The sequence below is a fragment of the Aurantimonas marianensis genome, assembly GCF_024195285.1.
Taxonomy (GTDB): domain Bacteria; phylum Pseudomonadota; class Alphaproteobacteria; order Rhizobiales; family Rhizobiaceae; genus Aurantimonas; species Aurantimonas marianensis.
Genome location: NZ_JALHBS010000103.1, coordinates 1 through 44,323, shown reverse-complemented (window position 1 = coordinate 44,323; position 44,323 = coordinate 1). Strand labels below are relative to the sequence as shown.

Sequence of the window (44,323 nt, the reverse complement as noted above, 5' to 3'; positions counted from 1 at the left end):
TTCGGGCAAGTCGACGTTAATCAAATGCGTCAACGGGCTTGAGCCGGTGCAGAAGGGCTCGATCACTGTGGACAATACCTCGTCGAGACGGCCCAGCAGCCCCGACTTGTCGCTGGCGCGGAAGAGTTCGAGCGTGTGCTCGTTGACGTCGACGACGCGGATTTCGCTCAGGCACCGGGTGACGAACTCCGGATGAACATCGACGAAGGTGCGGAAATCGACGACCCCCCGAGCGCGGATATCGTCGATCAGGGCTTTTACGGCGCTGAAGTCCTCGACCCAGAGCGAAATCGGCGAATGCTCGAAAAGCCCCCGCGCGAACGTTTCGCTGGCGATCAGCCGGCGCCGGCCTTCCTCGCGCTCGCTCACGTCCTCGGTGGCAATGAGAACGCAGCTCCAGTCGTCCTCGAAGCCGGGCAGGATGCGCGCCTTGAGCTGGACATCCAGACGGCGGCCCGACAGCGTATAGTTGACCGCGTAGCTGGTGAACGCGGTCTGTCCCTCCCACAGCTGGATCAGTTCCTCGCGGTGGCTGTCCAGCATGTCGCCGGAAAAGACCCGGTCGAGATTGGCGGCAAGATGGTCGAAGCTGTCGGCCTCGAACAGCGACAACGTGCAGGCGTTGACGGCGATGAGCTCGATTCGTCGCGCCGCGGTCTTCACGCGCTCCAAATCCTGTTCGAGATGCTCGCGGATCGAGGTGACCCCGGCCTCGCGCCATTCATCGAACAGTGCCTTGACGCCGCTGAAATCCTCGATCCACAGCGGAATCGGCGCAAGTTCGAACAGGCCCAGATCGCCCGTGGATTGGGCATTCCGGCAATCTATTCCTGAATCATCGTCGGACTGCCGCATCGTCGGACCTCGGTGACAACGGGTTCCGCCTCCTCGGAATGCGGTACGCTTGCACGAACGGCGCCAAAGGGCGCCGTTGCTCAGGTCGGATGATTACAGTCGAAACTTACCCGACGCAAACCTATGCGGCGGACTCTTCCGAACCGGCCTCGGGGGTTTCCTCAGCCGCAGCCTCCTCGGCCGGCGCGTTCTTGGCGGCTTCGGCATCGGCGGCTGCCTGCTCGGCCGCCGCCTTGGCGTCCTCCTCGCGCTGCACGCGCTCGGCTTCGCGCTCCTGCGCCTTCTTGCCCGGCTTGCCCTTCAGCGGATTGACGCGGGCGGGACGGTTGAGAATCCCGGCCTGATCGAGGAAGCGCATCACGCGATCCGTCGGCTGTGCGCCCTCGCCGAGCCAGTGCTTGATGCGCTCTTCGTTCAGCTTCACGCGCTCGGCGTCCTTCGGCAGCATCGGGTTCCATGAGCCGAGCTGCTCGACGAAGCGGCCATCGCGGGGGCTCCGGGCGTCCGCGACGACGACATGGTAATAAGGCCGCTTTTTCGAGCCGGCACGGGCGAGGCGCATTTTAAGGGGCATGTGGGTTTTCCTTCTTTTCGATGTCGGCCCGTTATCGGATGCCGGAGGTTGCTGTTCGAGGTATTCGCATGGTCGCGGCTTGGCCGCTGAAACCTTATTTCTTCTTGCCCGGCAGGCCGGGTAGCCCCGGGAAGCCTCCGCCGGAAAGGCCCGGCAATCCGCCGGGCGCGCCGAGACCGGGGGGGAGCCCGCCGCCCTGGGCGGCCTTCGCCATCGCTTCGAGCTGCTTGGGATCCATCTTCGACAGGTCCGGCATGCCGCCGGGCATACCGCCCATGCCGCCACCTGGACCGCCAAGGCCCATCTTGCCGGCAAGGCCGCCCATCATCTTGCCCATCATGCCGCCCTTGCCCTTGCCCATCGACTTCATCACGTCGGCCATCTGGCGGTGCATCTTCAACAGCTTGTTGATCTCAGCCGACGAGGTGCCGGAGCCGGCGGCGATGCGCTTCTTGCGGCTGTGCTTGAGAATGTCGGGGCGGGCGCGCTCGGCCGGGGTCATCGACGAAATCACGGCGAGCTGACGCTTCAGCATCTTATCGTCGAGACCGGCGGAGGCCATCTGGTCCTTCATCTTGCCCATGCCGGGCATCAGACCCATCATGCCGCCCATGCCGCCCATCTTCTGCATCTGGCGGATCTGGTCGGCGAGGTCGTTCAGATCGAACTTGCCCGACTGCATCTTCTTGGCCATCGCCGCGGCTTTTTCCGCGTCGATGTTCTCGGCCGCCTTTTCGACGAGGCTGACGATGTCGCCCATGCCGAGAATGCGATCGGCGATGCGCGAGGGATGGAAATCCTCCAGCGCGTCCATCTTCTCGCCGGTGCCGATCAGCTTGATCGGCTTGCCGGTAACGGCGCGCATGGACAGCGCGGCGCCGCCGCGTCCGTCGCCGTCGACGCGCGTGAGCACGATGCCGGTGATGCCGACGCGCTCGTCGAAGGAACGGGCGAGATTGACCGCGTCCTGACCGGTGAGCGAGTCGGCGACGAGGAGGATTTCGTGCGGCGTCGCCCGCGCCTTGATCTCCGCCATCTCGACCATCAGCGGCTCGTCGATATGGGTGCGGCCGGCCGTGTCGAGAATGACGACGTCGTAACCGCCGAGCTTGCCGGCCTGATGGGCTCTGGCGGCGATCTCCACCGGTCCCTGCCCCGCGATGATCGGCAGCGTCGCGACACCCGTCTGCTCGCCAAGAACCTTCAGTTGCTCCTGCGCGGCCGGCCGACGCGTGTCCAGCGAGGCCATCAGCACCTTCTTGCGCTGGCGCTCGGTCAGGCGCTTGGCGATCTTGCCGGTGGTGGTGGTCTTGCCCGAGCCCTGCAGGCCGACCATCATCACGACGACCGGTGCCGGCGCATTGAGGTCGATCGGAACCTGGTCCCGACCGAGCATTTCGATCAGTTCGTCATGGACGATCTTGACGACCATCTGGCCGGGCTTGATCGACTTCAGGATTTCGGCGCCGACGGCCTTTTCGCGCACCCGGTCGGTAAAGCCCCGCACCACTTCCAGCGCGACGTCGGCTTCGAGCAGCGCCCGGCCGGCCTCGCGCAGCGCCGCCCCCACATCCTTGTCGGAGAGCGCGCCGCGGCCGGTAAGACCGTTCAGGATGGACCCAAGGCGGTCCTGGAGCGAGTCGAACATCAAGCTTCCTTCCGTCCTTCCGAATTGCCCCGGAAGGTGGTGCGCATCGCCGGGGACCGCAAACCCTTCATGCCCAAAGCAAACGATGCTCAAAGCAAGAACGCATCCGCGGGCGAAACTCGCTGGCGGATGGTGACCTCCGCGCGGCTCCAAGAGGAGGGGCACGGTCGGCGGGTCGCGGACGGCATGTCGCGGATTTGCCCGGCAAGAACACCAACGCGCTCGAATTGTCAACCAAAGCGGGCCTGCACGAACCGGACCATGTCGGCGGGGCTGCGGGCCGCTTGAAGGGATGCCGCGGCGGCCTCCTTTCAGCGAGTGCCAACCATGCGCCCTTGTCCTATGCCGCTTCGGATACAAGTGCTCGACAACGGTCGGCTTGTTCCCGGCCGTCTACGGATCACTCCAATCGCGTTGAGGTCATGACGGCTGCCCTAATTCTGACCGCACTCACGATCTTTCTTCTTTTTGCGACTGGCATTTCCTTCGCCCGCATCGCGCACGGCTTCGTCCGGGTTTTTGCCTTTCCCCGGTTGCAATTCCTTGCACTGACGCTTGTCCTCGTGCCGCTGACCGTCTGGCTGGTCGAGCCCGTCTTGTGGATGTGGAGCTTGCTTGTCGGCCAGGCTATCGTCGTGGCGGTGCAGGTGGTTTCGATCGCGCAATTCACGCCGCTGCGCCGGCGCCAGTCCCAACTCTACGAGGGTGACCCGAACGGCAAGAACACCGTGTCGGTGCTTTCCTATAACGTCAAGATGTCCAATCGCGACCATGACAGGGCAATCAGCCTGGTTCGCGATGTCGATCCGGATATCGTGATCTTCATGGAGACCGACGGGAACTGGGCCGAGGCCCTTGAGCCGCTTCTCGAAGGGCGACCGCACGGCGTCTGGCATCCGCTGGACAACTCCTACGGTATGATCCTCATGTCCCGCCACCCGTTGGAGGACACCAAAGTGCAATATCTCGTCATGCAGGGCGTGCCCTCGATCATGACGACCGTCGTCCTGCCTGACGGGCAACGCTTTCGTCTTTACGGCGTCCATCCGGAGCCGCCGGTACCGCATGCGGATTCGGCCGGGCGCGATGCCGAGTTGCTCCAGGTGGCCGAACTCGTGAAGGAAAATCCGGCGCCCGCGATCGTCTGCGGCGATCTCAACGACGTCGCCTGGTCCCATACGACCCGGCTCTTTCAGCGGGTATCCGGGCTGCTCGATCCACGCGTCGGCCGCGGATTCTACAATACCTTCGACACCCGTTTCTGGTTCATGCGGTGGCCACTGGACCATCTGTTCCACGACGCCCGTTTCCAATTGGTCGCGATGAAGCGGCTGCCCGACATCGGATCCGATCATTATCCGATGTATTTCAAGCTGGCCCTGACGGCATCGGGCGAGGCCGCGGAAATGCCCGAGAGTGAAGATGCAGCAGATCGCGAGGAGTGCGCGGAGATCGAAAAAGACGCCCGCGCCCTCGACCGCGATGCGATCGGTACCGACTGGGAAAAATAACGCGGGCCCGAAATCCCGGATCCCCGGGGCGGTAGATCCGAAATTCGTTGCACGATGCAGCGGTTGGTCAGGAACAATTATCAATCTGCGACATTTTGACGAGCGAAGGGCACTCTCGTCAGGATTAAATTTATGAAAATTCGGCATATTTTCGCCACCGGCACCACCACCGCACTGGTCGCGCTGGCCATGCCCGCCTTCGCCCAGACAGCTGTAAAGGCGACCACCGATCTCAATGTCCGCGCAGGTCCCGGACCGAACTACGAGATCGTCGGTATGATTGCGAATGAAGCTAGCGCCACGGTCGAGGGCTGCATCGAAGGCGGATCCTGGTGCAAGGTGAACGTCGACGGCAAGGAAGGCTGGGCCTATTCGGACTATCTGACCGCCGACATGTCGGGTGAGCAGGTCGTCGTCACGACCCGCCGGCAGGAACTTTCCGTTCCGGTGGCGACCTATGAGAACGATGCGGGGGCGGGGCTCGCCGGCGCGACGACGGGCGCCGTCGCGGGAGCCATCGTCGGTGGCCCCATCGGCGCGGCGATCGGCGGAGCAGCCGGTCTTGCCGCGGGCGCCGTCATAGACCCGCCTGAGACCGCCGTAGCCTACGTCCGCTCGAACCAGGTCGATCCTGTCTATCTCGAGGGCGAAGCCGTCGTTGGCGCCAGCCTTCCCGAGACGGTCGAACTTCGTGAGATTCCGGATTACCAGTACCGTTATGTCTACGTGAACGGACAGCCAGTGCTCGTCGAAGCCGATACGCGCAAGGTCGTCTACGTCGTACGCTGACGGGCTGCCAACATCATTGGAGCGTCGAAACGTCGGCGCTCCTCCCCCGCCCGGCATGCAGGTTCGCCGCGGCCCAACAGGAGTAAATCACATGTCAGATCCACGCGACGTCCCGCCTCCGGGGGACAGGGTCCCGCCCCGCGAGGACCGAACCGTCATCGTCAACAATGATCGCGTCGACGGCCCGAGACGCGGCGGCAGCGGCGGCATGATCGCCGCGGCGGCTCTCATCCTCGTCCTCCTCGTCGGTGCGTTCTTCCTGTTCGGCGACGGCCTGTCGGGCGGTGGCGACGTGGGCGACAGCAGCAGCACCAGCGTCACCGTCGACACGCCTGACGTGAACGTCGAGGCACCCGCCGCCGAGAGCAACGCGGCCCCGGCCGCCCCGGAGGCACCGGCGGCGGCTCCGGAAGCCCCGGCCGAGACGACCGCGCCGGAAGCCCCCGCGGCCACCGAGCCGGCTCCGGCCAACTAAGAGCGAAGCGGTCGGTTCCGGGCTCGCAGTGCGTGAGGCCGAACCGGGGCGTGGCGGTGGACAGTCTTTCTCCGTCACGTCCCACCGATCGTTTTTCGACACGTGTCAGGCTTCGCGCCTTCGGCCGCGAGGGGCACTCTCGCGGCCTCCTTTCATTTGTCACCATGATCGGCCATATAGCCGCCATGACCGAGAGCGCCGGCACTGCCGCCGAGCCCACCATCGCCTTCGCGCGAATGAACGGGCTCGGCAACGAGATCATCGTCGCCGATCTGCGCGGCACGAATGCCCGCATTTCGGCCGGTGGTGCGCGCGCGCTCGCCGCCGATCCCGCGACCCGCTTCGACCAGATCATGGCGATCCACGATCCCAGGACTGCCGGCACGGACGCCCACATCCGGATCATCAATCGCGACGGCTCCGAGGCCGAAGCCTGTGGCAACGGCACACGCTGCGTCGCGCAGGCGCTCGGCGTCGAGACCGGCCGCACCGATTTCACTTTCGAGACCCGCGCCGGCATCCTGACCGCAAGCGAGCGGCCGGACGGGTTGATTTCCGTCGACATGGGCAAGCCACGCTTCGGCTGGCGGGACATCCCGCTGGCCGAGGCGTTCCACGACACGCGCGCTATCGAACTGCAGATCGGCCCGATCGACGCGCCGGTGCTGCATTCGCCCTCGGCCGTTTCCATGGGCAATCCCCATGTGATCTTCTGGATCGACCGCGACGTCTGGAGCTACGACCTCGACCGCTTCGGCCCGATTCTCGAGAACCATCCGATCTTCCCCGAACGGGCCAATATCTCGATCGCTCAGGTGACCAGTCCGGACGCATTGACGTTGCGGACCTGGGAGCGCGGCGTCGGCCTGACGAAGGCCTGCGGCTCGGCCGCCTGCGCCGCCGCCGTCTCGGCCGCACGCACAGAGCGGACCGGGCGGATGGTGACGGTGACCGTCCCCGGCGGCGATCTTCTGCTCGAGTGGCGCGACGACGACCATGTGGTCATGACCGGCCCCGCGATGTGGGAATGGTCAGGCCGCCTCGACCCGGCGACGGGCGCCTATGTCCGCGACGACCAGACCGCAGTGGAACCCGCCTGATGGGCGTCGATGTCGTTTCCTTCGGCTGCCGGCTGAACACCTACGAGGCCGAGGTGATGAAGCGCGAGGCGCTGGCAGCCGGCCTCGGCAAGGACGACGGGGGCGCGATCGTCTTCAACACCTGCGCCGTCACCGCCGAGGCGGTGCGTCAGGCCCGCCAGCAAATCCGCCGGGCAAGACGCGACAACCCGCGGGCCCGCATCGTCGTCACCGGCTGCGCGGCGCAGACCGAACCGGGCCGCTTCGCCGAGATGGCCGAAGTCGACGCCGTGATCGGCAATGACGACAAGCTGGTCGCCGCATCCTACCGCGCCCTGCCCGATTTCGGTGTGGCGAACGAGGAAAAAATTCGCGTCAACGACATCATGAGCGTTACCGAGACCGCCGGCCACATGATCGACGCGATCGAGGGCCGCGCCCGCGCCATCGTTCAGGTCCAGAATGGCTGTGACCATCGCTGCACCTTCTGCATCATCCCCTTCGGACGCGGCAATTCGCGCTCGGTGCCGATGGGCGCGGCCGTCGACCAGGTAAAGCGCCTCGTCGCCGGCGGCTACAATGAGGTGGTCCTGTCGGGCGTCGACATGACCAGCTGGGGCGTCGACCTGCCCGGCCGGCCAAGGCTCGGCGACCTCGTCCAGGCGATCCTGCGCCATGCGCCGGACCTGAAGCGGCTGCGGCTCTCCTCGATCGATTCCATCGAGGCCGACCCGGCGCTGATCGAGGCGATCGGCTCGGAAAGGCGGCTGATGCCGCATCTGCACCTGTCGCTGCAGGCCGGCGACGACATGATCCTGAAACGGATGAAGCGCCGACATTCCCGCGACGACGCGATCCGCTTCTGCGCCGCCATGCGCGCGGCCCGACCGGACATCGTCTATGGCGCCGACATCATCGGGGGCTTTCCGACCGAGACCGACGCCATGTTCGATAACTCGCTGAAGCTCGTCGAGGAGTGCGGTCTGACCCACCTCCATGTCTTTCCGTTCTCGCCACGAGAGGGCACACCGGCGGCGCGTATGCCGCAACTGCCGCGCTCCCTCGTCAAGGAGCGTGCGGCGCGGCTGCGCGAGGCCGGCGACGCGGCCCATGCCGCGCACCTTGCCCGCCTCGTCGGCACGGCACAGAGCGTGCTCGTCGAACGGGACGGCATCGGCCGCTGCGAGGATTTCACCCTCTGTCATGTCGACGCCGGGCTCCCCGGCCAGCTTGTCGACACTATCATCGCGCAGGAACGCGACGGGCGGCTTTCCGCCCGCGTCGTTCAGCCCCGAAAAGGGGCGAACCGGGTTTGAAGAGAAACGATCTGACACATGGCTGAACAAAAAGGTTTCTTCCGGCGCATCTTCTCCTTCGGTTCCGACCGCGAGGAAGACCGCGTTCCCGAGCACGGCGAACTGCCGCGGCCTTCCGATACCGAAGTCGGCCGCGCCGGATCGCCGGACCCGGACATGCATCCGGAGGCGGCGGCGAGTTCCGTCGCCGACGGCGAGGCCGGTGCGGCGCTCGATGAGGGAGGCGGCATCACGCCACTCGCCGAAGGCGCGGAAAAACGCCCCACGGACGACCCGGCGGACGCTTCGATCGGCCATGAAGCGAGCGCGGCTCAAAAAAAAACTCCGAAATCCTCCTAGGGCAAACGGCGGGCGAACAAGCCGAACCGGCTGAAGCCGACGACGGCGCGGATTTCTCCTGGCTGGAGGCGCCGGAGCCGATCGAATCGGCGGAAGCGACGGCGGAGAGCCCCGACTTCTCGTTTCTGGAACAGCCGATTCCTCCCGAGGACGAGACACCGCCGCCCGTCGCGGGCGAACGGCGGGAAGCCTCCGAGGCCGCGGACGCGGCGGCCCCCGCCGTGGGGCCGGCCTCCGAAGACGATCATCTGGACGGGCATGGCGAAGACCTGCCCGACGAGGAGGCGGATTTTTCCTGGCTCGACGCGGAGCTGCCGCCGGACGACGACGCCGCGCTCGAGACGTCCGAGCGGATCGACCCCGCCTTCGACGAGGCACCCGAACCCCGCACCGACGCGCCGCTCCCTTCCCCGCCCCAGCAGCCCGTCACCGCCCGCCCGCCGGTGGACCCCGAGGCCGGCTTTCGGCTTCGCGAACAGGCGACCCCGGCCGCGCCCGCCCCCGAAGTAACGGCGCCCTGGCTGCAACGCCTGCGCCAGGGGCTGTCGCGCTCGTCCAACCAGCTTTCCGGTTCGATCGGCTCGATCTTTACCAAGCGCCGCCTCGACGAGGAGACGCTGCAGGATTTCGAGGACGTGCTGATCCAGGCCGATCTCGGCGTCGAGACGGCGCTGCGCATCACCGACCGCTTGTCGGAAGGCCGCTTCGGCCGCGAGATCGCCAGTCAGGAAGTCCGCTCGATCCTTGCCGACGAAATCGAGAAAACGCTGGCGCCGGTGGCGATGCCGCTGGAGCTCGATCTGGAGAAGAAGCCGCACGTCATTCTCGTGGTCGGCGTCAACGGCACCGGCAAGACCACGACGATCGGCAAGCTGGCGGCGAAACTCAGCCGTGCCGGGCTCAAGGTGACGCTGTGCGCAGGCGACACGTTCCGGGCGGCGGCCGTCGAGCAGTTGAAGATCTGGGGCGAGCGCACCGGCTCCGAAGTCGTCGCCAAGGCGATCGGCGCCGATGCGGCGGGGCTGGCCTTCGAGGCCTATGACCGAGCGGTGGAGAATGATTCCGACGTCCTGATCATCGATACGGCCGGCCGGCTGCAGAACAAGAGCGAGCTGATGGCGGAACTGGAAAAGATCATCCGGGTGCTGGGCAAGCGCGAGCCGGACGCGCCGCACACGGTGCTGTTGACCCTCGACGCGACCACCGGCCAGAACGCCCTCAACCAGGTCGAGATCTTCAGGAATGTCGCCGGCGTCAACGGGCTGGTGATGACCAAGCTCGACGGCACGGCACGGGGCGGCATCCTCGTCGCCATCGCCGCCAAGCACAAGCTGCCGGTCTATTTCGTCGGCGTCGGCGAGGGCATCGACGATCTCGAACCGTTCAAGGCCAGGGACTTCGCCAGTGCCATCGCGGGGACGGCGCCGGCGACGCCCTGATGGGGCCAGCCAGCACTAAAGATCGGCAAGTTTCTGGTGGTTGCGGCCCGGCGGCCTATCATTTGCCGCGATCCCGCCCGATATGAGGGCGAACACGGAGTACCCATGACCGACCACATCATCGAAGAAGAACCGAATTCCCCCGACCGCAGGGAGATGAACCCGCTCCTGAAATTCGCGCTGGAGCTCGGGCCGCTCTTGGTCTTCTTCTTCGCCAATTCGCGCGGCGAGCAGATCGCCGACGCCTTCCCGGCGCTGCAGGAACTGGGCGGCCCGCTGTTCGTCGCGACGGCGCTGTTCATGGCGGCGATGGCGATCTCGCTGAGCGTCTCCTGGGCGATCACCCGGACGCTGCCGATCATGCCGCTGGTCTCCGGCGCGGTGGTGCTGGTCTTCGGCACGCTGACCCTGTGGCTGCAGGACGAGACCTTCATCAAGATGAAGCCGACCATCGTCAACGGCCTGTTCGCGGCTGTCCTCCTCGGCGGGCTCGTCTTCGGCAAATCGCTGCTCGGCTACGTCTTCGACCAGGCCTTCAAGCTCGACGCCGAGGGCTGGCGCAAGCTGACCTTTCGCTGGGGCCTGTTCTTCGTCTTCCTCGCCATCCTCAACGAGGTGGTCTGGCGATCGTTCTCGACGGATTTCTGGGTCGCTTTCAAGGTTTGGGGCACGATGCCGATCACCATCCTGTTCATGATGGCGCAGTTCCCGCTGATCAAGCGGCACGCGACCGAGCCACTGGTCAAGGAGCACGTAGCCGCGAAGAAGTGACGCCGCCCCCTGGGGGGCGCCGTGCGCCATTGCGATGCCGGATCACCATCCCGATATCGGAGCCAGCAGCAACAAGGATCCGATGTCATGGATGTGCAGAAGCTTCTCGGTGAATTTCTCGGCCAAGGTGAAAGCCGCCGGCAGGGTTACGGACAAGACCGGCGCGCCGGCGCCGGTCTCGGCGGCTCGAACACCGGGGGTTCCGTCGTCGATCAGATCGGCGGCATGTTGTCCGGCAAGGGCGGGTCGGCGCTGACCGGCGCGCTCGTCGGCGGCCTTGCGTCGAGCCTGTTTCGGGGCAAGGGCGTCCGCAAGCTCGGCAGTTCGGCCTTGAAACTCGGTGGCGCGGCGCTCGTGGCCGGCCTCGCCTACAAGGCCTATCAGAATTACCAGGCGAACAACGCTTCCGCCGGCGCGCTGCCGAACGCCGCGCCGACGCCGGTTTCCGGGGCGCAGCCCATCCCGGCTGGCGAAATACCCGCCCCCGAGGGCACCGCTTTCCTGCCGAAGGGCGAGGAGGACCGGCGGGCGGGCCTGATGCTGTCGGCGATGATCGCCGCGGCCAAGGCCGACGGCTATATCGACGCCGATGAACAGCAGGCGATCTTCGGGCGCATCGACGAACTCGGGCTGGACGCCGAGGAAAAAGGCTTCGTCATCGACGAGATGCGTCGGCCGCTGTCCGTAGGCGAACTCGCATCGCGCGCGACAAGCCCGGAAATCGCCATGGAAATCTACACCGCCTCGGTCCTCGCCATCGATCCGGACCACCCGGCCGAGCAAGCCTATCTCGATCATCTCGCGGCACGGCTGGAACTTCCGGCGGAGCTGACGGCGGAAATTCGCCGCACGGCGCGCGACGTGCAGGAATAGCCGTCAGAACTCGCCGGCCTTCAAGGTACGCCCATCGGGCATGATGTTGCCGGTGGCGCCATCGGGATTGCCGAACGGCACCGGCGGCGCCCCCGCTTCCGCCTCGCGGTCGTGGTTGAGCGCCCAGTGGACCGAGGGAAAGGCCAGTTCGTCCCACGGAATGACATCGAAGGCGAACAGATCCACGGCCTGGCTTTCCGGTCCCGCCGCGATGGTCGCCTCGGCGAGCCGCGCCCGGTAGATGAGCTGCACCTGGCTGATCCGCGGCACGGCGTAGACGGCGAGCAGCCGCTCGATCACGAGCGCCGCCTCGGCCTCCTCCCGCGCCTCGCGGCGGGCGCCGTCCTCGGGCGTCTCGTTCAATTCCAGATAGCCGGCCGGGATCGTCCAGAACCCCTTGCGCGGCTCGATCGCCCGCTTGCAAAGCAGGATCCTGCCGTCGTGGCGGACCACCGATCCGACGACGATCTTGCGGTTTTCGTAGGCGACGAAACCACATGTGTCGCAAATCTTGCGCGGCAGGGCGTCGTCTTCGGGCGTACGGAGGGAGAAGGAGGGCTCGGTCATTTGGTCACAGATGATCTCGGCGGTCGTTCGAACCGGCAACGCACGAAAGATCAGCTCGTCGGCGCCTTCTCGGCCGGCTTTCGCGCCAATACCGCTTCGATCGCCGGCATCAGACCGGTCTCAATGCTCTCGGGCGAGAACGGTCCCGTCTGCTTGTAGACGATCTCGCCGTCCGCGGTGACGAGGAAGGTTTCCGGGATACCATAGACGCCCCAGTCGATCGTCGCCGTGCCCTTGGGATCGACGCCGACCGCGTCATAGGGATTGCCGAGCGATTTCAGGAATTCGAGCGCGTTTTCCGGCTTGTCCTTGTAGTTGATCCCGACCATCCGGAAGCGGTCGTCCTCGGCGAGGTCCATCAGCAACGGATGCTCGACGCGGCAGGGCGCGCACCAGGAGGCGAAGACGTTGATGATGACCGGCCGGCTATCGCCAAAGCCTGTCAGATCGATACCCGGCATCGGTTGCCCGTCTTCTCCCACCAGCCCTTCCAGCGGCGGCAGCGTGGTCTGCGGGGCGGTCTTGCCGATCAGCACCGACGGGATGATCTGGGCGTTCTTTCCCGAAAGCAGCTGATAGAGGAAGATGGAGGCAAGCCCGCCGAACAGCAGCAGCGGCAGGAGAACCAGCCAGTTGCGCCGCGGCTTGGCGGGCGGGGATGGCGGCGGTGTTTCTTGCGCCGCGGCCGGCGCGGTCGGGATCGTCGTCTCGGTCGGCTCCTCGGTCATTGTGCCGTCCCTGTCGTCTCCGGAGCCGCTCCGCGACCGGCGGACCGCCGGCGAACGCCCCTTGCCTCGAGCGCCTTCAGGGCGCGCCGCTGCGCCCTGGCATCAAGGAAAACCCACAATGCCAGCCCGACCAGAGCCAGCGCCGAGACCCCATAGGCCGATGCGATAAAGCCGAAATAATTCATGACGTGTCCTCAGGCCTCGGCGTTGCGGGCTGCAAGCCGCGACAGCGCCGCGACGCGGCGGCGCAGCACCTCGGTGCGCATCGCCGTCAGATGCAGGGCGAAGAACAGCAGCGTAAAGCCGATCGCCGAGATCAGCAGCGGCGTCAAAAACACCGCCGGCATCGCCGGGCCGTCGGGGCGCAGCACGCTCGCCGGCTGATGCAGCGTGTTCCACCAGTCGACCGAGAACTTGATGATGGGAATGTTGACGAAGCCGACCAGAACGAGAATCGCCGCTGCCTTGGCGCTCTTGCCCGGATCGTCCAGCGCCCGGGTCAGCGCGATCAGCCCCAGATACATCAGAAACAGGATAAAGACCGAGGTGAGCCGGGCATCCCAGACCCACCAGGTGCCCCACATCGGCCGGCCCCAGATCGAACCGGTAATCAGCGACAGCGCCGTGAACACGGCGCCGATCGGCGCGGCGGCCTTCACCGCCACGTCGGCCAGCGGATGGCGCCAGACCAGGGTGCCGAGGGCCGACACGCTCATCACCGTCCAGGCCATCATCGCGATCCAGGCGAAGGGCACATGGATGAACATGATCTGCACGGTCGCGCCCTGCTGGTAATCCGGCGGCGCGGTGAAGCCGAGGAACAATCCCACGGCGAGCGCCAGCAGGGCCAGCGCGTAGAGCCAAGGCTGGATCTTGCCCGACAGCGCCAGGAAGCGGGTCGGGTTGGCGAGAATGGTCAAGCGCGACGGCTTGGCGGCGGACAGGTCGGTCATAAGCCTACTCTAGAAGTTCCCAGGGCGAGCGGCAAATAGACAATCGCATGATTTGGCGTCCCGCCATGGCTTGCCCGCCCGCTGTCAATCCGCGCTGGTTTTCAGCGCGGCACCGGCCGCGATCGGGCCCAGCGCTCCGAAGAACAAGGTCAAGGCGACGAGAATGAGGAAGGGCGGCAGAAACGGATCGGGATCGTTGACCGCGCCGTAGGTCGCCGAGACGCCGAAGATCAGCACCGGGATCGCCAGCGGCAGGACGAGGACCGAGACCAGAAGCCCGCCGCGCGGCAGCGCGACGGCGACGGCGGCCCCGACGGCGCCGATGAAGGTGATCGCGGGCGTGCCGGCGAGAAGCGTCGCCATGACCGCCCCGATCGCCACCGGCTCGAGGGCCAGGAAGAGGCCGAGAACCGGCGCGGCGAGGACCAGTGGCAGGCTGGAGGCGACCCAGAGCGCCAGGCATTTGGCGAGGACGACCAGCGGCATCGGCGTCGGCCCGGCGATCAGAAGATCGAGCGTTCCGTCGTCGCGGTCGGCCTGGAACAGCCGGTCGAGGGTCAGCAGCGCCGACAGCAGCGCGCCGATCCAAAGGATCGCCGGCCCGATGCGCGACAGAAGGTTGAGGTCGGGACCAATGCCGAACGGGATCGTCGCGACCACGGCGAGAAAGAAGATCACGCCGGTCATCGCCCCGCCGCCGCCGGAAAAGGCGAGCGCCAAGTCGCGGCGGAACAGCGCGATCACAACCAGCCCTCCGCAGCCGCGATCGCCGCCTCGTCGACGCCGCCGGATCGCTCGTCAGCGGCCGGCAGGCGGCGCGGCTCCAGCCGCAATTCGCGTACCGCCGCCATCCCCAACGGCTGGTGGGTCGCGGCGATAACGATGCCGCCATCGGCCAGATGCGCTTCCATCAACGCTCCGAATCGCTGCTGCGACGCGGCGTCGAGCGCCGATGTCGGCTCGTCGAGAATCCACACCGGCCGCTCGACCACGAGAAGTCGGGCGAGACTTGCGCGCCGCTGCTGGCCGGCCGACAGATAGGAAAACGGCAGATGCGCCAGATCGGGAAGGCCGATCGCCGCAAGCGCCGCCTCGATCGAACGCCCGCCGCCGCCGAGATAATCCCGCCAGAAGCTGAGATTGTCGCCAACACTGACGCCCGGCTTCATGGCGTTGCGGTGGCCGACATAATGAGCGATCTCGGCGACGGTCTGGGCCGGTTCGCCGTCGGGCGCTGTAGCGCCGGCCACGGTGACGCGGCCCGACAGCGGCCGCAGCAGCCCGGCCAGCGTACGCAGGAGCGTCGACTTGCCGGCACCGTTCGGACCGGTCACGACCAGCGCCTCGCCCGCATGAACGGCGAAATCCAGCGGCCCCGCAACGGTTTCACGGCCGCGCCCGACCGCCAGCCCGGCGGCATCGATCGTCAGCATGGCAAGCCGGCGCGATTCGCCGTCGCACGGTGTCGACCGAAGCCGAATGGCGTTCCGCGATGCGTCGGGGCGCTACTACCCGGCGCTTCGCCCTGTCTGCCCATCCCCACCATGACCGCCTTTTTCTCGCCGCGCCGGAAATTCCGCCTTCGGACTTAGATGCCCTTTATAGGCGTTGCAAACTTCGATATGAGGACTGCAACCACACCAGCGACCGGCGTGGAAACTCTTCAGCGCCGATCTCATGGCCCCGCCGGTACCGGCGAGCGCCGGGGCGGACAAGCGGAAATGGTCGTACCCGCATCTTCGAGCGCTTTTCCGCGGCGCTCAAGGCCGTTCGCCCTTCGGACTTCCATCCTGGTTCGAGAAGGAACGAAGCCATATGTCTCATGCATCCGACAGTTTCAAATGCCGCAAGACGCTTTCCGTCGCCGGCAAGGACTACGTTTATTATGATCTGAAGGAGGCCGAGAAGAACGGCCTGACCGGCGCGTCGCGCCTGCCCTTCTCCATGAAGGTGCTGCTCGAAAACCTCCTGCGCAACGAGGACGGCCGCACCGTGACGGCGGACGACATCCGCGCCGTCGCCAACTGGACCGAGGACAAGGGCAAGGCCGGTCACGAAATCGCCTACCGTCCGGCGCGCGTTCTGATGCAGGACTTCACCGGCGTTCCCGCCGTGGTCGATCTCGCCGCCATGCGCGACGCCACCAGGAATCTCGGCGCCGACCCGAAAAAGGTGAACCCGATGGTTCCCGTCGACCTGGTCATCGATCACTCGGTGATGGTCGATTTCTTCGGACGGAAGGATTCCTTCGAAAAGAACGTCGACGCCGAATATGGCCGCAATGGCGAACGCTATACCTTCCTGCGCTGGGGCTCGGAAGCCTTCGAGAACTTCCGCGTCGTGCCACCAGGCACCGGCATCTGCCATCAGGTCAATCTCGAATACCTCTCCCAGACGGTCTGGACTAAACAGGAGAACGGCGAGACCATCGCCTATCCGGATACGCTGGTCGGGACCGATTCCCACACCACCATGGTCAACGGCCTGTCGGTGCTCGGCTGGGGCGTCGGCGGTATTGAGGCCGAGGCGGCAATGCTCGGCCAGCCGATCTCCATGCTGATTCCCGAGGTCATCGGCTTCCGCGTCGAGGGCAAGCTGCCGGAAGGCACCACCGCCACCGATCTCGTCCTGACGGTTACCCAGATGCTGCGCGCGCATGGTGTCGTCGGCAAATTCGTCGAGTTCTTCGGCCCCGGCCTTTCCAACCTGACCCTCGAGGATCAGGCGACGATCGGCAACATGGCGCCCGAATACGGCGCGACCTGCGGCTTCTTCCCGATCGACAAGGACACCATCGCCTATCTGGAGGCGACCGGCCGCGACAAGGACCGCATCGCCCTCGTCGAGGCCTACGCCAAGGCCCAAGGCATGTACCGCGAGGACGGCATCGCCGACCCGGTGTTCACAGACACGCTCGAACTCGATCTGTCGACGGTCGTTCCCTCGCTCGCCGGACCAAAGCGCCCGCAGGACCGGGTCGCCCTGACCGAGGCGGCCGCGAAGTTCCATGACGCGCTGGCCGAGATCAGTGGAGGACGCAAGAAAAACGACACACCGAGCTCCGAGGGCGATTCACGCTACATGGACGAAGGCGCGACCGGTGTGAACGACGTGCCGCAGGATACCCGTCACGGCCAGACTCTCCACGCCGTGGAAGGCGTCGAACACGGGCTGTCGCACGGCGACGTGGTGATCGCCGCGATCACCTCCTGCACCAACACGTCGAATCCCAATGTGCTGGTCGCGGCCGGGCTTCTCGCCCGCAAGGCCCACGCAAAGGGCCTGACGGTGAAGCCCTGGGTCAAGACGTCGCTGGCGCCGGGGTCGCAGGTCGTCACCGAATATCTGGAGAAGGCCGGCCTGCAGTCGGATCTCGATGCGATGGGCTTCAACCTCGTCGGCTATGGCTGCACGACCTGCATCGGCAATTCCGGGCCGCTGCCGGAGCCGATCTCCGAGGCGATCAACGAGAACGACCTCGTCGCCTGCTCGGTGCTGTCCGGCAACCGCAACTTCGAGGGCCGGGTCAATCCCGATGTCCGGGCGAACTATCTCGCCTCGCCGCCGCTGGTGGTCGCCTATGCCATCGCCGGCTCGATGTTCGTCGACATCACCAAGGACGCGCTCGGCCAGGACAAGGACGGCAACGACGTCTTCCTCAAGGATATCTGGCCAACCACCCAGGAGATCGCCGAGATCGTCCGCGAGACGGTGACGCGCGAGATGTTCGAAAACCGCTATGCGGACGTCTTCAAGGGCGATGAACACTGGCAGAAGATCGCCGTGTCCGGCGGCCTGACCTACGATTGGGACGACCGTTCCACCTATGTCCAGAACCCGCCTTATTTCGAGGGAATGACCCAGGAGCCGGAGGCGGTGGAAGACGTCAGGGGCGCCCGGATCCTCGGCCTGTTCAAGGATTCGATCACCACCGACCACATTTCCCCGGCCGGCTCGATCAAGAAGGACGGTCCCGCCGGCGACTATCTGGTCAGCCATCAGGTGCGCCCGGTCGACTTCAACTCCTATGGCGCACGGCGCGGCAACCACCAGGTGATGATGCGGGGCACATTCGCCAACATCCGTATCAAGAACCAGATGGTGCCGGGCGTCGAGGGCGGCGTGACCATCCATCACCCGTCGGGTGTCGAGATGCCGATCTACGACGCGGCGATGAAATACAAGGACGAGGGCGTGCCGCTCGTCGTCTTCGCCGGCAAGGAATACGGCACCGGTTCGTCCCGCGACTGGGCGGCCAAGGGAACCGTGCTTCTCGGCGTGAAGGCGGTGATCGCGGAAAGCTTCGAGCGCATCCACCGTTCCAACCTCGTCGGAATGGGCGTTGTTCCCTTCGTCTTCGCTGAGACAGGAACGTCCTGGGAATCGCTCGGCCTGAAGGGCGACGAGAAGGTCACCATCGAAGGGCTCGCCGACGTCAAGCCGCGTGAGATCATGGACGCGACGATCGAGGCGGCCGACGGTTCGACCCGGACGATCAAGCTGCAGGTTCGCATCGATACGCTCGATGAGCTGGAATACTACAAGAACGGCGGCATCCTGCAGTACGTTCTGCGCCGGCTGGCGGCCTGATCCCAGACACCAGCCCCGCCGGCTGATCACGATCACCGACGCCGCCGCGCATCCCGCCGGCGGCGTCGCGCATTTGGCCGACCGATCAATGACTTGTCATTCGCAATTGACTGGCAGACAACGCTTCCGCTCGCTAGGGTGCGATCGATGACGCAACCCCATGCAAAAGCGCTGCAGAGAGCGGGCGATCCGTGGCCGGCGGACGGGCCGACAGGCTTGTCCGGAGCGGTCTCGTGACCGTCCCTCGCCCTCTCGCGCGGCTTTTCGCGATCTTCGCCCTATTGGTGTCCTTTCTGCCTCTGAGCGGGGCCGGAGCCGAGGAGTCCAAAGCCGAGCCGATTACCCAGGTCCTTGAATTGTTCACCAGCCAGGGCTGTTCGTCCTGCCCACCGGCGGATCGCCTCCTGACCAAGCTGGCCAAGGAACCGGGTGTTCTCGCGCTGGGCTATCACGTCGACTATTGGGACTACATCGGCTGGCGCGATGTTTTCGGTTCTCCTGAAAACACCGAGCGGCAGCGAGCCTACGCGCAGGCCTTCGCTACCACCACGATCTACACCCCGCAAATGGTCGTGAACGGCCGTAAGGGTGTCGTCGGTTCGCACGAGGCCAAGATCCGCAAGCTGATGCGGACGACCGCGCTCCCGCAAGGGGGAAGCACGCCGAAGGTTGCGCTGAGTGTCGAGGGCGACCGGCTGCACATCACCGCCGACGCCGGCGAACTGGATCCGGACGCACCGGCGCCGGTACTCATGCTGGTCACCTTCGACGACGAAACCATCACGACGATCGAGCGCGGCGAAAACAGCGGCCGCACCATCGTCAATACCCGCCCGGTCCGCGACTGGCGCATTCTCGGCATGGCTTCGGGGGAACCGATGGATATCGACCTGCCCTTCGCGTCGCTGCTGAAGCGTGGCGAACCGAGCGGGGGGGGCTGCGCGGTGATCCTTCAAGCCGTGACGGCAGATGGAATACCGGGACCGATCCTCGCCGCGGCCCAGATGGAATTCGCCGATCCCTGACGCGGCCAGGTCGCGGCCGGTCAACCATCCGGCCTGCGTTTATCGTCAAATGGACATTGGGCGTTGTCAGCCTTTGAAACGATTTTGCCCGCGGCCCGTTTTCATGCCACCATGCCGACATGTTGCGGCTTTGTCCGCGGCGAAGCATCGGACGAGGGGCGGCCTTGACGGATTTTGGATCGAATGGAGACGCTGCGGGCAATCTCCTCGCCTTTCCCCGTCAAAATTCCAGTTGTTTTTCCATCGTCTCGTTCGACCGGCGCGAACTATCCGAAATTCTGAAGATCTATGGGCGCATGGTCGCCGCCGGCGAATGGCGGGACTACGCCATTGACACATTGAAGGACCGGGCGGTGTTCTCGGTCTTTCGCCGGGCGAGCGAAATGCCGCTCTATCGGGTGGAGAAGAATCCGAAGCTCGCGCGCAAGCAGGGGGCCTATCAGGTCGTGGCCGCCGGCGGTCTCGTGATGAAGCGAGGCCATGACCTGGGCGCCGTCCTGCGTGTCTTCGACAAGGGACTGAAGCTGGCGGAGAACGGTTGATGCCGCCGCCGCGGGCTGGACGCTATCCGCCGCTGGAAACGCGCGGGCGGTCGAGTCCATCGCCGGCTACACAGATTTGTCCCGCCCGCGGCTCCGGGAAGGGATCGCCGTATCGGCCTTCGCGTTGCTGCAGACCAGGGACGGGTGAGGGCGAATGACGAAAATCGAGACAGAGAGCGCCGAGCAGCAAGGCAAAGGTCAGGGACGACACGCCGAACGGCCCCGCGAGATTCCTGTCGCCGGCTGGAAGAGTATCCTGTGGCGGGTCTACGAGGAGATGAGCGACGACCGTGTGACCCTCGTCGCCGCCGGCGTGACCTACTATCTGCTGCTCGCCATGGTCCCGGGCCTTGCCGCCTTCGTTTCGCTCTACGGACTTTTTGCCGATCCCTCGACGGTGAGCGATCATCTTGCGCAGCTGCGCGCCTTCATCCCCGGCGGCGGAATGGATGTTCTGGAGTCGCAACTGAAACGACTTGCATCGAAGGGCGACACCACGCTCGGGCTGTCGCTGGTCATCTCCTTGGCGATCTCGCTGTGGAGCGCCAATGCCGGAGTCAAGTCGCTGTTCGAGGCAATGAACGTCGCCTATGACGAAAGGGAAAGCCGTTCCTTCATCAAGCTCAACATCGTCTCGCTCGGCTTTACCCTCTGCCTGATCGTCGCGGCGCTGCTGATGATCGGCCTCGCCGTCGTTCTGCCAATCCTGCTCGGCTATCTCGGCCTGGGCAAAGGGCTGGAATGGCTGATCTCCGGTCTCAGCCTCCTCCTGATGATCGTGGTGCTCTCGCTCGGTATCGCCGCCCTCTATCGCTGGGGCCCCGACCGGGCAAACGCGAAATGGCGGTGGATCACGCCAGGTGCCATCCTGACCCTCGTGGTCACCGCGATCGTGTCCTTGCTGTTTTCCTGGTACACCGCCAATTTCGGCTCGTACGACGCCACATACGGTTCACTCGGCGCGATGATCGGTTTCATGACCTGGATCTGGCTGACGATGATCATTCTCTTCGTCGGCGGCGAGGTGAATTCGGAGATGGAACACCAGACCGCCCGGGACACCACGACCGGGCAGCCGCAGCCCTTGGGCGAGCGCGGCGCCGCCATGGCCGACAGGGTGGCGGGAGGCCCATCCGGCGCCGACGCCGCCAGTCGTCGGCATGCGGCAGGGGCGCGAGGCGGGGAAAGCCCCGAGGCCCGAAGACGGCGCGAGGGATTGTCGGTCGGCAAGCTCGCTGTCGCGCTGCCGGCCGCGCTCTTACTGACCTTTCTCGAGCGCCGGTCGAAACGGGGCGGGTCGAAGCCCTGACGATGCGCTATCGATCGTATAGCGTACCGGGGTAGCGCGTTTCGTCGGGTGGCGTCGAACCGCCGGCGCCGAGGTGCATCTGCATGAATACGGTATCGATCCAGCGGCCGAATTTGAAGCCGGACTGTTCGAAGACGCCGATCATGCGAAAGCCGGCCCGCTCGTGCAGCCGAATGGACGGGGCGTGGTCAGACCCGCCGATGACGGCGATCATCTGCCGGAAACCACTCTCGGCCGACAGTTCCAGCAAGCGGGTCAGAAGTTCGGTGCCGGTACCGCTACCCTTGGCCTGTGGTGCGACATAGACCGAATCCTCCACCGACCACCGATAGGCGGGTCGGGCGCGGAAGGCGTTCGCATAGGCATATCCAAGGACGATACCGTGGGCGTCCTCGGCGATGATAAAGGGATAGCCCTGACCGGTTATCGCGGTGAAGCGCGCCGCCATTTCCGCTTCGTCCGGCGGTACGATTTCGAAGGTCGCGGTACCGTGCAACACCGCGTCCTCGTAGATCGATCTGATCGCGGGGACGTCTTCGATACGGGCGGGTCGGATCGTATGAGCGCTCATCGGCGGGCAGGCCCAAGGTTGATTGCGATCTGGATGTCGCAAAAGCGGGAACAAAAGAAAAGGGCGGCCCGCAAGCCGCCCCGCTCCATTCATTCGATCCTGCCTTCGACTACTATTCGCGGTTGCCGAACAGCTGCAACAGGAACAGGAACATGTTGAGGAAGTCGAGATAGAGGCGCAGCGCGCCCATGACCGCCTTGCGGCCCATCACCGCCGAGCCGTCGCCCTCATAGTACATTTCCTTGATCTGCTGCGTATCGTAGGCGGTCAGGCCAGCGAACACCAGAACGCCGATCACCGAAATGGCGAACTGCAGCGCTGGCGAGGCCAGGAAGATATTGACCACCATCGCGATGACGATGCCGATCACGCCCATGAACAGGAACGAGCCCCAGCCCGAAATGTCCCGCTTGGTGGTATAGCCCCACAACGACAGAGCACCGAAGGAGGCAGCGGTGATGAAGAACACCTGGGTGATCGACTCGCCTGTGTAGACGGCGAAGATCGAGGCCAGGGAGACACCGACCATCGCCGCGTAGCTCCAGAACGCCGCCTGGGCGGCTGCGACGCTCATTTTATGGACGCGAAACGACAGGAAGAAGACCATGCCGAGCGGGGCAAGCATCACAATCCACTTGAGCGGCGTGTTGAAGAGCGTGTTTCCGAGCTGCGTCAGCCCCACGACCTGACCGGCGTCGTTCGTCACGAAGGACAACATGTACAAGGCATAGGCCGCGACGCCGGTGATAGCCACACCCCCGGCCATCAGATTGTAGACCTTCAGCATATAGGAGCGGAGGCCCTGGTCGATATCCGCTCTGGTACCGGCTGCTGGCACGGTGCGAGCGCCGGCGTTCCGATATTCCGCCATGTAAGAATTCCTTTCTGCGTGTCCCGTCCGGTGTCCGCGCGCCGCGATTTCAGTCGGCACGAAGAGGCGCCGCTGGCGGGACGCCCAGCGATCCTGCGCATAATATGCGGATCGTCGCGTTCGCGCACAAGCCTCCGCTGGCCCGGAACGACAAAATGCCGCTCGATCAGGGTTAATTTTATGCAGAGATCGCCCCGCTTATCGGCGCGAGGCGCCTCAGGCCGCTCCCGTTACAGATTGCGGAGCACCGGCGCCGCCTTCTGCCCGAGGACGCGCCATGTGCCGGTGAGGCCGATACCGACGGTCAGCACCAGCGCGACGACCAGCGTCGTCAGCGCCACGGTCCAGTCGAAGACGTAGGGCAGCTGCATGATCCGCACGACGACGAACCAGGCGGCGAGAGCGCCCGCCCCGACCGCGAAGACACCCGTCGCAAGCCCCAGCAACACATACTCGGTGGTGAAGGCGCGAATCAGGGTCAGCCGCGTGGCGCCTAGCGTCTTCAGGACGACGGCATCGTGAACGCGGCTGCGGTTGCCGGCGGCCAACGCGCCGGACAGAACAAGCACGGAAGCGATCAGCGCAACCGCCGCGGCTACCCGGATGGCAAGCGCGAGTTGCGCGATCAACCCGTTGACCGCGTCGAGCGCTTCCTTCACCCGCACCGTCGTCACCGCCGGATAGGCATTGGTGACTCCGTTGATCAGCGCCTTTTCCGCCGCCTCGCCGTCCTGCGGCATCGACAGTGTCGCCAGCCAGGAATGCGGCGCGCCGGCAAAAGCGTTGGGCGAGAACACCATGACAAAGTTGATCGACAGGGACTCCCATTCCACGGCGCGGAAATTCGCGATCCGGGCGGTGATGTTGCGGCCAAGAACGTTGACGGTCAGCGTGTCGCCGAGCTTCAGGCCGAGTTCCCCGCCCTCCTCCGCCGAGAAGGAAATCAGCGGCTCGCCCGAATAGTCTTCCGGCCACCACTCGCCCTCGGTCAGGCTGGAATTCTCTGGAATTGTCGGCGAATAGGTCAAGCCCCGGTCGCCCCGCAGGACCCAGCCGCCCTCGGCGGGAATGTCCATCGTGGCGACATCCTGGCCGTTCAGCACCGTGATTCGCCCCCGCAGCATCGGCGCGGCATTAAGGGACGAACCCGGCGCCAGCGAATCGATGGTCTGGCGAAAGCCGTCGATCTGGTCGTTCTGAATGTCGACGAAAAAGAAGTCCGGCGCCCGCGAAGCCATTCCCGTGCCGATCTCCTGGCGCAGATCGTAGTCGATCGTCGCCAGCGTCACCAGTAGCGTCAGACCGAGGCCGAGCGACAGCACCACCGACGAGGTCAGTGCGCCCGGCCGGTGGATGTTACCGATCGCCAGGCGCAGCGGCGTCGAGCGGACACGCGGCGCCCGTGCCGCGAGCCACTGCACCGCGATCGCGACGCCGCGTAGAATCACGAAGGCCGCCGCCGTGCCCACGAGGAAGATCAGCGCCACTCGCCGGTCGCCGGCCATCACCAGCGCCAGCGCGGAAATGACGAGAGCAAGGCCGAGCGCCGTGCCGAGATAGGCCCAGCGCATCCGGTAGCCGCCCGTGGCGCCAGCTTCCCGGAACAGGGCCGTCGCGCCGACATCGCGGGTGCGCCCGAGCGGCAGCAGCGCGAAGGCCAGCGCCGTCAGCCCGCCGAAGACGGCCGCAATCGCCAGCGCCCCCGGATAGACGGACGCCTCGGCCGCGATCGGAACGACGCTTTCAAGGAAGCGAGCGGTCGCGAAGGGCGCGATCGCCCCGAGGACGAGGCCGAGGATTATGCCGACACCGGCCAGGAGCATGATCTGGATCAGATAGACCGTGACGACGAAGCCGCCGCCGGCACCCAGGCTCTTGAAGGTCGCGATCACCCCGCGCTTGGAATCGAGATAGGCGTTGACGGCGTTGGCCACGCCAACCCCCCCGACGATGAGAGCGGTCAGGCCGACCAACGTGAGGAACTGCGAGAAACGCTCGATATTGCGCTGGAGCGAGGGGGCGGCATCCGCCGAGGTGCGGATGTTGAAGCCGGATTCGGGAAAGCGCTCTTTTGCCCGCGCCGCGATCGCGGCAGCATCGCCGCCATTCGGCAGACGGATCTTGTAGTCGTATTCGACCAGGCTTCCCGGCTGGATCAGGCCGGTCGCCGCCAGCCCGTCGAGCGACAGCAGCAGCCGCGGCGCGAAGTTGAATCGGCCGGACAAGACATCGGGCTCGCGCTCGAGCACAGCGCGCAGTTCGATTTCCGCATCGCCGAGCTTGATGGTCTGGCCGGGCTCGATGCCCAATCGATCGTACAATTCCGACGCGGCGACCGCGCCGAACCGACCATTTCGTTCGCCCAGAAGATCGCTAAGGGGCAGATCGGGCCGGGTTTCGACAGCCCCGTAGAGCGGATAGGCACCGTCCACCGCCTTCACCTCGGCCAGCGACCGTCCCGAGGTCGGCTAGATACGCGGCTTCCTCCGCCGTCGCCTGGCGCTGGACAAGGGCGAAGCGGAGGTCGCCGCCGAGGATCGAGCGTCCCTGTTCGGCGATGCCGGTGGTCATCATCGTCGCGACGGAATTCACTGCCGCGATGGAGGCCACGCCGAGCGTGATGCAGGCGAGAAAAATGTAGAAGCCGGACAGGCCGCCGCGCATCTCGCGCAGCGCGAAACGCAAGGCCAGCTTGAGATTGCCACGCCCGTTCGTCGGCTTCGGCCGGGTGGCGGCGGCAATCCCGGCCGTGGTCTCGATCGCACTCATACTGCGGCACCGACGAGCGCGGGATCGGCGTTGGCGCCAGCGGTCTCGATCATCGCCATGCGGTCGTCATGAATGACGCCCGAACGCACGGCGACCTCGCGGCCGCAGCGATGCGCCAGCGCCGGATCGTGGGTGACCAGCACGAGCGTCATGGCCCGCCGCTCGCATTCGGCGAACAACAGATCGGCCACCTGCCGTCCGGTTTCCTGATCGAGATTGCCGGTGGGCTCGTCGGCGATCAAAATCGCCGGTTGCGGAGCCAGAGCCCTCGCCAGCGCGACGCGCTGCTGTTCGCCGCCCGACAATTCGCCCGGATAATGGGTGATGCGGTCGGCGAGGCCCACATTCGACAGTTCCCGCTCGGCGCGTTCGAAGGCATCGTCATGGCCCGCGAGTTCCAGCGGCACGGCGACGTTTTCCAGCGCCGTCATGTTGGGAATCAGGTGGAACGACTGGAAGACGATGCCGATATTGCGGCCGCGGAACGCGGCAAGCTCGTCCTCGCTGAGACCGCCGAGCGGCTGACCGGCGATTTCGACGAAGCCCTCGTCGGCCCGCTCCAGGCCGGCGACCACCATCAATAGCGTCGACTTGCCGGAACCGGACGGACCGACGATGCCGACGGATTCGCCGCGATCGACGGCAAGATCGACATCCTTCAGAACATGGACGGCGCTACGCCCACTTCCCAGCGTGAGATGAACGTTTCGTAACCGGATCGCTGGTTCCGCCAAGGTCGCCGGCTCCTATATTCAAAAACTCGGACGCCCTCCAACGGGGCCAGCGCTATATGGGTGTATGATGCAACGCTTCCAACCGATCCTCGTGGTGCTGACATTCTTGTCATGGCTGATGTTGCCGTCGGCTTCGAGCGCCCAGCAGGCCGCGCGGGGGGCGACCGATGGCAAGCCGCTTCACGTCGTCGCATTCGGCGACAGCCTCGTCGCCGGCTACGGCGTCGGCCCCGGCGAGGCGTTTCCCCAGCAGTTGCAGGCCGCCCTGCGGGATCGGGGATACCACGTCGAGGTGACCAACGCCGGCGCCTCAGGCGATACGTCGAGCGGCGGGCTTGCCCGGCTCGACTGGTCGGTGCCGGAAAACGCCGACCTCGTCATCGTCGAACTCGGCGCCAACGACGCGCTGCGCGGAATTTCTCCCGCGATCACGCAAAAGAACCTCGACCAGATCGTGCGAACGCTGACCGATCGCGGCCAGGCTGTCATCCTGGCGGGCATGGTCGCACCGCCCAATATGGGATCCGACTACGCATCGGCTTTCAATCCGATCTATTCCGGCCTCGCCGAAAAATACCCCGTCGCGTTCTATCCGTTCTTTCTCGACGGCGTGGCAGCCCAGCCCGAGCTCAATCAGGACGATGCCATGCACCCGAACAGGGACGGCGTCGCCACCATCGTGAACAGGATGCTGCCGCTGATCACCGAAACGATTGATTCGCTCAGTGAGCGGCGGACGTCGGCCCAAAACTCGCCGCCAGACGCCGCAGCGGCTCGGTGAAGTATCGCAGGCGCCGCCCGCGCTCCTCGATCATGGCGAACACATAGGCCTCGCTCTCATCCGCCCATTCCCGGGCTAGGCTCTTCGCGTCCGCGTAAGGCCGCACGATCTCCGCCGTCACATCGCCGGCGAGGAAACTGAGATCCGCGCCGTGTTTGGCGGCGATCGCCTGCATGCGGCGGTTCTCTCGCAGGCAGGTCAGGAAAATCCGGCGAACGCCGCGATTGCGGGCGGCGGCGACCAGGCGGCCGAAAAGGCGATCCCCGTGACCGCGTCCCTGGAATTCGGGCTCGATCGAAAACGCGCCTTCGGCTTCATCGCGCGACCCGGTCAAGAACCGCAATTCCGCGGCACCGCGCAACTCGCCGTTGACGAACAGGCCCTTCACCAGCGAGTCAGGGCCGAGGGCCAGCTCGGCATAGCGAGCCAGGAACGTGTCGTTGACGGAATTGCCGAAGCGCAGGCGCCGGGTTTCGCCGGGAAGCCGCTGGAGATGACGAAGGAACAGATCGGTTTCGTGGGCGTGGAGCCGGCGCACGTGAACGGGGGACAAAGGCCCCGCCGCCACGTCGGGGCGAGCATCCTTTCCTCTGTCGGCATTATCGGCGGAAACGAAATCCGTGACGATGGGCATGGGTCATTGCCTTTGTTCAGCCTCCCAGCGACGCCCTCCGTAAGGCCAACATAATTGTGTATTGCGTCGCAAACAACGGCGAAGGGCGGCATGCAAGGCTGCCCTGTCCTTGAAACATGGCTCGCGAGGTGAAAGTCTTTTCGCGACGGCAACGACGCACGGAAGGACATCCGATGCCCCGACTGTTCACCGCCCTCGAAATCCCCCAGGATATCGCCCTCTCGCTCTCCTTTCTCCGCGGGGGCCTGCCGTCGGCCCGCTGGATCGATCCGCAGAACTATCATCTGACCCTGCGGTTCATCGGCGACGTCGAATCACGGCTTGCGGACGAGATCGTTGCTTCGCTCGACCGGGTCGACCGGCCGGCCTTCTCTCTCGCGCTGAGCGGGGTGGCAGCCTTCGGAACACGCAAGCCGCACTCGATCTACGCCGGCGTCGAGGCATCGCCCGAGCTTTGCGAGCTGCAGGCTGAAATCGAGCGCATCTGCAGACGCCTCGGCCTTCCCGCCGACCAACGCAAATTTGTCCCGCATGTGACGCTGGCACGGTTGCGGCAGCCGAAATCGGCGGAAGTCGCGCATTTTCTCGCCACGCGCGGCGACTTCCGCACGCCGCCGTTCCCGGCCGAGCGATTCGGCCTCTATTCGGCGCGGGATTCGGTCGGCGGCGGCCCTTATGTGCTGGAGGAGGCGTTTTCGCTGCGCACGAGAACCCATTCGGCGAAACGGCTCGCCCGACCGGGTTCGGGAGATCACGCGCACCGGCTGACCAGGTCGGCGCGGCCTGCCGCCAGTATGGCCATGAACCGGACCTCTTGAGGCCGCGGCGGTCATGGACCATCTAACCTCCTGACATTGGAGGACGCGATGGCACTAGACACACCGAAGGTCGGCGAAATTTTGACACCCGGTTCCAGCGAGGAACAGGCGCGGCAGGAAGAACGGGTCCGCGCGTCTTTTTTCCAGACCGTCCGTCGCGCGTTGCGATCGGTGCCGTTCATGGAAGACGTGGTCGCGGCTTATTACTGCGCGCTCGACCCGCAGACGCCGGCCGCCAGCCGCGGCATCCTGCTTGCCGCGCTGGCCTATTTCGTCCTGCCGATGGATGTGGTGCCCGATTTCATTCTCGGCCTCGGCTTTACCGATGACATCGCGGTGCTTTGGGCCGCGTTCCGGGCGGTTCGCCAGAACATTCGGCCGCGGCATTACCAGCGGGCCCGCGAGACGCTTGGCGAAATGGACCGCTAGCGCGGGCAACCGGGGGGAGCATCGTTCCGGCCTCACTCCGCCCTTCCCCTTACCATTCCGTAACAACGGCTTGGCATGGCTCGCCAAATTGTCGCCCGATTCGTTCCATCATTCACATTGCGGGGGCCGGGCTTTGGTGAAGCGGGACGCCTAAAGCCGGTTTCTGCCAGACGAAGCGCCGTACCGTGGAGACGGTTCAATAGTTTATCTCGGCTTTCGTTCTTCGTTAACCGACGATAAACGGCCTCGGCGCTATTCTGTAGCGTATCATCGCTTCCGGCGTCTTGCCGGCCTCGGCCTCGACCGTGGGAAACATACGAACACGCACCGAACGAGCGGGGAAACATGAACCTCAAGAACGTCCTGACGGCCACGGCGGCCATTCTGATCTTCTCGAGCGCGGCCGGCGCGGCCCAGACCCCGACGCGCATGAGCCAATTCAACGCCTGGGGCACCTACTCCTACGCCGGCACCGACGGCAAGGTCTGCTACATCCTGTCGACGCCGACCAAGATGGAGCCGGCGAACGTCGATCACGGCGACATCTTCTTCCTGATTTCGCAGAAGCCGGGCCAGGGCGTCTCTTACGAGCCGCAAGCGGTGATGGGCTACACCCTCAAGGAAGGCTCCAAGGTCACGATCGACGTCGACGGCAAGGATTATTCGATGTTCGTCAAGGGCGAGTCGGCGTGGATGGAGAACGCCGCGGAGGAACCACAGCTGGTCGCCAATCTGCGCGCCGGCAAGGCGATGACGGTGGATGCCGTATCGCAACGCGGAACCCAGACGAGCTACACATTCTCGCTGTCGGGCGTCACTGCCGCGCTGAAGTCGATCAACGACTGCAAATAGGTTTCTGGCGGCGCCTGACTCGCTCCGACCAGCAATCTCTCGCGAACGCCGGGCCGCCCCCGGCGTTTCGCCGTTTGGGCCCGGCGTTCTCGCCAAACCTTGCGCAAATGGCCGGAAAGGGTCATTTGAAGGGCAATTCCTGTTCATGACCGATGTTTCGCCGGTAGCCACTGGCCGAGGATATGATGCCCGTTTCGCTCGATCTCGCCTCTCCAGCCAACCGCCCGCGCCCTCTGGCGAAGGTTTCGCCGGTCGATGGCGGCGAAAAGCCATCGCTTATCGGCCTCGATCGCGACGCTCTCGCCGAAGCGCTGCGCTCGGTCGGCGTGCCTGAAAGGCAGCTGCGCATGCGCGTCGCCCAGCTCTGGCATTGGCTCTATGTGCGCGGGGTGGCCGATTTCGGCCAGATGGCGAATGTCGCCGGAGATCTGCGCAACGCGCTCGCCGACACCTATTCGATCGCCCGGCCGGAGGTCGTCGAAGAGCAGGTCTCAGTCGATGGCACCCGCAAATGGCTGTTCCGCTTTCCGGCGAAAGGCGCCGGCCGTCCGGTCGAGATCGAGACGGTCTACATTCCCGAAGAGGGTCGCGGCACGCTCTGCGTCTCCTCCCAGGTCGGCTGCACGTTGACCTGCACTTTCTGCCATACCGGCACCCAGCGGCTGGTCCGAAACCTTACGCCGGACGAGATCGTCGGGCAGATTCTCGTGGCCCGCGAACGGCTTGGCGATTTTCCCGACGCCGCGACGCCGGCCGGCGCGATCGTGCCCTCCGACGGCCGTCTCGTTTCCAATGTCGTGATGATGGGCATGGGCGAACCGCTCTACAATTTTGACAATGTCCGCGAGGCGCTGGCCGTCGCCACCGACGGCGAGGGTCTGTCGCTGTCGCGGCGGCGTGTCACCCTGTCGACCTCCGGCGTGGTCCCGATGATCCCGCGGACCGGCGAGGAAATGGGCGTGATGCTGGCCATATCGCTGCATGCGGTGCGCGACGAACTGCGCGACGAACTGGTGCCGATCAACAAGAAATATCCGCTGAAGGACCTGCTCGACGCCTGCCGCGCCTATCCGGGTGTGTCCAATGCCCGGCGCATCACCTTCGAATACGTGATGCTGAAGGACGTCAACGATTCGATGGCGGACGCGAAGGAATTGGTCCGTATCCTCAAGGGCATTCCGGCGAAGATCAATCTGATCCCGTTCAATCCCTGGCCGGGGACGTTCTACGAGTGTTCCGACTGGGACCAGATCGAGCGCTTCGCCGATTATGTGAACCAGGCCGGCTATGCCTCGCCCATCCGAACACCGCGCGGGCGCGACATCTTCGCCGCCTGCGGCCAGCTGAAATCGGAATCCGAGCGGATGAAGAAGAGCGATCGGGTGAAGCTCGAAACAGCGCGAATTTCGGAACTCGCAGCCCACTAAGGGCAGAGCACGGCACCGAGACGCGCTATCAAAGGAACCCTCTTCGTCGAATGACCGCCGTTCTCCGCTTTCTGTTCGTGATTCCGTTCGGCTTCGTCGCGGCCTGCATGACGGCGGCCTTCGCGATGCTGTGGCCGTTTCTGAACGTTCCGGCCGGAATGGGAGCGAGCGACCCGGTCTTCCTGTTCCACACCGTCGTCGCCTTTCTCGCCCAATCGGCGCAGATCGGCTCGGTAGTCCTGCTGCCGTGGGCATTGTTCATGGTGGCGAGCGAACTCTTCGGGCTTTCGTCGATCCTCCTGCATCTCGCCGCCGGCCTCATCGGGGCCGGCGCGATCCTCGTCACCGCCTACGGGAACGATCTGCCGCATGCGAGCGTCCAGACCGCGATCGTCGTCGCGGCGCTATCGTTCACGCTGATCTACTGGATCGTTGCCGGACGCAGCGCCGGCCGATGGCGCCGCGGCTCCGGTCCCACGGCGTCGGCCGCCGAACCCACAATCAAAGGATAAGACTCATGGCCCGCCGCCCGACCAATCCCCGCGACGCCGCCGAAGCGGCCTTCAAATCCGCGACGGCGCCCGAGCGCGTCAAGGAAGCACCCCCTGCCATCCCGCATGGCCGCGAGCAGGTGTCGCTGCGCATCGATCGCGACGTGCTGGCTCACTTCCAGGAGGAAGGCCCCGGCTGGCAGGACCGGATCAACGCGGCGCTGCGGAGATCGGCCGGGCTGTAAACCGACAAGCCCGGTCGGGCTCGATGCGGCAGGGTCACCGCGCCTTGTTTACTGGGCATGGCGCCGTAGATCTTCCCGATGATCACGATCCATCACCTCAACAACTCCCGTTCGCAGCGGGTTCTCTGGCTGCTTGAGGAGCTCGGCGTTGCCTATGCGGTGCAGCACTACGAGCGCGGCAAGGATATGCAGGCGCCGAAAGAGCTCAAGGCGATTCACCCGCTCGGCAAATCGCCGGTGTTGACCGAGGACGGCCGGACCATCGCCGAGACCGCAGCCATCGTCGAATACATTCTTGCCACACACGGCGATGGACGGCTGATGCCGCCCCACGGAACCGACGACTACTGGAACGCCCGCCACTTCTTGCACTACGCCGAAGGCTCGGCGATGCCGCCCTTGTTCCTGATGCTGGTGCTGCAGATGATCCCGGAACGGGCACCGTTCTTCCTCAGGCCGATCCTCAAGACGTCGTTGGCCAAGGTCGACGATATGCTGGTGCGGCCCCAAATCGCGCTGCATCTCGACCATTGGGAGAAGGCGATCGGCGACAGCGGCTGGTTCGCCGGGCCGGAGCTTTCCATCGCCGACATCATGATGAGCTTTCCGGTCGAGGCGGCCGGCCACCGCTTCGGCTATGACGACCGCCGGAAGCTGCGCGACTTCCTGTTGCGCATCCACGACCGCCCCGCCTATCGCCGCGGCCTCAAGCGCGGCGGCCCCTACGCCTACGCCTGAGCGCGGTCAGCGCCCCTGCGTCAAGAGAATCCGCACCGCGAAGGCCGAAAACACGCTGGCGAACAGCCAGTCGATCGCCCGCATCACCTTCGGACGCCGCTTCAACGCGGCGGCGAAGCGGTCGGCGGCGAGAATCATCAGGCTCGTCATCGGCACCGCCAATACGATGAAGAACAGGCCGAGGAAAAACAGCTTGCCGGTGACGTCGGCATCCCTCGCAGAGACGAATTGCGGCAGGAAGGTCACGAAGAACAGGATGATCTTCGGGTTCAGCAGATTGATGCCGAGGCCGGTCAGCCAGTTCGAGGCGAGACTATGCGGGCGTCCCGCCGCCTTGCCGTCGAGCTTGAAGGTCGAGCCGCCGCGGATCGCCTGGATCGCGAGATAGACGAGATAGCCGGCGCCGACGATCTTCAGCGCCAGGAACGCCTGCGGCGAGGCGGCGATCAGGGCGGAAATACCGAAGGCGGCCAGGCTGGTGTGCACGACGATGCCCGACGCCGCGCCGAGCATCGCGGCGAACCCGGCCGCCCGGCCCTCGGACAGCGTGCGGCCTAAGAACAGCGTCATGTCCGGCCCCGGCGTGATGGTCAGCACGAAGGCGGCCAGCGTAAAGGCCAGAAGCGTCGGAAGGTCGGGGAGGAAGGTCATGTCACATGCCTCGTTTCAATGCCGTCGGTCTCCGAGGGCTGACAATGCAAGCTGCTTTCTCGATCCGGTATCGGCCGAACGTTCCTCGCGCGCCACCCGGATTTCACCGCAGGAGAGCGGACGCTTCGCGCGAAGCGGTTTCCCTACCGGCCCGCTTTGCGCTAGAGGCGTGGCGAAGCGCAAGACGAAAGAGTTCCAATGGCACCCACCCGCGACGTCAAGAAGGTCGTCCTCGCCTATTCCGGCGGCCTCGACACCTCGATCATCCTGAAATGGCTGCAGACCGACTACGGCGCCGTGGTGGTCACCTTCACCGCCGATCTCGGCCAGGGCGAGGAACTGGAGCCGGCCCGCCGCAAGGCGGAAATGCTCGGCATCCAGGAAATCTACATCGAGGATCTGCGCGAGGAGTTCTGCCGCGACTTCGTCTTCCCGATGTTCCGCGCCAACGCCGTCTACGAGGGCACCTATCTGCTCGGCACCTCGATCGCCCGCCCGCTGATCTCCAAGCGCCTCGTCGAGATCGCGCATGAGACCGGCGCCGACGCCATCGCCCACGGCGCCACCGGCAAGGGCAACGACCAGGTGCGGTTCGAACTGGCCGCCTACGCCCTCGATCCCGACATCAAGGTGATCGCCCCCTGGCGCGAATGGGAGTTCAAGTCCCGCACCGATCTGATCGACTTTGCCGAAAAGAACCAGATCGTCGTGTCCAAGGACAAGCGCGGCGAGGCGCCGTTCTCGGTCGACGCCAACCTCCTGCACTCGTCGTCCGAGGGCAAGGTGCTGGAGGATCCGGCGGAAGAGCCGCCGCACTACGTCTTTCAACGCTCGGTCAGCCCGGAGGAAGCGCCGGACAAGGCGACGACGATTGAAATCGGCTTCGCCAAGGGCGACCCGGTCTCGATCGACGGCAACGCGCTGAAGCCGCACGAGCTGCTGGCCGCGCTCAACGATCTCGGCCGCGACAACGGCGTCGGCCGTCTTGATCTGGTCGAAAACCGTTTCGTCGGCATGAAGAGCCGCGGCATCTACGAGACTCCCGGCGGCACCATCCTTCTCGCCGCGCATCGGGCCATCGAGTCGATCACCCTCGATCGCGGCGCGGCGCATCTGAAGGACGAGCTGATGCCGCGCTATGCCGAGCTGATCTACAATGGCTTCTGGTTCTCGCCCGAGCGCGAGATGCTGCAGGCGGCGATCGACCGCAGCCAGGAGCAGGTCGAGGGAACGGTGCGGCTGAAGCTCTACAAGGGCAACGTCATCGTCATAGGCCGTTCTTCGCCGCAATCGCTCTATTCCGACGAGCTCGTCACCTTCGAGGACGATCACGGCGCCTACGACCAGAAGGACGCGGCCGGCTTCATCAAGCTGAACGCCCTGCGGCTTCGGACGCTGGCCAAGCGCGGCGGGCGTTAGGCGCGGCGCGAAGAACCCAGCGTTTCATTGATGTCATGGAGCGCGGCGTCCATATCGGGGTTCACCATAGACAAGGGTCCGCCATGATCCCCTATTCCGTTCTCGACCTGTCGCCGATCCCGGACGGCTCGACCGCAGCCGACGCGCTGGCAAATTCCGCCGACCTTGCCCGGCACGCGGAGTCGCTCGGCTATCTGCGCTTCTGGATGGCCGAACACCACAACATGCCCGGGATCGCCAGTGCCGCGACCGCCGTCGCGCTCGGCCATGTCGCGAGCCAGACGGCGACGATCCGGGTCGGCGCGGGCGGTGTCATGCTGCCGAACCACGCGCCGCTGGTGATCGCCGAGCAGTTCGGCACGCTGGCGACACTCTATCCGGGCCGGGTCGATCTCGGCCTCGGACGCGCGCCGGGGACCGACCAGCCGACCGCGCGGGCACTGCGGCGCAGCCTCGACAATTCCGACAATTTCCCCCAGGACGTGGTCGAGCTGATCACCTATTTCGAGGATGCCGAGCCAAGCCAGAAGATCCGGGCGGTGCCCGGCGTCGGTACACACGTTCCGGTCTGGATTCTCGGCTCCAGCCTCTATGGCGCGCAACTCGCCGCCCATCTCGGTCTTCCCTACGCCTTCGCCTCGCATTTCGCGCCGGGCGCGCTGGATCAGGCCGTCGAAATCTATCGCGAGACCTATCGTCCGTCCGCGCGCTGGCCGAAGCCGCATTTCATGCTGGCGATCAACGTCTTCGCCGCCGCGAGCGACGAGGAGGGCCGCGTGCTGAAATCATCGATGCAACAGGCCTTCGTCAATCTGCGCAGCGGCAATCCGGGCCCGCTGCCGCGTCCGGTCCCGGATTTCGCGGCCCGTGTCGAACCGGCGGCGAAGGCAATGGTCGAGCAGGCGCTGGCAGTCTCGGCCACCGGCTCCCCGGAGACCGTCCGCCGCGAACTTGCGCGCTTCGTCGAAGCCTATGCGCCGGACGAGGTCATACTCACCGGCCAGATCCACGATCACGCGGCGCGCAAGCGCTCCTTCGAGATCGCTGCGCAGGCCATGCGCGAGATCGGAAACACTCGCGACGCCGCCGAGTAGAAGCGAGCACCACAACCCAGCCGCTCCGCCTGCGCGTGGCGCATGGCTGCAACGCCCGACGCAAATCCTCCGCGCGACAATTGCCCTCGAGCTTCTCAACGCGTCGTCCCTGGGCTAGGCGATACACGTGACCGCGATCTTGCCTTGCCTTCGATCGCGGACGAGGCGGACTGCCACCCGATGACGTGCCGGGCGGACCCTGGAGACGGTATGATCGAAAAGCGGCTCGTGTTTGTGTTCCCCGGTTTCGAGCCGATGCTGGCCACGGCCCATATGGAACGGTTTCGTCGGGCGGCCGAGCGCTCGGCCAGCATCTGGGCGGCCGAGCTTCGACTGGATCAGGCGAAGCCATCCGCGAGCGCGCCGGCCGATACGCTCTTCCCGTCACTTCACGCGACGCTGGGCGGGACCGGCTGGCGCACGGAGACCGAGCTGATCTTCTGCGAGTGGGGCGATCTCATTTTCGCCTACCGCTCTCGCCCCGCGATCGAGCGCCTCTCGCGCGGATTGCTGGCGTTGACCGACTTCCTCGTCACCGGCACGGTCTTCCATTACTGCCGGGTAAGCTGGCGCTATGCCTTTTTCTTCGCCTTTCCCATTGTGGTCATCACGGCCGCCCTCCTGATCGGATGGCTGGTTCATACTGCGCTGACCGCCCTGTTGGCAGGCACAGCCGGCTCCGCGATCGGTTCCGTCCTCGGGTTCGTCGCCGCACTGGCGTGGCTGTTTCTCGCCGAGCGGCGATGGCATCTTCTGACCGCCATGGACGATTGGGCCCTGGCCCGCGACCTTTGCCGCGAACGCAACCCCGCCCTGTCGGCGCGGATCGAACGGCAGGCCGAGGAGATCGCCGCGCTGGCGGCGGCTAGCGAGGCAGGCGAGATCGTCGTCGCCGCCCATAGCCTCGGCGCGAGCTTCGCGGTCCTCGCCCTGGATCGGGCGCTCGCCGACGGTCATCTGGAAAGCCGGCAGTGGCATATCCTCACCGTCGGCTCCAGCCTCCTGAAGACCGCGCTGCATCCGGCCGCCAGGACGCAACGCGCGGCCGTACGCCGCCTCGTCGCCGACCATCGCATCGCCTGGACCGATTGCCAGGGGCTGTCGGACCCGATCAATTTCTATAATTCGAACCCGGCCACATCGCTCGGCCTTCGCCAGGGGCGCACCCCTCTCGTCGTGCGCGTTCACTTCAGGCGGCTCGTATCGCCTCCAACCTACCGGCGCATCAAGCGCGACTTCTTTCGCCTGCATCGGCAGTTCGTGCTGGCGGTCGAGCGCCGCTGTCCCTATTCCTTCCACATGCTGCTGCTTGGGCCCCGCCCTCTCGCTGATTTCGCCGCGACGAAATCCGTCGATGTCCCGCCGCTTGCGCCCTCGGCGCGCGAAGGCGTCCGCGCATGACCCCCGCGATGACCGGATCGATCGCCTGGGTGCTGATGGTCGTCGGCTGGTACGCCATCCGCTATCCGTTCGAGCGGCGCGCCAAGCGGCGGCGCGTCGAGCGCACCCGGCGCGGACCAGCGGAAACGCTGCGCATGGCGATATCGCTGACCGGGCTCGGCATCCTGCCCGGCATCTTCGTGGCGACCGGCTGGCCGGACTTTGCCCGCACCGACCCGTCCTGGGGACGTATCGCGTTCGGTGTCGCCGCTATGGCGCTGGCGTTGGTCTTGTTCCGCAAGACCCACAAGGCGCTGGGCAAGATGTGGTCGGTCTCGCTCGACATCCGCGAAAAGCACGAGCTCGTCACCTCCGGCATCTACAAGCGGCTCCGCCACCCCATGTACAGCGCCTTCTGGGCAATGGCGCTGGCGCAGGCACTGCTGCTGCCCAATTGGATCGCAGGACCGGCCGGCCTCGTCGGTTTCGGCATCCTCTTCGCCGCGCGGATCGGCCCGGAGGAACGGATGATGGAGGAGACCTTCGGCGAGGCCTATCGCGCATACAAGGCGCGGACCGCGCGAATCATTCCGGGTCTCTTCTGACGCGGGTTTCGACCTTCCTCGAATGCGGGCGCCAGTGTTTCGCCAACCGCAAAGCCCCATATGAGGGAGCGACGCGGGTTGGCGCGTGTTCTCTTCGCACGAGGTCACCCCGGCGATCGACGCTGACAAGGAGAGCAGTGAATGTCCTGGTCCCTCACCCTAGGCCGGCTATTCGGGTCCGAGATCCGGATTCACATCACTTTCCTGATCCTCCTGGCCTGGATCGGCGTCGCCGCCTATCAAAGAGGCGGTGCCGCCGCCGCCTTCGCCAGCCTGACCTTCATCATCGCCATCTTCGCCTGCGTCGTCGCCCATGAATTCGGCCATGCTCTCGCCGCGCGGCGCTATGGCATCAGGACCCCGGACATCACGCTGTTGCCGATCGGCGGCATTGCCCGGCTCGAGCGGATGCCGGAACGGCCTCGCGAAGAGATCGTCGTCGCGCTTGCCGGGCCTGCCGTCAACGTCGTCATCGCCACGGTGCTGATCGTCTTTCTCGGCGCCCGCTTCGCCCCGGAAAGCCTGGCGTCTGTGGAAAGCCCGGCGGCGAGTTTCCTGGCCCAGATCGCGACGATCAACGTCTTCCTGGTTCTGTTCAACCTGATTCCGGCCTTCCCTATGGATGGCGGACGCGTGCTGCGCGCCCTGCTCGCGCTCAAATTCGACCGGCCAACGGCGACGCGCTACGCGGCGCGCGCCGGCCAGTTTCTCGCCTTCGGCTTCGGCTTCTGGGGACTGTCGACCGGCAACGTCTTTCTCGTCTTCATCGCCGTCTTCGTCTATGTCGCCGCCGCCAGCGAGAGCTATCAGGTTGGCGTCGATGACGCGGCGCGTTCGGTCTCGGCGCATGAGGTGATGATCACCAAATTCGAGAGCCTTGGCCCGACGGCTAGTCTCGCCGACGCAGCCGCGGCGCTGATCCGCACGACCCAGCATGAGTTTCCGGTGGTCGACGGCGGCGGCAAGCTGCGCGGCGTGCTGACGCAAAAGGCGCTGATCGCGGCTCTGGCCCGGTCGGGTAGGGAGACGCCCGTGGTCGACGTCATGATCAAAGACGTGCCGCTGGTGCGCGAGCACGCGGCGCTTTCCTTCGCCTTGAAAACGATGCGCGAACGCGGCGCCGGGGTTCTCGGCGTCATCGATCAGGCTGGGCGATTCATCGCCTACATCACCCAGGAGAATATTGCCGAATATCTGATGCTCGCGAAGGCTGGCGGCGTGGATCGGCCGAAACCCGCCGTGCGGACCGAAGTCGGCCCGTTCTGAGAGGCGCCGGCGTCTCTCTCGCCTCGCCCGTCGCGGGACGGCGAGGGAGCCGGCATCCGCGGGCGCGTCTCCAGTTCGGCGATCACCGTCTGGCCGTATCGCGTCCCGATCGGTCCGGTTCTTCCGGACGATCGTTATGCGGCGCCGCGCAACGGCTGTTCGACCGGCGTCTCACCCAGGACCTGGGGATCGTTGGTCAGATTGGCCCGCATTTTTTGCAGGGCGGAGTCGAGCGACTTGCGCTCTTCCTCATCGAGGCCGTTCACCGTGCGCTCGTAGACCGCAAGCGCCACTGGCCGGGCCTCCTCGAACACCTGCTCGGCGGCCTTTGTCGGCGCGATCACCTTGGCGCGCCGATCGGTCGGATCGACGGTGCGGGTAATCAACCCACTCGTTTCCAGCCGGTCGAGATAGGCAGACAGGGTCATTGGCTCGACGCCCATGCGCTCGGCCAGCACCGCTTGGCGGGATCCCTCGTAGCGTGCCACATAGGCGAGCGCCCGAATTTCGCCGGGCGTCAGCGCCAGACCGGCCTCCACGACCGCTTTCTCGAAGGCTTGTCGATAGAGACGGGCAATGTCCACGACAACGAAGCCGAGAGCATTCCCTGGAAGAAGTTGTGACATGGTGGCAATTGTCCCGTTTCGGTCGTCTTTTCCATTGAACTCGGCTTGCATGTCAGGTCAGGAACAGCAGAATCCGGTTTTGCATCATTCTCCCACCGAAGCGCTGCGTCCATAGGACTTTCATAGAGCTTTCGTACGGCCAGCCCGAGCGCCCGGGGGAGCATCACCCCAGTATAGCAAGGTTATCCCATGTCCGATCCGGGTATCACGGCCCTGCCAGATGACGCCTTCACGTTTAATTTAACTGATATGCGCCTCGATTTCGACAAAATTCGCGCGGGGGATTTTCGGAGCGCGTTCCAGGCCGCGATGGACGAGCATTGCCGGGAGATCGCCGCGATCACCCGCAATCCCGCCCTGCCGAGCTTCGACAACACATTGGCCGCGATGGAGCGCGCCGGCCGGCACCTCGACACGGTGGCGCGGAGTTTCTTTGCGCTCGCCGGCGCGAACACGAACGAGGAGTTGCAGGCGGTGGAGCGCGAGATTTCGCCGGCTCTCTCCCGTCACGCCTCGGCCATCACTCTGGATGCCGAGCTTTTCGCACGGATCGATGCGGTCCATCGCGGCCGCGACGAATTACCGCGGCTGGCACCGGAGGATTTGCGCCTCCTGGAACGCGTTCATGCGAGCTTCGTGCGCGGCGGCGCCACGCTGAAGGGCGACGACCGCGAGCGCCTGGCGGAAATCGATGCGGAACTCTCATCGCTCGGCACCCGCTTTTCGCAGAACATCCTCGCCGACGAGCGCGCCTGGCTGCTGCCGCTGGCGGAGCGGGATCTGTCCGGACTGCCGGAATTCCTCAAATCGACCATGGCCGGAATCGCGGCTGAGCGGGCTGTCGACGGCTACGCGCTGACCTTGTCCCGCTCCGTCGTCGTGCCGTTCCTGACCTATTCCGACCGGCGCGACCTCCGGGAGACGGCGTTCCGCGCATGGACCAGCCGGGGCGAGAACGACGGACCGTCCGACAACCGGTCGATCATGGCCGAGATCCTGCGGCTTCGCGGCGAAAAAGCTGGACTGCTCGGCTTTGCGAACTATGCCGCCTACAAGCTCGACGACCAGATGGCCAAGACCCCGGGCGCCGTCCGTGCCTTGCTCGAAGAGGGGTGGGATCATGCCAAGACGCGGGCGGCGGACGATGCCGAGGCGCTGCGCGCCCTTGCGGCGGGGGCCGGCGACAATCACGCGCTGGAGCCCTGGGACTGGCGCTACTACGCCGAAAAGCGCCGCCGCGCCGAGTTCGATCTCGATGAGGCGGAACTGAAGCCGTATTTCCAGCTCGACCGCATGATCGAGGCGGCGTTCGATGTCGCCGGCCGGCTGTTCGGCCTTACCTTCGAGCCGGTGCCCGACGTCAAGGCCTGGCACCCGGATGTGAAGGCCTGGAGCGTCCGCGACCGGACCGGCCGCGAGCGCGGCCTGTTCCTCGGCGACTATTTCGCCCGATCCTCCAAGCGCTCCGGCGCCTGGATGAGCGCGCTGCGCGGCCAGCACAAGCTGGACGGCGGCCAGACGCCGATCATCTACAATATCTGCAATTTCGCCAGGCCGAACCAGGGCGAGCCGGCACTGCTGTCGCTCGACGACGCCCGCACCCTGTTCCACGAATTCGGCCACGCCCTGCATGGGCTGCTTTCGGACGTCACCTGGCCGTCGCTCGCCGGCACCGCCGTCGCGCGCGACTTCGTCGAGCTGCCGTCCCAGCTCTACGAGCACTGGCTGACGGTCCCCGAGATCCTGGAAAAGCACGCCCGCCACGTCGAGACCGGTGCAGCGCTGCCCCAGGCGCTGCTCGGCAAGCTCACCGCCGCGCGGACCTTCGACGCGGGCTTCGACACCGTCGAATATACTGCCTCGGCCCTCGTCGATCTCGGCCTGCACGAGGCCGAAGCCGTTCCGGACAAGCCACTCGAGGCCGAGCGGGCGATGCTGGAGGCCCTCGGCATGCCGCGCGCGATCGTCATGCGCCACCGCTCGCCGCATTTCGCCCACATCTTTTCCGGCGACGGCTATTCGGCCGGCTACTATTCCTACATGTGGTCGGAAGTGCTCGACGCCGATGCCTTCGAGGCGTTCGCGGAAGCGGGCGACCCGTTCGATCGCCCCACGGCGGAGCGGCTGCTGACGCATGTCTACTCGGCCGGCAATTCGCGCGACGCGGCCGCCCTCTACACGGCGTTTCGGGGCCGCATGCCGACCACCGGGGCGCTCTTGAAGAAGCGCGGTTTCGTCGCGGGGTAGCCCGCCGCCGCGCTTTCGGGGCGCCTAGCTGTCCCGGATCGTCCTGTCCGGCCAGCGCCCTGCTGCGGCCGGTCCGACGAACTTGCCGGTGATGGCGCTGCGATGCGCGCCGTGCGTCGAGCCCCCGCCGCGCGTCTCGCCAACGGTCGTCTTCGGGTTCCTGTTCGCGTAGGCCTTGGTGACGAATTTTCCGGTGCCTGCGCTACGATGGCTCTTGCCGCCGCCTTTTGCCATTGCCTGATCCTTCCGCCATGGTGCGAATCGGTATGCGATGCGCGAGCATCGTTCCCCATATGTTCTGGTGCGTCAAGAGGGGTGGGATTTGGTCAACAGGCTTTATTACGGCGACAATCTGGGCGTCTTGCGCGAGCATATCCCCGATAACAGCGTCGACCTCGTCTATCTCGACCCGCCCTTCAACTCGAACGCCAACTACAACGTCCTGTTCAAGGCGCCCGACGGCGCGGGCAGCCAGGCGCAGATCGAAGCGTTCGATGACACTTGGCACTGGAATGAATCGGCCGAGGATTCCTACTGGCAGGTGCTGCATGGGGAGAATACCGAGGCGGCAAGGATGCTCGAAGCGATGCGCGGCTTCCTCGGCGAGAACGACATGATGGCCTATCTGGCCATGATGGCGATCCGCCTGATCGAACTGCACCGCGTGCTCAAGCCGACAGGCAGCCTCTATCTCCACTGCGATCCGACCGCGAGCCATTACCTGAAGATATTGCTGGACGCTGTGTTTGGGGCGACGAATTTCCGTAATGAAATCGTTTGGAAACGAACCAGTTCTGCAAACAATCCCAAGCGTTGGGGTCCAGTCCACGACGTCATACTTTTTTCGTCAAAGGGTGAAAAATATCTTTGGAATAAAACTCTACAGAATTATGATCTGAAATATATTGAAAGCAAATATCGATTTAATGACGATCGCGGCACCTATAGACTTTCCGACCTGACTGCTTCCGGCACACGAAACGGCGCGTCGGGGAAACCGTGGAAAGGGTTCGATCCGACACCTATAGGGAGGCACTGGGGGATTCCCAGAGAAATTCTTATTGAAATCGGCGCAGATCACGTCACTGATACGCAAGAAAAACTCGATGCCATTGATGACGCTGGCTACGTCTATTGGACTCCTGGACGAGCTGGAAAGCCGGGGTTCCCGCAATTGAAGCGCTACGTTCAAGATGGACAGCCGATCCAAAGCGTAATTGACGACATCCCCCCAGTAAACTCGATGGCGAAAGAACGCCTCGGCTACCCCACCCAAAAGCCCGTCGCCCTGCTGGAGCGCATCATTGCCGCCTCGTCCAATCCCGGCGATGTCGTCCTCGATCCGTTCTGCGGCTGCGGCACCACGGTCCACGCCGCGCAGAAACTCGGCCGGCAGTGGATCGGCATCGACGTCACTCATCTCGCCGTCTCGCTGATCGAACGCCGGCTGATGAACGCCTTCGGCAAGGACGTCGAGTTCCAGACGATCGGCGTGCCGAAGGACATCGGCGCGGCGCGCGATCTGGCCGCGCGCGACAAGCACGAATTCGAGAAATGGGCGATCGCGCTGATCCCGGATGCCCAGCCGTTCCGGGGCGGCAAGAAGGGCTCCGACACGGGCATCGACGGCATCGTCTATATGCGCACGGAAAAGAACCGGACCGACAAGGCGATCGTCGAAGTGAAGGGCGGGGGCGTCAGCGTCGACCAGATCCACAAGCTCAAGAGCGTCATCGAGCGGGAAAAGGCGCTGACGGGGATTTTCGTCACGCTCAACCCGCCGACCCGGCCGATGATCGCGGAGGCGGCCGCCGCCGGCTTCGCCGAAACCGTCTTCGGCCGCATTCCCCGCATCCAGATTCTCACCATCGAGGGGCTTCTCGACTACCGTGAGGTGGCGCGGCTGCCGGCCATCGATTCGTCGAGCTTCAAGAAGGCGCCCAAGGAAAAGCGGCAGGATCAGGATTCGTTCGGGTTCTGAAACGCATCCGATACGCGGCTCTTTCGCAATTGCACAAAATACCCTATATGAGCCCCCAGATCAGCGCCGGGCGGACATTTGAGGTGTCGGCCGCGGCCTTAACTCGTTTCCGGTGACAATCATGAAGCTCCGCAACATCGCGATCATCGCGCACGTCGACCATGGCAAGACGACCCTCGTCGACAAGCTGCTGGCCCAGTCGGGCTCGTTCCGCGAGAACCAGCGCCAGGAAGAGCGCGCGATGGACTCCAACGATCTGGAGAAGGAGCGCGGCATCACCATCCTCGCCAAGGCGACCTCGGTCGAGTGGA

44 protein-coding genes and 3 pseudogenes are annotated in these 44,323 nt (G+C 65.2%); 31 read left to right on the top strand and 16 right to left on the bottom strand.

Annotated features, from left to right (window positions below):
- Nucleotides 1-100 (top strand): annotated as a pseudogene (locus MJ956_RS19030) (amino acid ABC transporter ATP-binding protein); the annotation flags it as partial.
- A gap of 92 nt (nucleotides 101-192) precedes the next feature.
- Nucleotides 193-834, top strand: a complete 642-nt coding sequence (locus MJ956_RS18930; RefSeq protein WP_341482734.1) for a hypothetical protein — start codon at nucleotides 193-195, stop codon at nucleotides 832-834.
- 142 nt (nucleotides 835-976) lie between these two features.
- On the opposite strand, the gene rpsP is transcribed toward MJ956_RS18930, so the two are convergent.
- Together rpsP and ffh are read right to left on the bottom strand one after the other, a co-directional pair.
- Nucleotides 977-1,429, bottom strand: a complete 453-nt coding sequence (gene rpsP, locus MJ956_RS16025; protein ID WP_253965444.1) for a 30S ribosomal protein S16 — start codon at nucleotides 1,427-1,429, stop codon at nucleotides 977-979.
- A gap of 94 nt (nucleotides 1,430-1,523) precedes the next feature.
- Nucleotides 1,524-3,077 carry a signal recognition particle protein gene (gene ffh / locus MJ956_RS16020; protein WP_253965443.1) on the bottom strand — a complete coding sequence of 518 codons (1,554 nt, stop codon included), beginning with the start codon at nucleotides 3,075-3,077 and terminating at the stop codon, nucleotides 1,524-1,526.
- Nucleotides 3,078-3,499: 422 nt separating this feature from the next.
- Here ffh and MJ956_RS16015 point away from each other — a divergent pair, with 422 nt between their 5' ends.
- From MJ956_RS16015 to MJ956_RS15975, 9 genes are all read left to right on the top strand, one after another.
- Nucleotides 3,500-4,588 carry an endonuclease/exonuclease/phosphatase family protein gene (locus MJ956_RS16015; protein WP_253965442.1) on the top strand — a complete coding sequence of 363 codons (1,089 nt, stop codon included), beginning with the start codon at nucleotides 3,500-3,502 and terminating at the stop codon, nucleotides 4,586-4,588.
- 132 nt (nucleotides 4,589-4,720) lie between these two features.
- The gene (locus tag MJ956_RS16010) at nucleotides 4,721-5,377 is read left to right on the top strand and encodes a DUF1236 domain-containing protein (RefSeq protein ID WP_253965441.1); all 657 of its coding nucleotides are present in this window, start codon (nucleotides 4,721-4,723) and stop codon (nucleotides 5,375-5,377) included.
- A gap of 91 nt (nucleotides 5,378-5,468) precedes the next feature.
- Nucleotides 5,469-5,852 carry a hypothetical protein gene (locus tag MJ956_RS16005; RefSeq protein WP_253965440.1) on the top strand — a complete coding sequence of 128 codons (384 nt, stop codon included), beginning with the start codon at nucleotides 5,469-5,471 and terminating at the stop codon, nucleotides 5,850-5,852.
- A 185-nt stretch (nucleotides 5,853-6,037) separates the two neighbouring features.
- Nucleotides 6,038-6,952: a diaminopimelate epimerase gene (gene dapF / locus MJ956_RS16000; RefSeq protein WP_253965439.1), complete on the top strand. Its 915-nt coding sequence runs from the start codon at nucleotides 6,038-6,040 to the stop codon at nucleotides 6,950-6,952.
- A complete protein-coding gene (gene mtaB, locus MJ956_RS15995) occupies nucleotides 6,952-8,247 on the top strand; it encodes a tRNA (N(6)-L-threonylcarbamoyladenosine(37)-C(2))-methylthiotransferase MtaB (protein ID WP_253965438.1) in 1,296 nt (431 codons plus the stop codon). Before dapF ends, mtaB begins: the two co-directional genes overlap by 1 nt.
- An 18-nt stretch (nucleotides 8,248-8,265) precedes the next feature.
- Nucleotides 8,266-8,586 carry a hypothetical protein gene (locus MJ956_RS15990; RefSeq protein ID WP_206454697.1) on the top strand — a complete coding sequence of 107 codons (321 nt, stop codon included), beginning with the start codon at nucleotides 8,266-8,268 and terminating at the stop codon, nucleotides 8,584-8,586.
- Between the two features lie 62 nt (nucleotides 8,587-8,648).
- On the top strand, nucleotides 8,649-10,025 hold the full coding sequence (gene ftsY / locus MJ956_RS15985) for a signal recognition particle-docking protein FtsY (RefSeq protein ID WP_256477914.1): 1,377 nt from the start codon (nucleotides 8,649-8,651) through the stop codon (nucleotides 10,023-10,025).
- Nucleotides 10,026-10,130: 105 nt separating this feature from the next.
- A complete protein-coding gene (locus MJ956_RS15980; RefSeq protein WP_253965437.1) occupies nucleotides 10,131-10,796 on the top strand; it encodes a septation protein A in 666 nt (221 codons plus the stop codon).
- An 87-nt stretch (nucleotides 10,797-10,883) separates the two neighbouring features.
- Nucleotides 10,884-11,669, top strand: a complete 786-nt coding sequence (locus tag MJ956_RS15975) for a tellurite resistance TerB family protein (RefSeq protein WP_253965436.1) — start codon at nucleotides 10,884-10,886, stop codon at nucleotides 11,667-11,669.
- Between the two features lie 3 nt (nucleotides 11,670-11,672).
- Here the strand turns inward: MJ956_RS15975 and MJ956_RS15970 are convergent, their stop codons facing one another.
- The 6 genes and pseudogenes from MJ956_RS15970 to ccmA form a co-directional block, all read right to left on the bottom strand.
- The gene (locus MJ956_RS15970; protein ID WP_253965435.1) at nucleotides 11,673-12,236 is read right to left on the bottom strand and encodes an NUDIX hydrolase; all 564 of its coding nucleotides are present in this window, start codon (nucleotides 12,234-12,236) and stop codon (nucleotides 11,673-11,675) included.
- A 50-nt stretch (nucleotides 12,237-12,286) separates the two neighbouring features.
- A complete protein-coding gene (locus MJ956_RS15965) occupies nucleotides 12,287-12,964 on the bottom strand; it encodes a DsbE family thiol:disulfide interchange protein (protein ID WP_253965434.1) in 678 nt (225 codons plus the stop codon).
- Entirely contained in the window at nucleotides 12,961-13,149 is a 189-nt protein-coding gene (ccmD, locus tag MJ956_RS15960) for a heme exporter protein CcmD (RefSeq protein ID WP_253965433.1), read from the bottom strand. The genes MJ956_RS15965 and ccmD overlap by 4 nt, the downstream gene beginning before the upstream one ends.
- A 9-nt stretch (nucleotides 13,150-13,158) precedes the next feature.
- A complete protein-coding gene (locus MJ956_RS15955) occupies nucleotides 13,159-13,917 on the bottom strand; it encodes a heme ABC transporter permease (RefSeq protein ID WP_253965432.1) in 759 nt (252 codons plus the stop codon).
- 84 nt (nucleotides 13,918-14,001) lie between these two features.
- Nucleotides 14,002-14,661, bottom strand: coding sequence for a heme exporter protein CcmB (ccmB, locus tag MJ956_RS15950; RefSeq protein WP_253965431.1), 660 nt, complete (start codon nucleotides 14,659-14,661; stop codon nucleotides 14,002-14,004).
- Nucleotides 14,658-15,299 (bottom strand): annotated as a pseudogene (gene ccmA / locus MJ956_RS15945) (heme ABC exporter ATP-binding protein CcmA); the annotation flags it as partial. The gene ccmB and the pseudogene ccmA, both read right to left, overlap by 4 nt.
- A gap of 433 nt (nucleotides 15,300-15,732) precedes the next feature.
- Here ccmA and acnA point away from each other — a divergent pair.
- The 4 genes from acnA to MJ956_RS15925 all read left to right on the top strand — a co-directional run bounded on the left by acnA (nucleotide 15,733) and on the right by MJ956_RS15925 (nucleotide 21,383).
- Nucleotides 15,733-18,507, top strand: coding sequence for an aconitate hydratase AcnA (gene acnA / locus MJ956_RS15940; RefSeq protein WP_253965429.1), 2,775 nt, complete (start codon nucleotides 15,733-15,735; stop codon nucleotides 18,505-18,507).
- 233 nt (nucleotides 18,508-18,740) lie between these two features.
- On the top strand, nucleotides 18,741-19,532 hold the full coding sequence (locus tag MJ956_RS15935) for a DUF1223 domain-containing protein (RefSeq protein ID WP_253965428.1): 792 nt from the start codon (nucleotides 18,741-18,743) through the stop codon (nucleotides 19,530-19,532).
- A 119-nt stretch (nucleotides 19,533-19,651) separates the two neighbouring features.
- Entirely contained in the window at nucleotides 19,652-20,074 is a 423-nt protein-coding gene (locus MJ956_RS15930) for a DUF2794 domain-containing protein (RefSeq protein ID WP_423724897.1), read from the top strand.
- A 154-nt stretch (nucleotides 20,075-20,228) separates the two neighbouring features.
- Nucleotides 20,229-21,383: a YihY/virulence factor BrkB family protein gene (locus tag MJ956_RS15925; protein WP_253965426.1), complete on the top strand. Its 1,155-nt coding sequence runs from the start codon at nucleotides 20,229-20,231 to the stop codon at nucleotides 21,381-21,383.
- Nucleotides 21,384-21,390: 7 nt separating this feature from the next.
- Here MJ956_RS15925 and MJ956_RS15920 read toward each other — a convergent pair whose 3' ends face one another.
- The 4 genes and pseudogenes from MJ956_RS15920 to MJ956_RS15905 form a co-directional block, all read right to left on the bottom strand.
- Nucleotides 21,391-21,954 (bottom strand): GNAT family N-acetyltransferase, encoded by a 564-nt coding sequence (locus MJ956_RS15920; RefSeq protein ID WP_253965425.1) that lies wholly within the window; start codon nucleotides 21,952-21,954, stop codon nucleotides 21,391-21,393.
- 112 nt (nucleotides 21,955-22,066) lie between these two features.
- Nucleotides 22,067-22,825, bottom strand: coding sequence for a Bax inhibitor-1/YccA family protein (locus MJ956_RS15915; RefSeq protein ID WP_253965424.1), 759 nt, complete (start codon nucleotides 22,823-22,825; stop codon nucleotides 22,067-22,069).
- Between the two features lie 230 nt (nucleotides 22,826-23,055).
- A pseudogene (locus MJ956_RS15910) lies at nucleotides 23,056-25,489 on the bottom strand (ABC transporter permease).
- Nucleotides 25,490-25,590: 101 nt separating this feature from the next.
- Nucleotides 25,591-26,328, bottom strand: a complete 738-nt coding sequence (locus tag MJ956_RS15905; RefSeq protein ID WP_253965423.1) for an ABC transporter ATP-binding protein — start codon at nucleotides 26,326-26,328, stop codon at nucleotides 25,591-25,593.
- Nucleotides 26,329-26,395: 67 nt separating this feature from the next.
- Between MJ956_RS15905 and MJ956_RS15900 the strand changes: the two genes are divergently transcribed.
- Nucleotides 26,396-27,109, top strand: a complete 714-nt coding sequence (locus MJ956_RS15900) for an arylesterase (protein ID WP_253965422.1) — start codon at nucleotides 26,396-26,398, stop codon at nucleotides 27,107-27,109.
- On the opposite strand, the gene MJ956_RS15895 is transcribed toward MJ956_RS15900, so the two are convergent.
- On the bottom strand, nucleotides 27,051-27,743 hold the full coding sequence (locus tag MJ956_RS15895) for a GNAT family N-acetyltransferase (protein WP_253965421.1): 693 nt from the start codon (nucleotides 27,741-27,743) through the stop codon (nucleotides 27,051-27,053). The genes MJ956_RS15900 and MJ956_RS15895 overlap by 59 nt on opposite strands.
- A 173-nt stretch (nucleotides 27,744-27,916) precedes the next feature.
- Between MJ956_RS15895 and thpR the strand changes: the two genes are divergently transcribed.
- The 7 genes from thpR to MJ956_RS15860 all read left to right on the top strand — a co-directional run bounded on the left by thpR (nucleotide 27,917) and on the right by MJ956_RS15860 (nucleotide 32,743).
- Complete coding sequence (gene thpR / locus MJ956_RS15890) at nucleotides 27,917-28,561, top strand: RNA 2',3'-cyclic phosphodiesterase (RefSeq protein WP_253965420.1); 645 nt, start codon at nucleotides 27,917-27,919, stop codon at nucleotides 28,559-28,561.
- Between the two features lie 48 nt (nucleotides 28,562-28,609).
- The gene (locus tag MJ956_RS15885) at nucleotides 28,610-28,990 is read left to right on the top strand and encodes a YkvA family protein (protein ID WP_253965419.1); all 381 of its coding nucleotides are present in this window, start codon (nucleotides 28,610-28,612) and stop codon (nucleotides 28,988-28,990) included.
- A gap of 345 nt (nucleotides 28,991-29,335) precedes the next feature.
- On the top strand, nucleotides 29,336-29,842 hold the full coding sequence (locus MJ956_RS15880; RefSeq protein ID WP_253965418.1) for an invasion associated locus B family protein: 507 nt from the start codon (nucleotides 29,336-29,338) through the stop codon (nucleotides 29,840-29,842).
- Between the two features lie 185 nt (nucleotides 29,843-30,027).
- A complete protein-coding gene (gene rlmN, locus MJ956_RS15875) occupies nucleotides 30,028-31,269 on the top strand; it encodes a dual-specificity RNA methyltransferase RlmN (protein WP_253965417.1) in 1,242 nt (413 codons plus the stop codon).
- A gap of 50 nt (nucleotides 31,270-31,319) precedes the next feature.
- Complete coding sequence (locus tag MJ956_RS15870) at nucleotides 31,320-31,781, top strand: hypothetical protein (protein WP_253965416.1); 462 nt, start codon at nucleotides 31,320-31,322, stop codon at nucleotides 31,779-31,781.
- A 5-nt stretch (nucleotides 31,782-31,786) separates the two neighbouring features.
- The gene (locus tag MJ956_RS15865; protein WP_253965415.1) at nucleotides 31,787-32,005 is read left to right on the top strand and encodes a BrnA antitoxin family protein; all 219 of its coding nucleotides are present in this window, start codon (nucleotides 31,787-31,789) and stop codon (nucleotides 32,003-32,005) included.
- A gap of 78 nt (nucleotides 32,006-32,083) precedes the next feature.
- On the top strand, nucleotides 32,084-32,743 hold the full coding sequence (locus MJ956_RS15860; RefSeq protein WP_253965414.1) for a glutathione S-transferase family protein: 660 nt from the start codon (nucleotides 32,084-32,086) through the stop codon (nucleotides 32,741-32,743).
- Nucleotides 32,744-32,749: 6 nt separating this feature from the next.
- On the opposite strand, the gene MJ956_RS15855 is transcribed toward MJ956_RS15860, so the two are convergent.
- The gene (locus tag MJ956_RS15855) at nucleotides 32,750-33,394 is read right to left on the bottom strand and encodes a LysE family translocator (protein ID WP_253965413.1); all 645 of its coding nucleotides are present in this window, start codon (nucleotides 33,392-33,394) and stop codon (nucleotides 32,750-32,752) included.
- A gap of 198 nt (nucleotides 33,395-33,592) precedes the next feature.
- Here MJ956_RS15855 and MJ956_RS15850 point away from each other — a divergent pair, with 198 nt between their 5' ends.
- The 5 genes from MJ956_RS15850 (at nucleotide 33,593) to MJ956_RS15830 (ending at nucleotide 39,158) form a co-directional block, all read left to right on the top strand.
- Nucleotides 33,593-34,813 (top strand): argininosuccinate synthase, encoded by a 1,221-nt coding sequence (locus tag MJ956_RS15850; protein ID WP_253965412.1) that lies wholly within the window; start codon nucleotides 33,593-33,595, stop codon nucleotides 34,811-34,813.
- Between the two features lie 83 nt (nucleotides 34,814-34,896).
- Nucleotides 34,897-35,907, top strand: a complete 1,011-nt coding sequence (locus MJ956_RS15845; RefSeq protein WP_253965411.1) for an LLM class flavin-dependent oxidoreductase — start codon at nucleotides 34,897-34,899, stop codon at nucleotides 35,905-35,907.
- 210 nt (nucleotides 35,908-36,117) lie between these two features.
- Nucleotides 36,118-37,308, top strand: coding sequence for a hypothetical protein (locus tag MJ956_RS15840; protein WP_253965410.1), 1,191 nt, complete (start codon nucleotides 36,118-36,120; stop codon nucleotides 37,306-37,308).
- Nucleotides 37,305-37,892, top strand: a complete 588-nt coding sequence (locus tag MJ956_RS15835) for a protein-S-isoprenylcysteine O-methyltransferase (RefSeq protein ID WP_253965409.1) — start codon at nucleotides 37,305-37,307, stop codon at nucleotides 37,890-37,892. Before MJ956_RS15840 ends, MJ956_RS15835 begins: the two co-directional genes overlap by 4 nt.
- A gap of 141 nt (nucleotides 37,893-38,033) precedes the next feature.
- Nucleotides 38,034-39,158 (top strand): site-2 protease family protein, encoded by a 1,125-nt coding sequence (locus MJ956_RS15830; protein ID WP_253965408.1) that lies wholly within the window; start codon nucleotides 38,034-38,036, stop codon nucleotides 39,156-39,158.
- 134 nt (nucleotides 39,159-39,292) lie between these two features.
- Here MJ956_RS15830 and MJ956_RS15825 read toward each other — a convergent pair whose 3' ends face one another.
- Nucleotides 39,293-39,784, bottom strand: a complete 492-nt coding sequence (locus MJ956_RS15825) for a MarR family winged helix-turn-helix transcriptional regulator (RefSeq protein ID WP_253965407.1) — start codon at nucleotides 39,782-39,784, stop codon at nucleotides 39,293-39,295.
- Between the two features lie 249 nt (nucleotides 39,785-40,033).
- Here MJ956_RS15825 and MJ956_RS15820 point away from each other — a divergent pair, with 249 nt between their 5' ends.
- Nucleotides 40,034-42,031: a M3 family metallopeptidase gene (locus MJ956_RS15820; protein ID WP_253965445.1), complete on the top strand. Its 1,998-nt coding sequence runs from the start codon at nucleotides 40,034-40,036 to the stop codon at nucleotides 42,029-42,031.
- Between the two features lie 24 nt (nucleotides 42,032-42,055).
- Here MJ956_RS15820 and MJ956_RS15815 read toward each other — a convergent pair whose 3' ends face one another.
- Nucleotides 42,056-42,265, bottom strand: coding sequence for a hypothetical protein (locus tag MJ956_RS15815; RefSeq protein ID WP_253965406.1), 210 nt, complete (start codon nucleotides 42,263-42,265; stop codon nucleotides 42,056-42,058).
- A 37-nt stretch (nucleotides 42,266-42,302) separates the two neighbouring features.
- Between MJ956_RS15815 and MJ956_RS15810 the strand changes: the two genes are divergently transcribed.
- Nucleotides 42,303-44,012, top strand: a complete 1,710-nt coding sequence (locus tag MJ956_RS15810) for a site-specific DNA-methyltransferase (protein WP_253965405.1) — start codon at nucleotides 42,303-42,305, stop codon at nucleotides 44,010-44,012.
- 121 nt (nucleotides 44,013-44,133) lie between these two features.
- The coding region (locus MJ956_RS15805; RefSeq protein WP_253965404.1) for a GTP-binding protein at nucleotides 44,134-44,323 on the top strand (190 nt) is incomplete at its 3' end.

Excerpts from the sequence above, each read along its gene's own strand:
- MJ956_RS15990 (WP_206454697.1), top strand. The coding sequence starts at position 8,266 with ATGGCTGAACAAAAAGGTTTCTTCCGGCGCATCTTCTCCTTCGGTTCC.
- MJ956_RS16010 (WP_253965441.1), top strand. The coding sequence starts at position 4,721 with ATGAAAATTCGGCATATTTTCGCCACCGGCACCACCACCGCACTGGTC.
- MJ956_RS15815 (WP_253965406.1), bottom strand. The coding sequence starts at position 42,265 with ATGGCAAAAGGCGGCGGCAAGAGCCATCGTAGCGCAGGCACCGGAAAA.
- MJ956_RS15860 (WP_253965414.1), top strand. The coding sequence starts at position 32,084 with ATGATCACGATCCATCACCTCAACAACTCCCGTTCGCAGCGGGTTCTC.
- MJ956_RS15845 (WP_253965411.1), top strand. The coding sequence starts at position 34,897 with ATGATCCCCTATTCCGTTCTCGACCTGTCGCCGATCCCGGACGGCTCG.
- MJ956_RS15820 (WP_253965445.1), top strand. The coding sequence starts at position 40,034 with ATGCGCCTCGATTTCGACAAAATTCGCGCGGGGGATTTTCGGAGCGCG.
- ccmD (WP_253965433.1), bottom strand. The coding sequence starts at position 13,149 with ATGAATTATTTCGGCTTTATCGCATCGGCCTATGGGGTCTCGGCGCTG.
- MJ956_RS18930 (WP_341482734.1), top strand. The coding sequence starts at position 193 with ATGAACATCGACGAAGGTGCGGAAATCGACGACCCCCCGAGCGCGGAT.
- MJ956_RS15900 (WP_253965422.1), top strand. The coding sequence starts at position 26,396 with ATGCAACGCTTCCAACCGATCCTCGTGGTGCTGACATTCTTGTCATGG.
- MJ956_RS15970 (WP_253965435.1), bottom strand. The coding sequence starts at position 12,236 with ATGACCGAGCCCTCCTTCTCCCTCCGTACGCCCGAAGACGACGCCCTG.
- MJ956_RS15925 (WP_253965426.1), top strand. The coding sequence starts at position 20,229 with ATGACGAAAATCGAGACAGAGAGCGCCGAGCAGCAAGGCAAAGGTCAG.
- MJ956_RS15865 (WP_253965415.1), top strand. The coding sequence starts at position 31,787 with ATGGCCCGCCGCCCGACCAATCCCCGCGACGCCGCCGAAGCGGCCTTC.
- MJ956_RS15975 (WP_253965436.1), top strand. The coding sequence starts at position 10,884 with ATGGATGTGCAGAAGCTTCTCGGTGAATTTCTCGGCCAAGGTGAAAGC.
- MJ956_RS15930 (WP_423724897.1), top strand. The coding sequence starts at position 19,652 with ATGTTGCGGCTTTGTCCGCGGCGAAGCATCGGACGAGGGGCGGCCTTG.
- MJ956_RS15810 (WP_253965405.1), top strand. The coding sequence starts at position 42,303 with ATGCGCGAGCATCGTTCCCCATATGTTCTGGTGCGTCAAGAGGGGTGG.
- MJ956_RS15920 (WP_253965425.1), bottom strand. The coding sequence starts at position 21,954 with ATGAGCGCTCATACGATCCGACCCGCCCGTATCGAAGACGTCCCCGCG.
- acnA (WP_253965429.1), top strand. The coding sequence starts at position 15,733 with ATGTCTCATGCATCCGACAGTTTCAAATGCCGCAAGACGCTTTCCGTC.
- ffh (WP_253965443.1), bottom strand. The coding sequence starts at position 3,077 with ATGTTCGACTCGCTCCAGGACCGCCTTGGGTCCATCCTGAACGGTCTT.
- mtaB (WP_253965438.1), top strand. The coding sequence starts at position 6,952 with ATGGGCGTCGATGTCGTTTCCTTCGGCTGCCGGCTGAACACCTACGAG.
- MJ956_RS15965 (WP_253965434.1), bottom strand. The coding sequence starts at position 12,964 with ATGACCGAGGAGCCGACCGAGACGACGATCCCGACCGCGCCGGCCGCG.
- MJ956_RS15880 (WP_253965418.1), top strand. The coding sequence starts at position 29,336 with ATGAACCTCAAGAACGTCCTGACGGCCACGGCGGCCATTCTGATCTTC.
- MJ956_RS15955 (WP_253965432.1), bottom strand. The coding sequence starts at position 13,917 with ATGACCGACCTGTCCGCCGCCAAGCCGTCGCGCTTGACCATTCTCGCC.
- MJ956_RS16005 (WP_253965440.1), top strand. The coding sequence starts at position 5,469 with ATGTCAGATCCACGCGACGTCCCGCCTCCGGGGGACAGGGTCCCGCCC.
- MJ956_RS15835 (WP_253965409.1), top strand. The coding sequence starts at position 37,305 with ATGACCCCCGCGATGACCGGATCGATCGCCTGGGTGCTGATGGTCGTC.
- dapF (WP_253965439.1), top strand. The coding sequence starts at position 6,038 with ATGACCGAGAGCGCCGGCACTGCCGCCGAGCCCACCATCGCCTTCGCG.
- MJ956_RS15915 (WP_253965424.1), bottom strand. The coding sequence starts at position 22,825 with ATGGCGGAATATCGGAACGCCGGCGCTCGCACCGTGCCAGCAGCCGGT.
- MJ956_RS15830 (WP_253965408.1), top strand. The coding sequence starts at position 38,034 with ATGTCCTGGTCCCTCACCCTAGGCCGGCTATTCGGGTCCGAGATCCGG.
- MJ956_RS15885 (WP_253965419.1), top strand. The coding sequence starts at position 28,610 with ATGGCACTAGACACACCGAAGGTCGGCGAAATTTTGACACCCGGTTCC.
- rpsP (WP_253965444.1), bottom strand. The coding sequence starts at position 1,429 with ATGCCCCTTAAAATGCGCCTCGCCCGTGCCGGCTCGAAAAAGCGGCCT.
- MJ956_RS15980 (WP_253965437.1), top strand. The coding sequence starts at position 10,131 with ATGACCGACCACATCATCGAAGAAGAACCGAATTCCCCCGACCGCAGG.
- MJ956_RS15895 (WP_253965421.1), bottom strand. The coding sequence starts at position 27,743 with ATGCCCATCGTCACGGATTTCGTTTCCGCCGATAATGCCGACAGAGGA.
- MJ956_RS16015 (WP_253965442.1), top strand. The coding sequence starts at position 3,500 with ATGACGGCTGCCCTAATTCTGACCGCACTCACGATCTTTCTTCTTTTT.
- rlmN (WP_253965417.1), top strand. The coding sequence starts at position 30,028 with ATGCCCGTTTCGCTCGATCTCGCCTCTCCAGCCAACCGCCCGCGCCCT.
- MJ956_RS15870 (WP_253965416.1), top strand. The coding sequence starts at position 31,320 with ATGACCGCCGTTCTCCGCTTTCTGTTCGTGATTCCGTTCGGCTTCGTC.
- MJ956_RS15825 (WP_253965407.1), bottom strand. The coding sequence starts at position 39,784 with ATGTCACAACTTCTTCCAGGGAATGCTCTCGGCTTCGTTGTCGTGGAC.
- thpR (WP_253965420.1), top strand. The coding sequence starts at position 27,917 with ATGCCCCGACTGTTCACCGCCCTCGAAATCCCCCAGGATATCGCCCTC.
- MJ956_RS15855 (WP_253965413.1), bottom strand. The coding sequence starts at position 33,394 with ATGACCTTCCTCCCCGACCTTCCGACGCTTCTGGCCTTTACGCTGGCC.
- MJ956_RS15840 (WP_253965410.1), top strand. The coding sequence starts at position 36,118 with ATGATCGAAAAGCGGCTCGTGTTTGTGTTCCCCGGTTTCGAGCCGATG.
- MJ956_RS15850 (WP_253965412.1), top strand. The coding sequence starts at position 33,593 with ATGGCACCCACCCGCGACGTCAAGAAGGTCGTCCTCGCCTATTCCGGC.